This window comes from Nostoc sp. FACHB-133, assembly GCF_014698055.1.
Lineage (GTDB): Bacteria > Cyanobacteriota > Cyanobacteriia > Cyanobacteriales > Nostocaceae > Nostoc.
The window spans coordinates 1-48,643 of sequence record NZ_JACJSH010000054.1 but is presented as its reverse complement, the minus strand read 5'-3'; the positions used below and the strand labels follow the sequence as shown (position 1 = coordinate 48,643).

Here is a 48,643-nt window from a genome sequence, read left to right as displayed (position 1 = left end):
TCATCAATTAAATTAACAAACGTTTCACCGATAGCTTGGTTGTGAAGACCTGGAAGAATAATTAGTTTTTTGAAGTGTCGGCGTAGATGAGCCAAACATTTCTGCTGGGCAAAAGCTGGATAGGTCGCAAATGCTTTTTGACCGCAGTAAACACAATCTTCTGGACGTAAGATTTCATAACGATCTACTCTGCCAAACCCTTACGCGTTTTTCCCTGATGCCCTGGTTGCCCGCCTGGTTTTCTTTTGGGATCATTCGATTCTCCGTCCAGGGATGCTTTTTTGTTTTCGCTCTTTTTTAGGACATACAATTTTACTTATTGCAGAAAGATATTAGGGTAATTTTCATAAATTAAGAGCACAATTTAGTGCAACATAAATTTTAATACATTTAGTCATACTTTTGTCACAATTTTGCAATAACTTTGTCAATACAACGTGTGATGCTATAGCTCTGGCTTCGGAAATAGTCTCAGACTAAACCCACACACCAGAATCTACAGAGGAAAATCTACTTAAGGCACAGTCCCTTATCAAGATGACTCTTCAAATAGAAATTGCAAAATCTCATACAGTTGGAAGGAACAAGAAGATGAATTGGAAGGTAATTGCTTTGCTCCCTGCTTTGACTCTAGCTACTGCTATGCCTGCTTACTCTTTAACTAATAATAAAAGCCAAACTTCAGCTCCTGCTACCCACATTGCCCAAAGTACTCAGCAAGGCAACACCATGAAAAAACCTAATGCTGTACCAAAGCTTAATGCCAAGCACAAGTCCAATAATGTGGCAAAGCGTAGTACTGGTACTGTACTAACAGTAGGTAGCAGGGGAGAGACAGTGAAAACTGTTCAGAATTCTTTAAAGCAACAAGGATTCTATACAGCAAGTGTGAATGGTGTGTTTGATAACAAGACTCGGGCCGCTGTGATCAAATTTCAGAAGTCTAAAGGATTAAGAGCAGACGGAATAATTGGACACCGGACTTTAGCGGCTCTGAAATAAAACAGTTTACTAATATCCTCATTGCTGAAATACCTGAAAGACAAAAGGCTAGGAAATAAATTCTAGCCTTAAAACAGTACACCAACTTGTTCTATCTGCGTAAGTTGGGAAGCCACTGAGCCCTTGCGGTTTTCCAACTTGTACCCCTACCTGATTTTCAGTTAGCGGGACTTAAACATAAATGGAGATAAAAACAGAGTAAAATGATTTATTAGCATAAGACATCTCCAAAATAGTAACATTCTGTGGTAAAAGAGCATTAAATAGCTTTTTTGACACAGAAACATGAGCAACATACTTAATCATATTGAAGAGAATCCTAAAAAAACAAAGCGGTTAATTGGTCTGGAATATGAACAGTTACAAAAATTAATTCAAAATACGAACGATTACACTATGAAAAACAAGAGATATTAGAATCCAAAAAAGTGAGAATTATTGCTGGTGGTGGAGGCCGTAAACCAAAATTATCGCTCAAAGAACAAATAATTTTAACTTTGGTTTATCTCAGACATCTGACTACATTTGAGCTTCTTGGTATCCAGTTTGGTGTGAGTGAGTCCACTGCAAATGATACATTTAACTATTGGTTACCAATACTCAGAGAATTGCTACCATCGAGTTTAATCGAATAAGTAAAAAAACGAATCTGACTTGATGATAGTTAAAGAAATACTTACGGATTATGAATTAATTGGAGATAGCTATGAACAAGTGAGGGAAAGAGCTGGGGAATAATAAAGAACAGGAAAAATATTACTCTGGCAAGGCAAGTAAACATACATTTAAAAGTCAGATAATTATCTCGCCAGATGCAAAGGATATCGTTGATGTTGTAGCTGGCGAACCTGAACCAAAAAGCGATATAACTTTGTTCCCTTGAAAACCGCTATAACTTTGACCCAAAACAAAAATTTAAGGGAGATTTAGGATATCTTGGAGAAGATTTAATTGACACCCCAATTAAAACACCAAGAAATGGAAAGTTAACAATTGACCAAAAAAAAAGAGAATAAGGAGTTTTCATCCAAACGAGTACTTGTTGAACATCGAATTCGTTCGGTAAAAATATTTCGAGTTGTTCAAGAAAGATTTCGGTTAAATCCTAAAAAGTATGCTGAGGTAATTTTGACAATTTGTGGAGTAGTAAGATTACGAATTGGGGCACTTGTATTACCAGCAGAAATATACGCGATCGCCTGATTTGAAAATGAATGCACATCACCAGATTTTTTGTCGGATTATTAACAAAAAACATCTCAACCCCCTATTCTATCGTCGAAACTCGCTGGATTGCGAAACTGGTTATTGCACTCTATAAGTTAGTCACAGAAATACTTGGGCGGTTTTCGGAGATGTCTAATAGACTTATTCTGCTTTACGCATATAATGCTAAAAACCAGAGTTTTGGTGAGGAACCGAAAGACTCTGGTGAAGACAAACTTTCCTCCCCATCCGCTGCTTTCCAGATGCTATCAAAAGTCAAGGAAAGTCAAATCAAACCTTTAATTTGGTCGCCTCCAGCAACTTAACGCTGGCATAAATAGCATCAATATAAGGTGTGGGAATTTGAGTAAGTTTTCCCAATTCTGCCACCGCGCCAACAATAGCATCTATCTCCGTAGCGCGTCCGGCTTCGATATCTTGTAACATTGATGTTTTATGGGCACCAACATTTTCTGCCCCATTAATTCGCTGTTCTAAACTAATACCAAACTTTATACCCAAATTTTCTGCGATCGCTTGAGTTTCTGTCATCATTTGCCGCGCTAGTTCACGCGTGAGGGGATAGCGGCAAATATCCTCCAAAGTAGCACCAGTCAGGGCACTGATCGGATTAAACGCCACATTCCCCCACAACTTAATCCAAATTTCCGTGCGAATTTGATTGCGGATTGGTGCTTTGAATCCTGCCTGTTTTAAAGTCTGTGCCAGTAATTGGATGCGATCGCTTTTACTACCATCGATTTCACCGAGAGTAAAGCGATCGCCTTCAATATGCTTAATTACACCTGGTTCAACTATCTCAGTTGCCGGGTAAACCACACAACCGATGACACGTTCAGCACCGATACTAGCTTCAATAATCCCATCTGGATCGACAGATTGAATCCGCGTACCTTCATACTCACTGCCATGTTGACGAAAGTACCACCAAGGAACGCCATTTTGGGCTGTCACTACCATTGTGTGAGGATTGTAGAGTGCAGGGAGAAAAGGTGCGATCGCAGGCACACTGTGAGCCTTAACAGTTAGAATTACTACATCCTGTAGCCCCGCTTCCTGAATATTGCTAGTTGCCAAAAACGGAGTAGCAATTTGGCTAGAACCGTCTGCCATGAGCAACTTCAGACCATTTTTTTGAATCGCCTCCAAATGGGAACCACGTGCAATTAGCGTCACTGCTTCACCTGCCAGTGCCAGTTTTGCCCCTAAATATCCACCGATTGCACCTGCGCCAACAATACAGATTTTCATTTTGTTTAGGGATAGTTAGCAAATAATTAACTACTTATTTACCCTCAAACAGGTAGGCTTTGCATTGCTTTCAGTAAATCTTGATGAACAGATTTTGAGGCAGCTATTATCAATCCAGGCAGACTATAGTTTTGACAAGTATGCAATGGCGGTAAAGTCGAACCGTCCAGAGTAGTTACAATCCAACCAGCCTCTTTCGCAATAAAAGCGAGTGCAGCAACATCAATAAATTTACCCGATTTAATCACTGCTCCACTCAAGTCACCAGTGAGAATACCATTAAGATTAGGAATTTGAATATCACTAGAGTAATCAGTCGCTATATCGATTACTTGATATCGATCTTTTAGTAAATGTCCAATAGAATTCATTGCCCATCCCAACAAAATAGCAGGTTTGGCAGATGTTATGTGTAATGGGGCACAGGCTTCTAGGCTCATGTCCAGAGTTCCTTTAAAAGCACCTTCACCTCGAAGCGCATAAAAATAAATGTTTTGGGCAGGAGAAATGGCAATTACGGCCTCAAAGTCATCTGAATTTAGAATACTGAGAATAATTTGGTAATTAGAATGTCCATCCATGTAAAACTTTGTACCATCGATTGGGTCGAGTGTGACTAAATAATCACCTTCTGAACCGAGTTCGGTAGCACGAAAATACTTTGTGTTGTTAGAACTTGCATACTCTTCTCCATAAAAGCGAATATCTGGAAAAGTGCCCAGTAATACTACTTCTACTAGATTTTGAATAGCCACATCCGCATCAGTAAGTGCAGCACTAAAAAAGTTGTTTCCTTCTCCTTTGGCAGGAAGTGCAGCAATTTTTGGTTGAAGAAAATGGGCATAAGCTGCTGCTACTTTCAGATGGGGGAGTAAAGTCTCCAAAATTAGTCGAGTAGTTGGTGTTGTGGACATTGCAGCAAACTCCTTTCAGAAATAATCTACCGTTGGCAGGGCGATAGAATTCTTTATCTAGACAAAATTACGGTATCATTGTGGTGCAATGATACCATAATCTTTACCAATCTACCGGACGTTCAAGGAACTACGGCACTGATTGCAGAAACTGCTAGTTAATGCCTATAAATGTAAAAGCTGTTGCTGCTTCAGCAGGATTTGTAGAATTGGGGGTGGCTGTTTTTTATTTAACTTCTGAAAATAGCACCAAAAGCCCCTGGCAACTTCTACTGAGTTAGAAGAAGATGCGATTGATAATGTTCTAAATGCAACATTAACCAGTTTCTAATTATCTGAAATGGGTACAAGAATTATTGAATGCTACTGGCAAAGTCGTATTTGCCCCCACGTTCAAGAGCGCGTTTGTAAGCAGGTCGTGCATGGATGCGTTCGATAAATTGCTGAATCTTCGGTCGGCTTGAGATGAGTTCGGCTTCCATAGCGACTATTTCTAAAGGAAAGCTCATTTGGATATCGGCGGCGGTGAATTCTTCGCCTACAAACCATGTACTTTTACGAAGTTCACCTTCTATATAGTCAAAGTGAAGCTTAATCTGGGGTGCGATAAATCCTTCGTTTACGCTGTCTCCTACACCAAAACGGTTAAAGACGAGATTCATTACCAGAGGTGGCATTGCAGAGCCTTCGGCATAATGCAGCCAATAAGTGTAGCGCAGACGCTCTGGTGTACCAGATGGCGGGATTAGCTGACCATTGCCATAGCGTTCGACGATGTATTCAATGATAGCGCCCGACTCAGCAACAGTATTTCCTGCATCTGTGATTACTGGTGACTTGCCGAGGGGATGGACTTCACGCAGGGATGCTGGTGCCAGCATCGTCTTCTGGTCGCGTTCGTAGAACTTAATTTCATAATCGATCCCTAATTCTTCAAGCAGCCATAGCACGCGCTGCGATCGCGAGTTGTTAAGATGATGGACAACGATCATAATAGCTACTTTTTTACAATGGAGTTATTACTGACTTTTCATCATCTGAAACTACCATCAGCTGACTAATTATTCATCTATCTAATGGTTTGTTTTGCGTAGAGCTAAATCAAGCACTGATTTCTGGATTCGGAATTCTTCTTCAATTTCCTCCTACTGTGATTCAACAATTCGTGGGAAAAAATAACCACTACCTCTTGCTGTGATAATCAACTCTGGTAAGTTGGGGTCATCTTCTACCTTTGTCCGCAACCGGGAGATATGCACATCTACTACACGGGTGTCTAAATGAAGTCCTGGTACGCAACCCCACAATAGCTGCAACATTTCTAATCGGGAAAAAACTTTTCCAGAATTGTTCACTAACAACTCTAGTAAGCTAAATTCCACACCTGTCAGGCGAATGCGTTGCTCATTTTTATAGACTTGCCGCTTATTTGTATCAATTTTGAGATTGCCCACATGAATAATCGTGGAATTAGGAGTGGTATTGACACTAGTTTTATGGAAGCATCGCCTTAGTATGCAGGCAATCCGAGCTTCTAGCTCCTTGGGAGAGAAAGGCTTTGTCATATAGTCATCAGCACCTAACTCTAGCCCAGTAATTCTATCGGCTACGTTTCCCAAGGCTGTAAGCATAATAATTGGTACATCTGACTCTTTCCGTAATTCTTGGCATACACCGTAGCCATCGAGCTTTGGCATCATCACATCCAAAACTATTAAGTCAGGAGTGGATACACGAAAAGTTGACAAAGCTTCTTCACCATCGCTAGCTGTGACGACATCATAGCCAATCATGGAAAGACGCGTCTCTAAAATCCGACGTATGCTCGCTTCGTCGTCTACTACCAGGATTTTTCCTTTATGACCTGACAAGTTTCTCAATGCTCCTTTACAGCGAGAACTCTTAACCCTCTATTATCAGGCTTGATTGAGTCTAAAACACAAAACGGCCTTGGACTTACTCTAAAGCAGTAGTGTAAATTGCTCAAACCATCTGTGCAAAATTATGCTAAGGCATCTGTACCAAAATAGAGATTTGCACTCAATTAAGAAATTCCTCAGCAGGGGACTCGTATTTTCCATAGATTTAGTGTATCTTGTTTATTCCGTGCAATTATTAACACTCATTTTACCCACGACTTTTTACAACTCTGTTGTCATCCGACTTTTCAGCCAATGGCTTTGATATTCAGTGAATGAAAACTTTTAATTAATAGATATGAAGATCATCAAAAAATCTGACACGCTGACCCTGAAGAAAATGATGGAAATCCAAGACGCTGAAGACCAAAATCTTCAAGCTGATACCGTCAATTTTTCACCCCCTGTGGTTGATGAGCAACCAGTAGCGATTCCAGAGCCGAGAGAACCCGACTACATTCCATTGCGCGATAATCCCATAGTCCAATCTGTTGGCAATTCCGGCTGGCAAATTTCTGATATTTGGCGGGATATCCGCGTAGATGATTTTTGTAATTTTGGATAACTGTCAACTGTGCTTGTTGAAACTGCTATAAAGCTTTTAACGTATAGGTACTTTGTCAACCTCAAGACTTTAAGGTAATTCCGAATTTATCTTTGATTTTGACTTGGATTGATTGGATCTATGGGTGGTTTATTGTTTTACAATCTTCAACCATCTTTAGTCAAGTTAACTGTATTTCTGGTGTAATCGCCCGGCTCAAAGCTAGCAATTATTTACAATATCCATTCAATACTGTTTTGAGACAGCTTATGGCTTGGGAATCTTGCCTGTTAAAAGACGGGCGAGGTTCCTATGCTTGTTCTATTCCAAATAAAGGATTGCATAGTATAAATGCGTCTCCCGACTTTCAATACTATTGGATGTGACAGCGACCGCTCTAGCGTTACAGCTTCCTTCCAACCGCTTATGTATGTGTAATCGATGAATGCTTCTGTGGGGTTTAGATTCGTTGGATAGCCATAAAATAAAATCGGCTTTTGCTGGTTGTCTTCGGTTGACTAAGTTCTGGTCTGGTTTTCCTGATAGTTTGAAAGCTTATTGAGTTTATAATATTTTTTTTAAGAACTATTACACAAGCAACTCAGCCCTATGATTATTCTGATTCATAATGAAACTTTAGGGATTTAAGCCAGCCCGTTGAAAGATTGTGTGAGGGGTAATTTCCAATTCTGGTAGCAAATTATCAGTAATTACTTGATGAGATCGGTAAGTAATCGGCAAGGAAGATGGCGCAAATACAGTTACAGTTCTAGCTTTTGTATCAACCACCCAAACACGAGAAACGCCAGCATTCAAATAATCAGTTGCTTTTTCGGCAATTTCACCAAAAGTTTGACCAGGTGAAATGATTTCGATGACTAATTCAGGTGCAACAGGACAAGCTTCGTCTAATAGCCAATCAGCAGGAAGACGGTTATAAGAAATATAGGTCAGATCGTCCACAGGCATCCAATCTTGTTGATTTCGTGTTAGTTTAATTGCCCATTCAATCACAACCCGACCTTTTGCTTGTGCCCATGCAGACAATAGTATAAATAAAGCACCAGTAGTCGAGCTATGAAAAAATTTTGGTGACATTTCATTATCTTTATACTTGGGTACAGCTTCACCGTTAACAAACTCGTATGTAATATCTCCTTCGGGAAGTGCGAGAAATTCTTCTAGGGTTAGGCGTTGATTAGAAGACTGAACCATAGATATTATGTGGGTAAAAGATGCTTACTTTTAGTTTAGGCGATCGCAAATATTAGAGACTAAGCCTACTTATTCCTTATTTTCAGCATTTTCGACAGTGCTGATGGGGGATGTAAGCATATAAATTACATGAGTCAATATTATTCCTTATGGTCTTGAAGTGAACCAAGGCTTATGCAAAACTTGAGATCCTTCGCTTCTAGCCTACTTTTAAGGAATTGATCAATGGCGCGTCTAGCCCTGCTGAGTGTATCTAACAAAACTGGTATAATTGACCTAGCCCGTAGCTTGGTTGAAGAATTTGACTTTGATTTAATCAGCAGTGGGGGAACAGCCCAAGCACTCAAAGATGCAGGACTCCCTGTCACCAAAGTTGCAGATTACACAGGTTCACCAGAAATTTTAGGTGGTCGAGTCAAAACCCTACATCCCCGAATTCATGGCGGAATTTTGGCGCGGCGAGATGTTCCCCAAGATATTACAGATTTAGAAAATAACCAAATTCGCCCGATTGATTTAGTGGTGGTCAATTTATATCCTTTTGAGGAAACGATCGCTAAACCAGGGGTAACATTATTAGAAGCTGTTGAACAAATTGATATCGGTGGCCCTGCTATGTTACGGGCATCATCGAAAAACTTCGCCCATCTCGCTGTATTATGCGATCCGGCACAGTATGACGAGTATTTAGAGGAATTGCGCCAAAATAACGGCATAGCATCCCTAGAGTTTCGGCAAAAGGCAGCTTTAAAAGGATTTTCGCATACTGCTAGTTACGATCAAGCGATCGCATCTTATCTCGCAGATACACAGCAGTACACCCTTAGCGGCACACAATTGCAATCTCTGCGTTACGGCGAAAACCCTCATCAACCCGCCACCTGGTATCAAACTGGTACTACTCCAACGGGATGGACAGCCGCGACAAAACTGCAAGGCAAAGAACTTAGTTACAATAACTTAGTTGATTTAGAAGCTGCACGCCGAATTATTGCTGAATTCACAGATACCCCAGCCGCAACGATTATCAAACATACAAATCCCTGTGGTACGGCACTGGGAAGTACGATTTCCGAAGCTTATCAAAAAGCTTTTAATGCTGATTCTACTTCTGCCTTTGGTGGGATTGTCGCACTTAACCGTCCGATTGATGCGGCTACGGCTAGCGAGTTAACTAAAACATTTCTTGAATGTGTGGTTGCACCAAGTTGTGATGCCGAAGCTCAAGAAATCCTTGCCAAAAAATCTAACGTGCGGGTTTTGACTCTAGCTGATTTGAGCAACGGCCCTAAAGATACCGTAAAAGCGATCGCAGGTGGTTTTCTCGTCCAAACTAGCGATGATGTAATTGCTGATACTAGCCAATGGCAAGTTGTGACTGAACGCCAACCCACCGACAGCGAATTAGCCGAATTACTGTTTGCTTGGAAAGTTTGCAAACACGTGAAATCTAATGCCATTGTTGTAACTAGCGATCGCACTACAATAGGAGTAGGTGGTGGTCAAATGAACCGCGTCGGATCAGTTAAAATTGCCCTAGAACAAGCTGGAGAAAAAGCCAAAGGTGCAATACTCGCCAGCGATGGATTCTTCCCCTTCGATGATTCCGTGAGAACAGCCGCAGCCGCAGGAATTACAGCTATTGTCCAACCAGGGGGAAGTCTGCGCGATAAAGATTCAATCAAAGCTGCTAACGAACTGGGTTTGCTGATGGTCTTAACTGGTGTACGTCACTTTTTACACTAAATTATTGCTTACCAGATGTGCAGTTGAGAAAGTGTCATACAATATACTTTCTTTATAATTGAATTCGTGATATCTTCTACTTGTGTGTGAGGAGCAAGTTAAAAGTAAAAAGCGTTTGGGGTGGAAACACGGCAACACTCCCAAGCGCTTTTTAATTGGTCAGAAATTGGATTGCTTGTGCAGTTTTAAAAATGTCACTCAATATACTTGCCATTAAATAGAAGTAGTGATATGGTTTATTTGTGTGTGAGGAGCAAGTTGAGAATAAAAAATGCCTGGGGTGGAAACACGGCAACACTCCCAGGCATTTTTTAATTTGCATATAAAAATTGGATTGTTGGTACAGTTTTAAAAGTGTCACTGACTTTAATCGCCTTTTCATTGAACCAGTGATAGTATTTAGCTGTGTGAGGAGCAAGTTAAAAATAAAGAGCGCCTGGGGTGGAAACACGGCAACACTCCCAGGCGTTTTTTAATTGTTATGTAAAAACCAGCACTTGCAGATCCTCTGGAATTATTGAGATAATAAGCTACAGTCTAAAATCCAGTAAACCTCACACCAAATCAGAAATTCAGGTGCAAATCAATCGGCTGACTGAACAAATTCAATTCATCATCGAAATTGATCGATTGAAGCATATAATGCGGCAAACCCTACTTATGGATGGGTCACGCCGAGAAAATAGTGCAGAACACTCTTGGCATTTAGCTGTAATGGCGATCGCCTTAGTAGATTATGCCCCAGACGGTGTTGATATATTCCATGCCATCAAAATGCTGCTAATCCACGATTTGGTAGAAATTGATGCAGGTGACACCTTTTGTTACGATGTGCAGGGTAACGACAGCAAAGCAGTAAGAGAAGCACAAGCCGCATTGCGTTTATTCGGACTTTTGCCAGCAGACCAAGGTAGCGAGTTGCGTTCACTCTGGGATGAGTTTGAAGCAGGAGAAACACCCACCGCCAAATTTGCCGCAGCCTTAGACCGTATACAGCCTTTGCTGCATAATCAGCAAACTCAGGGTGGGACTTGGCGTATTTATGGCATTAGCCGCAATCAGGTGATGAAACGGGTTGCACCAGTAGAAACAGGTGCGCCGGAACTGTGGCCCTTTGTCCTGCAATTGATTGATGATTGTGTGACAGCAGGATATCTTAAAGATGATGCTGCCCTAATTACTCAAGATTTTCGCGCTGAGAATTGTTAGCTTTTTCATAAGCCTAAGTGTATAGGTTCTAAAATCGTTTCTTTAACCATTTCATCTATAGATTTTGGGTTGCGGAGGTGAACTCACAACCTTTTGCAATTGCTCTCCATTTTGTTGGAGATTAAGTGCAGTTCTATATTTGCAAAAGAGTCTACACTAAATGCCTGATTAAATACTTAAAAAGTGGGTGACGAGGGATTTGAACCCGCAACCAATAGATTAAGAGTCTACTGCTCTACCGTTGAGCTAGTCACCCACACGAATAACTATCATAGCACAACTTCTGAGAATTTAGCTAGTGATACGCCCAAAAAACGAATTAAAGGGGGAATTTAATGGTGAAGGTGGTTTGACCGGCTCCACTCTCTACATAAATTGAGCCGCCTAAATGTCTGACCATTTTCTGCACTAATGCTAATTCCAGTCCAGTGCCGCTGTGTTTCCAAGGATCGTGTTTGGAAAGGTGATAAAAAGGCTCAAAAATGCGTGACAGTTCATTGCTGGTAAGCTCTAGTCCAGAATTGCTAATATTAAGCTCTACTGCATCCCCTCTTAAGTGGGTAGAGACTGTGACTGATTCACCTGCTGGGGTATATTTGCAGACATGGTTGAGTAGTTCGGTGATAATCCTCTCCATATCTGTGATATCTGTCTCTAAAGGCGGGAGTGCGCTATCAAGACTCAGTTTTAACTGCTGTCGCTGACAGTTGGTGAGGTCTCGAAAAGACTCGATAATGGGCTGAAGCCAGCTTTGTAAGTCAATGGCAATCAATGTTGGGGGTTCGGGTTCTGCTTCGAGATATGTGAGTTTGAGTAGATCGTTAATTAACTTGCTTTCTCGCGCACACTCGTTATGCAGAATCTGCAAGAGTTGTGGAACTATTTCTATCTCTAATATTTCTGCTGGTGTTAAAACACTTTCGAGGGTTTGGACTGCAAGGCTGATGCTAGTTATTGGGGTTCGCAGTTCTTGAGAGAGATTTCGGAGAAATTGGTTTTTGAGCCGATCGCAATTTTCTAATTCTTTTACCTGTGTCTGGGTTTGTTGGTAAAGTTGAGCTTGGCGAATTGCGATCGCACATTCATTGGCAACCTGCTGCACTAACTCAATTTCAAATTCATCAAATGCCTCTTGTGATGGTCTTGTTAACCAAAGATTTCCCAAAATCCCTTGAGTATCGAAAATTGGACAAGCCATCTGGGACATAACCAACAACTTTGGTTGCCATCCAGGGGCAACTTCCAAAAATTGCAAAGGTTGTTTTTGCAATAAGGGTTGATAAACTTCCAGACGGTCTGTAATCTGTCTAGTCAGTTCTTGACACTGCGGTAGATTGTTGATGCTGTACTCGTAGGCAATAGTTACCAGGGTTTGACAGGGGCTATAGAGTTCAATTTGGCAACGTTCAAGGTTCAGTAACTCTGTTAATTCCTGAGTGGCAGTCTGCAACACCTGAGCTTCATCCAGATGATCGCGGATTTGTTCTGTCATCCGTCGCACCAAGGCTTCAAAGTTTCGTACCTGCTGCAACTGATTTTTGTGCTTCTGTTTTTGCAACTCCATCTTGGCTTTGAGATCCTTAAGCTGCTGACGAAGTTCTGCTTGTTGCACAGCAATGCCGATTTGAGTTGCCAGCTGTTTGAGTAAGCCAGTTTCTGCTTGCTGCCATTGACGCGATTCCTGGCAATGATGGGCAATCAATAGCCCCCACATATCTTGCTCTTGGAAAATCGGCACGACTACATTGGCTCTAATCTGCAAAGATGCCAGGAAATCTATATGGTAAGGATGCAAGTCTGCTGCATAAATATCCTCAACAACTTGAATGCAACCTTGCCCGTAGTTTTCTGGATTGCCACTAAAGCAGGGATCGATGATGTTTTTTCCCAATAGTGAATCGCTTGCAGCGACGCTTGCGGCAACAATTACCCCACTGCCATCAGGCTGGAAGCGATAAACTAGAATGCGATCGCAATTCAAAAATTGCCGCAGTTCAATTGTTGTCTGATGCAGAATTGTCTCTAATTCTACAGATTGGTGAATTCGTCCGGCGATCGCTTCTAGCAATTGCTCCCGTTCAACCTGGAGTCCGACTGCTTCTTGGGCTTGCTTCACAGGGGTGATATTGCTACTAGTACCAATCAGTCGATAAATCCGGGAGTTAACATCCCTTAGTGGCGTGAGAGTCGTACTCCACCAAGTAGTAACCCCCTGGAATTGCAAACATTGTTCGTAAGAAATAGTTTTACCAAATAGCACACAGTCAGCATAGTGCTGACGCACCCTCGCAGCATCGATGGGGGAGAGAATATCCTCTGGTTTTTTGCCTCGGAGATCATCTGAGCGAATGCCTATCCACCGCTCATGAGTGGGATTAAGTGCCACATACTGAAAATCTCCATCCTCTAGAACATCTACTACAAATATTGATGCCTGCACAGAATCGTACATGCTCAGTAGAAATTGCTCACTACTATTTTTCTCATCTACTTCCGTGCCAAAGATAATTTGAGGGGGCGATAATTTTGTCAACTCCATAGTTGATTCTGCTGGATTTTTATTCATGCGAGAGTCCCTTTCTGGTATTACTGACTCTTCTAGGCGCTCTCTTATCGTTATGCTTGTAGTAGATGCACTTTAGCGCCTATAGCAAAGTATTGTCAGCTGTTGCTCATCGAAATTTAAATCTTTCTCTACTTCTGGTCAGAAATCTAGGAAAGCTAATAGAAGTCAGCTTAACAAATCCTGCTTTTTGAAGGCGAAAATACATTTGCAGTTGAGGGCAAATCTAATGATTTTTTGAACAGTTTTCCAAGATTTTTGCATATACTTAAGTACAATTATCATACTATAACAATTAATTTTACAATTCTTAATAAAATTATTGGGCGAGGCTGGGTAATAGGAACTCACGACCGCAATTTATGAGCATTCATTCCGGTGAGGATACCAACTAGCAGCCAAGTGATAGCTAACCCCATAACTTCGCCTAAAAATAATTGCGTTAAGTGGTGCAAAATCATCCCCACAGCAGAACCCACGGGGACAGCAACAGCCCAACTTACCGAAGAGACAAATATCCATCGCCACGCCACAGGCTGGGGAATTGCTAACCATTGTGTCAATCCAATTCCCAAGCCGCCAAGTGCGCCATAAATGGCTCCCGACAGGATTCTCGAAGGAAGAATCTGAATGCTGGGTACAATCCAACCTACCGCACCAATACCGATCGCAGTGATGATACTCCAACCCAAAAGACTTGACAAAATCCACCTGATGCAAAATACAGGTTCTTTGAGAAGACAACCTTGAGGAAGTGCGATCGCAAATCCGCCGATAGCTGCTTCTACCACCCCAACATCTGGCTGATCGCCAACTTCAATAAAAAGTAAACTCAATAAAAAACCGCCACAAGTAGCGATAGTCCACAGCAGTGTAAAGCTAAATCTAGTATTTTTCGGCGCGAATGGCATCAAAGTTTTTTTGGTTTGAATTGTCTGACAGTTCTAGCATTAAACATCTCAAAAAAAGCTTTGCGTCGCTGTTGGGGCGATTCCGGTACAATGTAACCCCAGAGACTCTCCCAGTAGAAAAAGGACATACCATTAAAATTGCGATCGCGTACTGCTTGAACCTGTTCTCTAACTTGTGCCATTTTCACAGGATTACGCACCGTTCCTGTTGATATACCAATTTGTACAGGAATTAGACTTTGAGCCAATTTCACAGATGGTTGTTCTAATTGAGCGATAAAAGAGCTTTTATCATTTCGATAAACTTGCAAAATTAACTCATTAACTAAACCTTTCTTTACCCAATTCTCCCAGTCTTGCAAATAGTATTTGTAGGCAAAAGCTTGATAATTTGGAGATAGGGATATTTTGACTTTGGGTTTCACCGCCTTCACAGCTTGATAGAGTTCTGCCATGAAATCAGTAATTTTGTCTGCTCGCCAACGCATCCATTCTGAGTTAAAAGGGTCGATGGGAGGACTTTTACCTTTGTGTTCTTGCTGGTAAAGTTCAATCGTGAAGCGATCGTAGCCAAACTGTACAGGCATCCCAAAATGATCGTCAATCTGAATACCATCCACATCATAATCCCTGACTACTTCCAAAATTAGCCCTCGGATAAACTCTTGCACTTGCGGATGTAAGGGATTCAACCAAGCCAGCTTACTTACTAAACTATTATCAATTTCTTCTGGTGGTGCATCTTGGATAGACTTTAGACCTTCTTGTCCAATTGTTAACCAGTCGGGATAACGCCTTGCTAATTGTGAATAATGCGGTGTCATAAACCCATATTCAAACCAAGGAATGACTCTCAAATTTTTCCTTTTGGCAAGTGTCACTATCTTTGTTAAAACATCCTGTCCACCGTGCATGAAATTGAGAAAAGGTTGAGTATCTGAGCCTGTAGTCATTTCAGCTACAGCACTTTTATAAAAAGTATGTCCTCGGTTCCAAACTACAGGATAAATTGTATTAAAATTGAGGGACGATAATTGGTTTATAGCCCGATTAATACCCCAAGGGACAAATAGTACACCACTAGCAACATTAGTGAGCCAAACGCCGCGAATTTCTGTAGGTAAAGGAATTATTTTTTGGGAATAAACTGGGAGTGAAGAAACTGAAGAGAATGAAAAAACTGTTAAAGTGGCTACTAATCCCAAACACATTAAGTAAGAAACACAACGGCGAGCAACCCGATTCATTTGTAATCGTGACCTAGTGCGATCGGAATATATATAACTACAAAATAAAGTTGTAATCCTCCGGATTATGTAAAGAAATGATGATTAACAACTCAGAATTCAGAATGGGCTAAACGCCCCGCTACCGCTAACAGAATTCAGAAGTCAGGAGTCAGAATAGTTGAAAGCATACGGAGCCAGTTTTGGTTATGAATATACTTAACGATACCAAAACCTAATAAATTAGAATTCCAAATTCTAATTCTTACTCCTAATACCAATTTTTTATGAAGCTGCATATAATTCGATCCCCCCTAGCCCCCCTTAATAAGGCTACGGTGTACACACAAGTCTAATTACCCCCCTTAATCCCCCCTTGGAAAGGGGGGAAACAAGAAAATCTAGTTCCCTCCCCTTTCCAAGGGGAGGGTTAGGGTGGGGTAAAACCTTGTTTAATCAACTATTTCAAACTTGTGTGTACACCGTAGCTTAATAAGGGGGGAACCAGAAAAACATCTATCAAAGTCCCCCTTTTTAAGGGGGATTTAGGGGGATCAAGATATATGCAACTTCACATTAAACTGGTATAACTTCTAATTCTTAACTCCTGAATTCTGAATTCTTTCTTCTTAAAATCTTTCTACACCTTCAAATTGCTTGACAGCAGACGCATTTGCTGCTTCCCCACAAGTTCGTGGTGTGGGGAATATCTTTTCAGGATTTGCTAACCCTTTAGGATTAAAAACTTGTCGTACCCATTGCATAGTTTCTAAATCAACTGGGCTAAACATCTGTGGCATATAGCACTTTTTCTCCGCACCAATGCCATGTTCACCAGAAATACTGCCACCAACTTGGACACAAAGCTTGAGAATTTTTCCACCCATTTCTTCTACTTGCTCCAATGCTCCAGGCACAGAATTATCATAAAGAATTAATGGATGAAGATTGCCATCACCAGCATGAAATACATTAGCAACACGATAACCATATTGTTCACTTAATGCCTCAATTTCATGCAGAACATAAGGCAACTGAGTCCGGGGAATTACACCATCTTGCACATAATAATCTGGACTTAAATGCCCAGCCGCAGCAAAAGCAGCTTTACGTCCTTTCCATAATTTCAATCTGGTTTCTGGGTCACTAGCAGAAGTGACATTTCGCGCCCCATTCTTTTTACAAATTTCAGTCACTCGCTGCTTATTTCCTGCAACTTCCACTTCTAAACCGTCAATTTCGATTAGCAAAATAGCAGTAGCATCGCGGGGATAACAATTTGTGGCAACAACATCTTCAACTGCATTGATGCTGAAGTTATCCATCATTTCCATACCGCCAGGAATAATTCCAGCGCTGATGATATCAGAAACAGTTGCTCCGGCAGCTTCAATACTGGTAAAATCTGCCAACAGCACGCAAATTGATTCTGCACTTTTGAGAATTCGCAAAGTAATTTCTGTGGCAATTCCTAAAGTGCCTTCAGAACCAACAAACACACCCGTTAAATCATAACCAGGCATTTCGGGCATTTGTCCACCTAAATCGACAATTTCTCCTTCTGGTGTGACAATTTTTAATCCTAAAACGTGGTTAGTGGTGACACCATATTTAAGACAATGTACGCCACCAGAGTTTTCAGCAATATTCCCCCCAATAGAGCAGATAATTTGGCTAGATGGGTCAGGAGCGTAGTAAAAACCAGCACCACTAACGGCTTGTGTTACCCAACTATTAATCACGCCTGGTTGAACAATTGTGCGTTGATTTTCAAAATCAATGCTGATGATTTGCCGCATTAAGGAAGTGACAATCAAAACAGAGTCTTCCACTGGTAAAGCACCGCCAGATAGACCAGTGCCAGAACCGCGTGCGATGAAGGGGATAGAATATTGATTGCATATCTTTACCACTTGGGCAACTTGTTCTGTTGTTCTAGGTAATACCACCACAGCCGGGCGTTGGCGATAGCCAGTTAAACCATCACATTCATAAGTAATAAGTTCTTCGCGGCGTTGCACTACGCCATTTTTGCCAAGGACAACCTCGAATGCTTTGATAATAGGTTTCCAGTTGTGTTGTTTTTTATCTTGGGTCAGCATAGTTTTTAAAGTTAACTATAGTAACTTAGAGTTTAAAACAATACCCAAGTTTTTGATGGATTTGCCAATAGTTTTGAGCGGTTAACGACGTTTTAACCATTGCGACGTTCTTTCTTGCTTTACCGCTCTAGAACTTACTGAGCTTATTTTCCACTTGAAAAGCCTGATATTATCCATTCGTTACGACAGGTTGTCTATTTTTCACAACTGCTTATGTATTAGTCACAAAGACTTAAGTAAAACTTATTAATGATCTCCCAGTCATGATGTCAAAGTAGTGGTTTTAGATATGCCAAGTTTATAAATATATGTTCAAATACTTGAAATCAGTTTGAAAATAGCAAAGATTGACCATTCTTGCTCTATGGCATTGCTATATCTAAAAAAAATTAAAGATTTTATATCTACCTTAAGAAACAAAAATACAATTTGGTTTTATGTCTTCAGGTTTATGAAATCATGACAAACAATGCCTATAGTTGGGTCTTAGGTAGTCACATACCTAATTTCGTAAGTGAGGCTAACAATCATGTCATATCAAATCAACACATCTGAGTTGTTTGTTGAGTTATTTGACGAACAACAAGAGCTAGTCGCTGGAGGTGTAGACTCTCAGAGAAATGAGAGCAATTTCCGTAGAAGACTTACAAACTTAGACGGAACGAGTAGATCTGGTCCTCAAGGCAGCGAAGCCAACAGTAAAGGCTCGAATGACGCTATTCAAACATCGGCATTACAGAACTTACAATTAGGAGGTAATGCTTTTCCCGGAAATGTGCCTGCCTTGCCCGCTATACCAAGTCCGTTCGGCAATTAATTTGCAAAAATCAGCTATTACATCATATATAATCAGAGTATTTGACAAATTTAGGCAGAGAAAGAAAAGAAAGCAAAAAATAAAATGTTCAAAATATTTCTTGTAAATTTTGGTTTTTAATTTTTGCCTTTTCTGACTTCTCTTAGCTTAAATCTCAAACTTTGAACCGAGTAGCTGATTATTACAAAGATTAACTGTCTACTTTCACTAAACAGCACCACCCATTCTATTGTGGTGGTGCTGGATAATCTAGAAATTTTGAGTTTTACCTACTTAGCCGATAGATATTGTACATCTTCATCATCTATCAAAATCCTCGGCGAAAAGAGTATCAACGATAACATTGTGAGTTAAGGTTTTCAAGCATCTAAGAGTGAATCTATTTTTTGTAACACTTGTTTTTTTACTATCTTTATTACCTGACCAGAAATCCAATAAGTAATTTCAATACTTGCCTGTTATTTGACTCTGCACAGAAACCAAACATCCAGATTCAGGATGGAGTCTTGTAGTTAATACCAATTTTTTATGAAGCTGCATAGAATTCGATCCCCTCTAGCCCCCCTTAGTAAGGGCTACGGTGTACACACAAGTCAAATTACCCCCCTTAATCCCCCCTTGGAAAGGGGGGAAACAAGAGAATCTCGTTCCCTCCCCTTGTAAAGGGGAGGGTTAGGGTGGGGTAATTCGAGGACTGGTAGGATTCGATAACTTGTGTGTACACCGTAGCTTAATAAGGGGGGAACCGGAAAAACATCCATCAAATTCCCCCTTTTTAAGGGGGATTTAGGGGGATCAAGATATGTGCAACTTCACATTAAATTTGTATAAGATTGCTTTGTTTATAAGTAAAAAAGGGGGACAGAGGAGTTTATTGTAACTCGCTCAACGTAAGTGAGGACTTTGAGGGAGTTTGAGCGTTCTCCTCTGTATTCTTTACCGCGTTGCCCGCGTTTGAATCTTGAGAAAGATAAATTCGCTTATCTTGTCGTGCATATCTTTCTCTTCCCCTTTTACTAATTATAGACAATCGGAAAACATTATGCTGGAAATTTTTAGCAGTATATGTTACTTTTTCATTCTTTAATTTGGCAAACATTAACTTACAAGCCAAATCTGTGATTAGCTATCTGATTAATCTTGGCAAGATTAACATAGACTTTAGTTTTTGATTATGCCCTGTGGCATATTACCAAAGATATATTTTTTGTGGCATCTGATTTGCAATCAAGTTATGCAATATAAACCTCGTCTATCTTGAGAACCGTAGTTTTGTAGGTTGGGTGCAGCGATCGCGTAACCCAACATAAATCAGGTGGTAATGTTGGGTTGCGTTTCACTACACCCAACCTACATCAATAAATATATCTTTTAAAAAACTCTTGGTTTCAACATAGATGAGGTTTAATCAGCTTTGCAGCAAAAAAATTGGAGTTGATATTAAATAAATCTGACCTTTTGATGTATACATTTCAAAAAATTATGTAATATGGCGAACTTCTTAGTCCGCGAGGAAAACTATTTTGGAAATAGGTTTAATGAACCCAATCCAGAACAACTCCATGTAGTTGATGTTAACGAGTTTCTCCCCCATCTCAGCAAATGGACTAACATTGGCGGAGGAGTTTTACTCACTACCTTTGTGGCTGCGATCGCTCTTACATCTATTCTCAGTTACAATGTCACGGTCAAAGTTCCTGCAAGTATTCGACCTGTAGGAGAACTACGGGTTGTTCAGTCTGCTATGGCTGGAACCGTTCAAAACATTGATATTCAAGAAAATCAGGTGGTGACTCAGGGACAAGCGATCGCTCAAATTGATAATTCCCGCCTTCAGACTCAAAAGAGTCAACTAGAAAGTAGTATTCAGCAAGGTAAATTACAACAAAGTCAAATTGATGCTCAACTGGGTGAAATCGATGCTCAGATTGCAGCTCAGACAAACTTAACCAACCGCACAATTATTGCTGCACAAGCTGAATTAGATGGGACACAACGCAACTATCAAGATCAGCAAGTTAAGGCTGCGGCTGATATGACACAAGCACAAGCAGCTTTAATCTTAGCTAAAGTACAACGCGATCGCTTAGTACGGGAAAAAGTTTTAACGGCAACTGTACAAGAAGCAGAAGCAGCTTTGAAAGTAGCCAAGGTGCAGCGTGACCGATTGCAGCCGATAGTCGCATCGGGATCGGTTTCTCGCAATCTGTTTGAGGAAAAAGAACAAGCAGTTATATCTGCTCAGGCGAAGCTAGAAGAAGCTAAAGTTAGCGTTAAAAATCTTTTGGAGGACAAAGAACAAGCCCTAAATATCGCACAGACGAATTTAGAAAAAGCTAAAACCGCAATTAATGCCAGTAATGCGGCTGTAATAGTGGCATCTGAACGGATTAAGCAGGAACGGGCTAGAGGTGAGGCTACTTTAGCCGCTTTGAAAAAAGAACGAGAAACCTTACTCCAGCAACGCCTTGAACTCCAAAAGCAACTCGCTAGCAGCAGCAAAGATTTGCAACAGGTTCAAACCGACTTGAATTTGAGTGTGATTCGATCGCCAATCGCCGGAACACTGTTGCAATTGAATCTTCGCAACCCAGGACAAGTAGTACAACCAAGTGAAGCGATCGCTCAGATTGCTCCTCTCAATGCTTCTTTAGTAGTTAAAGCTCGTGTGCCGGCTCAAGATATTGACAAGGTAAAAGCAGGCCAAAAAGTTCAGATGCAAGTTTCTGCTTGTCCCTATCCAGACTACGGCACTCTCAAAGGAACTGTCAAAACAGTTGCACCAGATGCTTTACCTGTAAAAAGCAATGTCAATTCAGGTGTAGCCCAAGCCCAGGTAGTTGCTTATGAAGTAACTATTGAGCCACAAACTTCATATTTGAGTAGAAGCGATCGCCAGTGTCATCTGAAAGCGGGTATGGAAGGTAGGGCTGATATAATTTCCCGCCGAGAAACGGTGCTTCAGTTCATTCTCCGCAAAGCCAGATTCATCACAAATTTTTAATCACTAATTTAATAGGTCTGTAACCATGTTCGATCTATTCAAACTCCATAAAAATTACCAGTGTGTTTTGCAGTTGAGTGAAGAAGACTGTGGAGCCGCCAGTCTTGCTTCAATTTCTAAACATTACGGACGTTTTTTAAGCATTAATCGCAGTCGAGATGCCGTTGGGACTGGACAGCTAGGAACAACTTTGCTGGGTTTAAAGCGTGGATCTGAGACTCTGGGTTTTAATGCCAGGGCAGTGAAAGCTTCACCTGCGATCATAGATAGAATCACAGAAATCAATCTGCCCGCAATTATTCATTGGCGGGGTTATCATTGGGTTGTTTTATACACCAAGCGCGGCAATAAGTACGTTATTGCCGATCCAGCTGTGGGTATCCGTTATGTTAACCGAGAAGAGTTAACAGAAGCTTGGAATGGGGTGATGCTCTTACTAGAGCCAGATCCAGACCGCTTTTTTGAACAGCCCGCAGAAGAAGCAAAAGGTGGCTTAAGTCGCTTTTTAGTACGCATCTTGCCTTATCGTGGATTGCTAACTCAGGTTTTAACGATCAATATTGTCTTAGGTCTGTTGGCTCTAGGTACTCCCGTCTTGATCCAACTGCTTACAGACGATGTACTTGTGCGTGGAGATACCCAGTTACTCACTGTTGTAATCTCAGCCGTTGTAGTTATGAGCTTATTCGGCAGTACTTTGCAACTATTGCAAGCGATTATGATTGCTCATTTTGGGCAGCGATTGCAATTAGGATTAGTCTTGGAATTTGGGCGAAAAATTCTCCAATTGCCTTTAAATTACTACGAAGCCCGTCGTAGTGGTGAAATCACTAGCCGTCTGCGAGATATCAACGACATCAACCAGTTGGTATCGCAAATTGTAGTTCTTTTACCTAGCCAGTTTTTTGTTGCCGTGGTTTCTTTTTGCTTGATGCTGTTTTACAGCTGGAAACTGACAATGGCAGTCATCGTTTTTGCTGGGTTAATTACCCTCTCGACCCTACCTTTTTTGCCCATTCTCCAACAAAAAACCCGCAGTCTCTTAGTTTTAGGCACGGAAAATCAAGGTGTTTTGGTGGAAACATTTAAGGGCGCACAGGTAATCAAAACTACAAATGCCGCTCCGCAATTTTGGGATGAATTTCAAAGCCGCTTTGGTCGCCTTGCTAACTTGACTTTTAGTACTATCCAAATCGGTATTATCAACGGTACTATTAGCAAACTTATAGCTAGCCTTGGTGGTGTGATTTTACTTGGTCTAGGAAGTATCTTGGTGATTAATGGGGAATTAAGCATTGGTCAAATGCTGGCTTTTAACGCCCTACAGTTCAATGTTCTGGCTTTAATTAACTCAGTGGTTGGCTTAGTAGATGAATATTTTCGCTCTCAAACAGCAATTTCTCGCCTTCTAGAAGTTATCGATGCGACACCAGAAGTAGTCGGAGGAAGCCAAAAGCCAGTTGTTCAAATTTCTAGTGATGCAGACATTCGCTGTTCCCATGTCCAATTTCACCACGCTGGCAGAGTTGACTTATTAGAGGATTTTTCTCTCAAACTTCCTGGAGGGAAAGCGATCGCTTTGATTGGTAAGTCAGGTTGTGGTAAAAGTACTTTAGCGAAAGTGATTGCAGGCTTATATCAGCCTAACTCTGGCAATATCCGCATTGGTTTCTATAACATCAACGACCTTTCCCTAGATTGTTTGCGACAACAAGTAGTCTATGTACCCCAAGAACCTCATTTTTGGAGTCGCTCAATTTTAGAAAACTTCCGTTTAGGAACACCTTATATTTCCTTTGAAGAAATTGTCAAAGCTTGTCAGATAGCTGATGCAGATGAGTTTATCAGCCAACTTCCGAATCAGTATCAAACAGTTTTAGGGGAATTTGGGGCGAATCTCTCTGGTGGACAAAGACAACGATTAGCGATCGCTAGAGGCATCCTTACCAATCCACCTGTACTGATTTTAGACGAAGCAACCGCCGGACTCGACCCAGTCAGTGAATCTCACGTATTAGACAGGCTTTTGGAATACCGAGAAGGCAAAACTACTATTTTGATTACCCATCGTCCCAGCGTAATTAATCGAGCCGATTGGATTGTACTACTAGATAAAGGTCAGGTACAAATACAAGGTGATATTGAGACTTTCCTCTCTCAGCAAGGAGAGCATTTAAAGTTTTTATCAATGTAAAAAATAGTCTTTGTATGAGCAAATAAAACTATGTCTGAAAATGCCAAATTCCACAATTATGAATGGCTCAGGGATTTGTCTGAAGAAGAACAGGAAACCCTAGCTGCTGGGCAAATCACAAATACACCTGGTGGAAGTAACTTTTTTATCCAGCAAACTAATATCCAAACTGCGGCAGACAATACATTAAATCTTGTAAGTGGTGATGTTTCTTCACAAAAAACTAGATATAGGTTGTCACAATTTACTATTGGGTCTTCCATAACGTTTGGTTTACCAAACTTTAGTTTAGGAGAGGATAAAATGAAAAATTTAATTGCCAATATCTTAAATAGTATCTTCTCATAAATTTTAGCTTTTGGAAAAGAAATCTCCTAGACGTAGAGGTACAATTGCTCGTGCCTCTACATTTTTTAATAAAACCTATACAGTTCAATTTTTAACTTTTTAAATCAGAGTTAAACTTGAGCAAATTATCAATATTTAGTGCAGTTTTGCCAATATAAAATATAAAACTATTTTTTAGTTTCTATTTAAATTTTCATGAGTCAAAAGGAATATTTCTGTTATTATTATTTCTAACCTAAGAATAATTTAAACTGTCAGGAAATAATTACTATTAAAAATATAGGTGAATAACACCTATGTTAGTAAGTGAGGTAAAAAATTATGTCAAATCAAATTACCATGTCTGATTTGCTTGTCGACTTATCTACAGAGCAACAACAGCTTCTAGCTGGTGGACAAAATTCTGGTGGACAAAATGGCAATGAAGGAGACTCAGGTGATGAAAATTCAGGTGATGAAGGAGCGGGTGGTGAAGAGCCTTCTTTCAGTGGTGGAGGAACATCCCCCCGTGGTAACCGATTCTTTATTCGTGGTATCGTGAGTCTCCGTAAAATCCCACGTTTGTCCTAAACTTTGCAATTCGTGGGGGAAAGAAAGGCTCATATAATTATCTCAAGATCAATTCAATTTTGAGAAAGAATTTGAGCAGTCTCCTATAACCAGACAAGGGGCTTAAGCCCCTTGTTAAAGATAGGTAAACTCCGCTTACTTCAGATCAAAATAGTTTTACACTACAGCTTTTTCTGTATCAATCAAGGCACTAGCCATCCTTCTGCACAGTACAAAAGTGAGGCAAACAATTATGTCATTTCAATCCATCCAATCCGATTTGCTTGTCGAGCTATCCATAGAGCAACAGGAGCTTTTAGCTGGAGGTAACGTCCGCAGGTGGGACGGCAGTTGGCCTCATAGAGGGGGCTGCGGTTGTCCTCATAGAGGAGGCAGCGGTTGTCCTCATAGAAGGGGCGGCGGTTGGCCCTGGTAGTAAGTAAACCTATTTAACTTGCACTTTTTGCCGTCTGAAATGCTTGCAACAAGGCTTTCCACTCCCAATGCTAAAAAACCAACAGATGACAAGAAATATGCCGGAGTTTGCAAGTCAGGGCAGAACAAGTGCGTACCTCTGTATTTTGCGTTTTAGACTAAGCTTGAAAGACGAAAAAGCCCGTTTTAACGGGCTTTTATCATATACTAATTCTCTGTAAACTTGCACTTAATAATTACTCTTTTACCGCTACCAGATGTATTCTCTACATAGTTTGTGTCTGTGGCAAGCAATAAAAGCTTTCAACTGAATCTCACACTGCCGATCGCTCCCAAATCCAATCAAGTAAAATCGGATTGACTAACTCTGGTGCTTCATCTTGGGGACAATGCCCAACTCCTTCTAAAGGAATAAACTTTTGTACCTGTGGGAAATTAGCTAATTCTCTACCTAACTTAATTGGTTCCCACGGATCGGCCGTTCCCCACAAGATAATTGCAGGACAAGGTAGCAGCGGTAAAAGGTCTTCTGGTAGAGGCCCTGTAGAATAAGAAGTGAAGGCAAGGAAAACAGCTACAGCACCCGGATCGCTTGCTGGTGAAGTGAGAATATCCACCAACTCATCTGTCACCATCTCAGGATTCGCATAAGCTTTTAGTAAAATCTTCCGCACTGTTTTCGGTTTGGCAAGTTGATTGAAAAAGAAATCGCCAACTGGTTTGATAGAAAGCAAGCGTTGCAGTAAAGGCGCTCCGACACGACGAGTCCAAGGTAAAGTTACCCGTTTGCGATCGTGCAAAAGCCGTAAAGAACAGTTGAGCAATGCAACTCCCAAGGCAATATCTGGGTTGCTAACAGCTGCTTGCATGGCTACAATACAGCCAATAGAATTTCCGACTAAAAAAGCAGGTTCGCCGACAACTTCACGGCAAAAATCTGCTACTTGTTGTCCCCATGTTTCTAGAGTGTAGGTAATTTTTCCACCAGGTTGAGGTTTTGCAGAAGCGCCAAAACCAATCAAATCAATAGCATAAACTCGGCAATTTTGTGCTAGCACGGGAATATTTTTCCGCCAATGCCACCAAGAAGCGCCAAATCCATGCACGAGGACAACAGGCGGCCCAGTGGTTCCTTGGGTTTGATAGCAGATAGGGAAATCTTGCCAAATCCAGGTTTTTGTAGAGGTAAATGCTGTTTTTGAACTTGAGGTTGTCATAGGAAATTTGATGAATACAAGGGTAAAAGCTCGTCAGCAGCAAGGCGTAAGTAAAATTATTTTGAATTTGAATAAAATTTATCAGATTTTCAAATAAAATTCTTTGGTCTAGTGATAACTTAGACATACACTAGAAAAGCTTCTAGGCTGATAGTTTTATCCGGTAGAGAGTTTTTATCTTGTTGATAGAGGTAATTTCCTCACAACTTAGATTATGTCAGCATTAGGAATCATCACTTCTATAATGTGAGTAATATTTTTGCCATTTTTTTAGATGTGAGTGAATTAGCATCAGTGCTAGATTCAGTAGATTCACAATTTACGATCGCTATTTTGGTCTATAACATTGTCAGAATATGAGGCATCGGCTAAGGGGTGGTTTGCAACTGGAAACTGACGCTGAATTTAACAACATTTTTCTTGTTCCTAGTTCTGCGAGCCAGACAATATGAATATACTAGAAACAATCGATACTCCCATCGGGAGCTATGCACCCGATTTTGAACTGCCAGGAATTGACGGTCAAGTACACCATCTCAGGCGTTATCTTGAGAAGTTCCGAGCAGTGGGCGTTATTTCCATGTGTAACCACTGTCCTTATGTAGAGCGGTATATAGACAGGTTAAAAAAGATTCAAGCCAAATTTGCCCCCAAAGGCTTCACACTAATTGGGATGAATGGTAGTGATGGAAATCACGAAACTAGGACAAGCTTTGAAAATATGAAAGCTTTTGCCGAGCGTCACAATTTGAACTTTCCTTACCTGTGGGACTCGACGCAAGATGTAACCCAAAGTTTTGGTGCTACGAAAACACCAATGGCCTTTTTAATAGATGCCAATGGTATAGTCCGCTACAAAGGCAAAATTGACAATCATCCCCAAGATGCATCAGCAGTGGGAGAAGAATATTTAAGAACTGCGATCGCCTCTCTATTTCTTGGTCAGGCAATAGATGTACCACAAACAGAACCAGTAGGTACTACATTGATTTGGCGTAACTAGACATAGATAGTCCCTGTAACTGCTATCTTAAATTGGAGGCAATTGCAACTTTTTTGATAAAGCGTAACTTCATGGGAACGAATTACCGACGGGTTTTACTCAAACTGAGCGGTGAAGCCTTAATGGGCAACATGGGCTATGGCATTGATCCAGAAGTGGTCAAAGGAATAGCGCAAGAGGTAGCAGAGGTGATAGCCACTGGCGTTCAAATGGCCATCGTTGTTGGCGGCGGCAATATTTTTCGTGGCGTGAAAGCAGCGTCGGCGGGGATGGACAGGGCAACCGCTGACTATATTGGGATGATTGCCACGGTAATGAACGCCATGACGTTGCAAGATTCGCTAGAACACATAGGGGTGCAGACGCGGGTGCAAACTGCGATCGCTATGCAAGAATTAGCAGAACCATATATCCGTCGTCGTGCCATCCGTCATCTTGAAAAAGGGCGGGTGGTAATTTTTGGGGCTGGTTCTGGAAATCCCTTCTTTACTACTGATACTACTGCGGCACTCAGAGCAGCAGAAATTGATGCGGAAGTGATTTTTAAAGCCACCAAAGTAGACGGGGTATATGATGCTGATCCTGAGATTTATCCTAACGCCAAGCGTTACAATAGCCTTACCTACGCGCACGTTTTAGCCAAAGATTTGCGGGTGATGGATAGTACTGCGATCGCCTTGTGTAAAGAAAATAATATCCCAATTCTGGTATTTGACCTAACGGTGCGAGGTAACATCCACCGGGCAGTCTTGGGAGAATCCATCGGTACCCTTGTGGGAGGTTCTTGTGATATTAGCTGACGCGAAAAGCAAAATGCAAAGTTCTGTTGAGTCAACTCAACGAGCTTTTAACACGATCCGCACTGGTCGTGCCAATGCGAGTCTATTAGATAAGGTATTAGTGGACTATTACGGTTCGCCTACACCCTTAAAATCACTGGCAAATATTAGCACGCCAGATGCTTCGACAATTCTAATTCAACCCTACGAGCGCAACACCCTAAACATTATTGAGAAGGCGATTTCTCTTTCTGATGTGGGTTTAACCCCCAGCAATGATGGTTCTGTAATTCGGCTGAATATTCCGCCTTTGACAAGCGATCGCCGAAAAGAATTCGTCAAAATGGCTACTAAGTACGCTGAAGAGGGTCGTGTTGCTATTCGCAACATCCGCCGCGATGCCATAGACTCGATTCGCAAGCAGGAGAAAGCTTCTGAAATCTCCAAAGATGAATCAAAAGATCATCAAGACGACTTGCAAAAACTCACAAACGAGTATACAGCCAAAATAGACGCGCTCTTGGCAGAAAAAGAAAAAGACATTACGACTGTTTAAAGTCTAAAGTCTGAAGCATAAAGGCTGAAGAATGATACTTAAATTCTTCAGCCTTTATCATTTCTTAAGTATCTAGCAAAAATTAATCAAGTAAGTGGGTGTGAATAATAAAATTAGGGGCAATTATTAAACAATTTGTAATTCATAGTTATGTTTTGTGACGGGAATTTAAACCCCGACCAACATCCAAGCCGTTTATAAAAATGGGGGTATCAACCCATATTTAATTACGAATTATGATAAATTGCCCCGACTCAAGAGAAAATCAACTAATTCAGGAGCCAAAATTCAGCCTTATGTATGACTGCATCATCGTCGGCGCTGGGCCAGCTGGTGGAACAGCTGCATATCATTTAGCCAAGCAGGGGCGCTCAGTATTAGTATTAGAAAAAGAATCTCTACCAAGATATAAGCCTTGTGGTGGTGGTGTATCTCCAGCGATCGCTCAATGGTTTGACTTTGATTTTAGCCCAGCAATCTCTGTAAAAGCTGACTCCTTTCGCTTTACCTGGAAACTAGGCGACCCAGTGGAAGCAAAAATAGCCACAGAAGAACCAGTCTGGATGGTGCGACGAGATATTTTTGACCATTTCCTAGTGCAGCAAGCACAGAAGCAAGGGGCTGAACTGCGAGATAATACTGAAGTAACAGGTATTGAATTTAAAGGTGACTACTGGCAAGTTAACACAGCCAATGGGCCAATTACAGGTCGCTACTTAATCGCGGCTGATGGTGCTAAAGGTCTAATGGCAAAATGGCTAGGCTTCAAAGAACGTAAACGCCGTTTAGCAGCAGCTTTGGAAGCAGAGGTTTCCACCACTGTAAAAGACAAATCCACAATTCATATTGAATTGGGGTTGGTGAAAAATGGCTACATTTGGAACTTCCCGAAAGCGGATGGTTATTCCATTGGTATTGGTACGTTTGGCGGTGGCGAACCCCAGGATTTTAAGAAGATTTTAGATGAATACGCGCGATCGTTTAATCTAGATATCAAAACCAGCAAGAAGTATGGTTATCCCCTTTGCTTGTGGGATGGAAAGCAAAAGTTGCATACCCAAAATGCTGTTTTGGCTGGCGAAGCTGCTTGTGTAGTTTATCCTATGACAGCAGAAGGCATTCGTCCTTCAATTTTTAGCGGCTTGATTGCAGCAGGAGCAATTAATGAGGCCCTTTCTGGTGACATCAACGCTTTAGAAAAATATAGTGAAGCTATTAATGAAGAATGGGGTACTGAGATGGCTTGGGCACAAAAATTAGCTGGAGCATTCTATCGGTTTCCTAGTATTGGCTACAAAGTTGGTGTTAAGCATCCCTCTGCTGCCAAAATCATGGGTCAGATTATGTGTGGAGAACTGCGCTATAGCGATGTTACCGATCGTGCCCTCAAGCGTTTAATTCCTGGCTTTGGAGGTTAGTCAATAGTTGTAGGTGGGTTCCTTGATGCTCTCACCTTTTTGACGAAACGTGAATTCAACAAACCTCTTTGCTGTCTTGAACTTTTAGTTATCCCAATACGCTTGGGATAAGCCAGAAAGCCCTCATGTAGAGACGCGATTTATCGCGTCTAAAAGACTGATACGTTAGAGAAACACGATAAATCGCCGTCCTGAAAGAGAATGTACTCGTCAATTATTCCTTGACAGACTACATTATGCATGACTTAACCAAGCCCAATAAGACATTTAACACCAAATTAAAAATACCTAGATAAAAGCCAAATACTTATTCCAGTTCCCAGTACACAAATAATTCCCGCCAAACCCGCTAGGGGTTTTTTATTCTTACCTGTTAACCAGTCAGAGGCTTTACCTGTGTAAGTAATTAATTCTGCTGTATCTAGGGTTGCGATCGCCCATACCCATCCCGCATGTAGTCCCCAAGCTAAACCCAAATTGTTGCGATCGGCAAAACGTGCCAACACCAACACCATTCCCATCAGCCACAATCCAGGGAGTTGTGGTGCAGTTTCACGTTGCTCCCAAACTAGATGTAGCAAGGCAAAAATCAAGCTAGAAATTGCTGCTGCTAACCAAACTGGATAATCCTGTGCTAATTCAGTGAACAGAAAACCCCGAAAAACTAACTCTTCTATCCCACCGACTAACAATGCTATCAAGAAAATCGGTAGCAAGATGGGTAATAGTAACTTGAAATTCTTTTTTTCAAAAGAACACCAACCTAATCCGAATTGCCCACTAAATACAATCGCTAGGCTTACCACTCCCAAAGCGAAACCTAATGCTAAAGAACCAAAATTTGAAAGATTCCCAACAAAGCCGTAATTCGCAAAAGATTTATTGGTAAGCCAACTAACTCCCCACAGAATCAGGGGAGCTAATAGGTAAAGTGACAATAATAATGGCATCTTTTGCTGTGGCTGCAAAGGTTTAGGGGGTTGCCAATTGAGCAATATTGCTGATACTGCTGCGACTGGCAACCAACAAACTATCCAGCAAGCAAAAAATGCCATCACTATAACTAGTGCTGGTGCATTTTGCATAAATGCTAGTAAGGCGTTGACCGAAGGCTCAAAAAAAGTTATCAAAAAAAACACGATAGACTTCTTGCACTATAGATTTCTTGCTGATTTATCAAGAATCTACTAAATTTGGCAAATTCTGCAAGGGGTCTAATCGTATTTTTTATCTGGAACAAAATTTTTTCAATAGAGTTACCAGTTTGCTGTTGAGGTAAGGACAAGTTATCATACCTGATACTTATCCCTACCATCAGCAAATTTACTCTTCGTCTTCCAAATCTTCGTCCGATTCGTCGGAGTCTATATCTGGTGAGGTCAGTTTTTTATCACTTTCACCAAGTTGAATCAAGTGAATATGCTTGTATCCCAACCTAATTTCAAACTCATCTCCAGACTTTAAGCCCATTGCTTTGGTATATGTGGCACCAATCACAATCTGACCATTTTGATGGACACTAACCCGATATGTCGGTTCACGACCACGACCATCTTTAGGTGCTTCTGGACTTAGAGGAATTCCTCTAGCCGATAGCAAAGCGTCATAAAAATCTGTGAGATTGACACGAACCTGGTTATTCTTAGTAACAGTGTAATAGCCGCACTGTTTAGCTCTTTCTCGGCGTGGCAAAGTGGAAAGTTCTTTTACTTTCGCAAGTAGTGCTTTTCCAGTTAATGGCGCGGTTGCAGTTTCAGTCATTATGCTCAAATTTTCCTTACTCTCTCCAAGCTGATAAACGATGTAGTCTCATGCCAGCATTTGGCTTTTTAGCATGTGCATAGAGCTACTTAGGACTCTAGTGTTACGGGTGAATCACTGCCGATAGGAGACAAAAGCACTTCATATTATGGTTGTCTACAACCAATTAGAGGTCATAGTTGCCATAGAAATTAATTTTGCTGATTTCACGGCACTTTTAACCATTATTCGCCATCAGAAATGAAATTATTTTCTCTTTTGGCGCTACTGTAGCGGTGTAACTTTCAGCCACCTTTACAAATGGGGTTGGCTCTACTCCAAATAAGTCGTAGACCCAATAAATCGCAGGTTTTTCACTTTCAGTGCTTGCCCTTCTAGCTAATGAGCTAATGAGTAGGTAGAGTTTTCTCTACTCATCCTCTCAAGCTTAGGACAGCATAGTATTTCAATAGAGTCCTACGGGCTTATGCCCTTTGTCCTGCCAGTAGAGACGCGAATTTTCTTGTCTCTACATTACGAATCAACAAAGCAGTAGTAGCCGCGCTGATACGGCTATTGATTCTGGTTTTGTGAGTTCGTAATTTTATATTAAATACTAGCATGGACTAATAATAGCAAAATAGTTGTTTAATTTTGAATTAAAGTTGCTGGTAAATTTTTATTTAAATTTCTGGACTTAAAGGTTGGAAAAAGCCGTGACGATTTTCCTAACCCTTTATTGCATTATAAAAATTTATCTAATTTAGATGAGCAGTTTTGACCAATTAGTTAAATCCAAGATTTTCTTGATTGAGAGGCTGCAAAAATCTCAAAGTCTCGCCTATCCGGGATTCTTCGATGCGCGAGACTTTTATTTGAAAGTGGTAAGGATTTTTCCTCGGTTTATTACCGTAAGCTCAAAAGCGGTCAGAGGATTTTCTACGTCTGTCTATGGGAAGAATAAATCTCTTAACATACGCCTAGCACTTAATTGCCACTACTATATATTGAAGATGTACTTTTACACTTCTATATAATCAAAAAATTCTGTCAAGCGTTAGCGAAGGCGGAATTTTCCAGCTAGGATTGCTTGACTCAAGTTGATATGAAGACCTGTTGCTAACGGTAACTGCATTTACCTTGGATACGATCGCTAGACCAAAGATAAACCTGAGTCCCTTTCTAAGTAAAGCCCTTTCCTTTACATTCTCAAACGACTAAATTCAATGTCAAGCGACCATTACATTTTTGGCGTTTTATCTCAGAATTTGACACAAATCTTGCCTACAGTGCTGCTAAAAGTAAAATTTTAATGGTTATCCTTAAACTAGAATCAGTTTCCCTTTAATCGTCAGCCTATTAACACCAGGCTTTGAATTGAGGGCAAAAAAAGTATAGCTCACTTTTCGTAACTACCAGCCTTGACTCATGATTGTTAAGGCTGGTGAAGCAATTTTAAAATTTTGGTTAGTAGTCATGGAAGTTATTTTTAAGGTCATTCGACAGCAACAAAATTCCTCCCCTATTGTGCAAACCTATCTTGTAGAGGCAGAACCAGGTAATACAATCCTGGATTGCCTTAATCATATTAAATGGGAGCAAGATGGAACGTTGGCATTTCGCAAAAATTGCCGTAATACGATTTGTGGTAGCTGTGCTATGCGAATTAATGGGCGTTCGGCTTTAGCTTGTAAGGAAAATGTTGGTAGTGAACTTGCTAGATTACAACAAATACCATCATCCCAAAGTAAAGTAAATGTCATTCCTGAAATCACGATCGCACCTCTCGGCAATATGCCCGTGATTAAAGATTTGGTTGTAGATATGAGCAGTTTCTGGAATAATTTAGAGGCAGTTGCTCCTTATGTGAGTACAGCAGCACGACAAGTACCAGAAAGAGAGTTTTTGCAAACACCACAAGAGCGATCGCGTCTCGATCAAACTGGTAACTGTATTATGTGCGGTGCTTGTTACTCAGAATGCAACGCCCGTGAAGTTAATCCAGACTTTGTTGGTCCTCATGCCCTTGCCAAGGCTTACCGCATGGTAGCTGATTCTCGCGATAGCGATACCGAAAATCGTTTAGAAAGCTACAACGAAGGCACTAAAGGCGTATGGGGTTGTACCCGTTGTTTATACTGCGATTCGGTTTGTCCAATGGAAGTTGCACCATTAGAACAAATCACCAAAGTTAAACAAGAAATTCTTACGCACAAAGAAGCTAGCGATAGTCGCTCAATTCGTCACCGGAAAGTTTTGATAGATTTAGTTAAAGAAGGTGGTTGGATTGATGAACGTCAATTTGGTTTACAAGTAGTCGGTAACTACTTTAAAGATTTAAGAGGATTACTAAGTCTTGCACCCCTCGGTTTGCGGATGATCCTGCGAGGTAAGTTTCCCCTATCCTTTGAACCTTCTGAAGGGACGCAACAAGTGCGATCGCTCATCGAATCTGTGCAACAAGTTGAAGATAATAGGGAATAGGGAATAGGGAATTGGGAATTGGGAAGAGGACTTGGGGACAAGGAGAATTGGGGACAAAGGGAAAGACTTGTTTCAAGTTCTCACCTCTTGTCACCTTGTCACCTTGTCTCCCCTGCTCCCCTGCCCTCTTCCCATTCCCTATTCTTCAACGCGGTTCTTGAGGTATATTCAACGGTCGCCCATAACGGTCATATACTAAAACATCCCACTGCCCGTTGTTACTGGACTCAAAAGCAATCCTGCTACCATCAGCGCTAATTGTAGGGTTGCGGACTTCAGCTTGTAGGTTACTAGTTAAATTTCGTGATTGGCGTGTTTCTCGCTCGTAGAGAAAAATAGCCGATCGCCCCTGGCGGCTAGCCGCAAACACAATATAACGACCATCTTGTGAAACGCTAGGATGATTTGCGATCGCATCAAAGGAATTTAAACCTGACAAATCAACCAAATCACGAGTCACCGTATCAAACATATAAACGTCTTGGCTACCGCGTCGGTCAGTAATAAAAACAATGTATCTCCCAGAAATTTGGGGGTTTAATTCTGACGCTAAACTATTGAGACTCCGACCCCCCGGATCAAAGGGATAACTCAAAAGGCGAGGGTAGCCAAAACATCCAGTTAATAAACTTAAGCAGAAAAATACAGGTATAAAAAAAATACGTTTCATATATTGGGCATGGGGCATGGGGCATTGGGCATTGGACATTAATTATTCTCCCTCATCTCCCTGCTCCCTGCTCTCTGCCTTCTATGGAGGTGAACCTACGGTTGCACCGTTGGGAATATCTAACTCAATATTTGGCCCTCGGTCTAGGACTTCAATATCCCACTGACCACGGCTGGCGCTTTCAAAGACAACATAACGTCCATCTGGGCTAATATTTGGTTTTCTGATCCAGCCGCGATAGGTTGGTGTAACGATTTGCGACTGTTGCGTAGCGCGATCGTAAAGCGCCACTACTGGTCTACCTTGGTCACTAGTAAGATAAGCAATATAACGCCCGGTGTAGCTCAAGCTAGGACTTTCAGCAATTGTCTCTGCTCGGTTTATGCCCGGTGTGCCAATAAACTGTTGCCTCTCCAAATCGAAAACCAATAGCTGTTGATTACCATTCCGATTAGATACAAACGCTAAAAAGCGCCCATTTCCACTCAAAGCAGGTTGCTCCTCGGTGTAGCGACTGTTGAGGGAAGTAGGCCCTATGGGAATATTGTTAGAACCACAAGATGCAAGCAAACTTGTTAAACCAAAAACCAGGCTCCAATGAATTGGTCTTTGGAGCCAAAATGTGGGCGTAAATTTTTCCACCTCAACTGTTTTCCGTTGCCTTTAAACCTATTTCCACGCCAACTGTTTTAAACATCGTCATCAAAATCAGTCGAATTATCTGGCCCCTGATTTGGCTTTTCAATCGGGTTGTACGGTACATAATCAGTTGGGATCGCCTCATCATCTTCGCGCGGTCTTCGAGAAGCTGAGTCTGTGGGTGGACGACGCCTTCTTGGTCTAGGAGCAACATCATCTTCCCGGCTTTCTGGACGTTGAGAACCGTTATTATTACGGCGAGAAGGTTTTCTGACTTCCCCTCCCGAACTTTCCCAATCATCAACTTGCCTAGATGAACCCCAATTTTCATCTTCAGAGGTTTCGGAAGGGCGATTCACAGGACGGCCAGAAGTCCGCCGCCGTGTTCTGTCAGTTGGAGCCTGTCTTTCACTACTGCTGCTGTTGCGGCGTTCTGAACGACGGGGGGGTTGCTCTTCGTAGTAGTTATCACGAGTGGAAATCTCATCCCTGCTACCCCGAATCCGCGCACGCACGGGGCGTTCTTCCTCGTCTTCATAAGGTAATGGATCTAAGTCTGCATCCATTTCAGCTTGGTACTTTCTGCGATCGTTGTACGAATAGCGATCGCTAACCGGTCGGTCTTCATCCACAATCGGAGTGTTACGCTTTGCTTGCTGGGTAGCTATACTCCGCAGGCGAATACTTTCAACTGCAAAAAACACAGTTGTGCCAACTAAAAGCAGTTGACCAAATTGCAGAATCGGGTCTAGCCGCCATCCTTGAAACACGAGAATAAAGCCGCAGAGCAAACCAACTGCCGCAAAAAAGATATCTTGATCCCGTGACAATTCTGGACGCACAGTGCGGAGAAAATACAGTGCTGCCCCAGCCACAGCCAGGAAAATTCCTAGAATACTGGCTGAATTTGCCCCAAAATTTACCTGAGCCAGAAAACTGGCTGAGTTCAGCCCAAAATTTATCATTGCTGTTTTCCCAATATCAAATCTATGTTAGCGAGTCACAATTAAAATCACTACTGTAATTAGGCACGATAAATATTGAAGCTTCAAAGCCTCTGGCAAAGAAGCTCTGAAGCTGTTCACCGAAAAATTAAAAAACCCTATGTCTGTTAGCTACAAATGCTTCTAGCGGCAAATACTGCTGCTTGTAGCGCAATTATAAATAGCTGACAGACAATCGGTTGTGAGAGTTAAATTAACTCTCATAAGCATTATGAACGCTGAATTTTATCTTTTTGGCTAATGAAAATTAGACCAACTGTAACGGGAATCACAACAATTGCAGTACCCCATAGCAGGCTCCAAAGAAAATTTGCTAAAGAAGGCGTCATACTTCTAAACCTTTTTTTACACACTTCATCCTAATTTTAATAGTGTATTACTTTCTTGAGAAGCCTCTAACTCGGAACTGCTAAACTTGGTAACTGCTGTGAGCGAGTTTACTTTTTTATTCCAGAAGAAAGTCACAGCATTTGGTTAAAATGATGATGAGAGTGCTTTACAAAGCTTAAAGTTTTTGTGGCGTTAGCGAAGCGCGGCTTGCTGTTCGCCGAAGTTTTACTTTCTTTACAGATAGATAGTACCTTAAACCGATGACTGGTGTTGACCTGACTGCTTGGATTCTTGGCCCTGTGTTAGGGGTGATGACATTTTTATTTATATTTCGGATCATTCTCACTTGGTATCCGCAAGTGAATCTGAATCGTTTGCCTTTTAACTTAATAGCTTGGCCTACCGAACCATTTTTAGTGCCATTGCGAAAACTGGTACAACCTATAGGCGGAGTGGACATTACACCTATTATTTGGGTTGGTATCTTCAGCCTGCTAAGAGAAATATTACTAGGTCAGCAAGGATTGCTGACTATGATATCTCGTGCGAATTAGGGAATTGGGAATTGGGCATTGGGAATTGGGCATTGGGGACAAGGAGAATTGGGGACAAGGGGAAAGACTTGTTTCAAGTTTTCACCCCTTGTCCCCTTGTCCTCTGCTCCCTGCTCCCCTGCTCTCTCCCACTCCCTAGTCCCTTACCCGTTCATCTCCTGGACAAAATTTGTATAGACATTACCCTGCAAAAATTGTGGAGTTTCCATAATTTTTTGATGAAACCCAATAGTGGTAGGCAGTCCAGTAATGGCACATTCCCGGAGTGCGCGTTTCATACGGTTAATAGCAGTGGGTCGGTCTGGGGCCCAAACAATTAACTTGCCGATTAAGGAATCGTAGTAAGGCGGGATTTGGTAATCGGTGTAAACGTGAGAGTCAATCCTAACACCAGGGCCTCCAGGGGGGAGATAGCCACTAATCCGTCCAGGAGAAGGGCGAAAGTCATGATCTGGATCTTCAGCGTTGATTCGGCACTCAATGGAATGACCCCGCAAAACTACTTGCTCTTGGGAAAGCTTGAGTCTTTCTCCTTGGGCAATTCGAATTTGTTCGGCAACCAAGTCTATTCCAGTAACCATCTCTGTTACAGGATGTTCTACTTGAATCCGGGTGTTCATTTCCATAAAGTAGAATTTACCGGATCTATCCAAGAGAAACTCAATAGTACCTGCCCCACTGTAATTAATGAATTGGGCAGCTTTGACAGCAGCTTGTCCCATTTTCTCACGCAGGTCTTGGTCGAGAGCCGGACTTGGTGCTTCTTCTAGTAGCTTTTGGTTCCGGCGCTGAATTGAGCAATCCCGTTCGCCCAAATGGATGACATTACCGTAGTTATCCGCCAAAATTTGAAATTCGATGTGGCGGGGACGTTCAATAAATTTTTCGATGTAAACGCCAGAATTCCCAAAAGCTGCTCCTGCTTCTCCTTGCGCTGCCAAGAAAAGTTTGACAAATTCATCTTCAGAACGAACTAGGCGCATACCTCGCCCACCGCCACCGGCTGTGGCTTTAATCATCACTGGATAGCCGATATCCTTGGCGAATCTTAATCCTTCTTCCTCGGATTCTACTAACCCCTCACTACCTGGTACTGTGGGGACTCCAGCTTTTTGCATGGTTTCTTTGGCAGTGGATTTATCGCCCATCAGCTTGATAGCTTCTGGAGTTGGGCCGATAAAAGCAATATGATGGTCAGCACAAATTTCCGCAAAGCGGGCATTTTCTGCCAAAAAGCCATAGCCGGGATGAATGGCAGTCGCATTGCGCGTTAGGGCGGCAGCGATAATATTGGGAATATTCAAATAACTTTTACTGCTAGCTGGTTCGCCAATGCAAACCGCTTCATCAGCAAGTTGAACGTGGAGAGCATTCCGGTCAACGGTGGAGTGAACCGCGACTGTCGCAATTCCCATTTCTTCACAGGCGCGGAGAATGCGAAGGGCTATTTCTCCCCGATTGGCAATTAATATTTTGTCAAACTTCATTTTTTAGTTTCGATATCATTACCAGTAGATTCACATTTTCTCTGATCCATCTTGAAACGACGCTTCCGCATTATTTCAAATTATCACAGGAGATTCGCCACCCTGACTCTAAGCAAACTCTCAGATTGCAGGCTTGCTGCCTCTACGGGTTTTACTACACTAACAACATTGCTGCTGTAAGTCTTGGCTAGCTTACCAAACTGGGCTTTTGCGATACGCCGTCGCACCGTTTCTCCCACAGTCGCTCTACCCTTTTTAATATCACTTGTGTAGATGCCAAATTTCTGTCAGTCTGATACCGCCTTGAAGAAATTTATATTTTTGAGAAATATAACTTTAGATATCACCTTACTATAATTATTTTCTTATGCTATAGTCTATCTTTAGACAACCCGTGCGGATGTGGCGGAATTGGTATACGCGCACGCTTGAGGTGCGTGTGGCTTTGCCTTGCGAGTTCGAGTCTCGCCATCCGCATATTTTGTTTATTAGCCAAGGGTCAATAGTCAACGGTCAATAGACCTGAGACTGTTGACCCTTAAATCTTGGTATAGCTCTGGTTTTTTATGCTTTTATAGAGATACGTGAAGTTTTGTAAAAAGCATTGAGTATTACTTTTACGCCGACAAACAACTTAACACAGCCAGCAGCTTGGCATCGCCTCACTCCGATTTGGCAAGGAGGGGAGGAAGTAATTCAAAAAAGTTTACCTCACACTCAGCTAGCACCCGCTTGGCAGCTCATGCTATTGGGTGACGGCTCTCCAACACGTCACCTAGAATTGCTTACAGGCGAGCCTGTAGAAGTAGATGTAATTGATATGTCATTGATTGGCATGGATTTGGATGCTGCACCTGATTTAATCCAAGCTGTTCCAGCGCCGCGGCTACGACGACAAGTGTGGCTGCGGACTGCTTCTGGTCAACGATTAGCCTATGCTACCTCGTGGTGGGAAGCCAGTCATGTAGATGAGTATTTGCAAAATCGTTCCTTACCAATTTGGGCAAGTTTAGCTCGTCTCCGCACAGAGTTATATCGGGATGTTCGAGGGATTTACTATGGTGACTCATCGGCACTAGAGTCTGGTTTTGACGTAACTGGGCCTTTTTGGGGTCGCCACTACTTGTTTTGGCATCATGGACAGCCACTAACCTTAATTTATGAAGTTTTTTCGCCTTATTTAACTAAATATTTGGGAGCGATGCAATTGAATTCCCAAAATCGGTAAAAAGCCATGATCTGGTGCGATGGCGTAGGCGATGTCTACGACGGGCTGCGCCTACGCTACCAAGCAAAATCAAGTAGCCGAAATTGTACAGTTAAACATCAAATAACATTGAATTATTGTTGCAGCGATCGCCTCTGGTAGTAGTGCTGTTAAATTAATGAGTTTTCGGTAATGATTTGCCGTTGTTAGTCCTACTGATGTTCACAAGAAAGGCATGAGGAAAGGTTTAATGAATACTGTTGTGCTAAATCTAGAACCGATTGCTCATTTAAGCGATGAGCAATTTTATCAATTGTGTGTTGCCAATCGTGATTTAAGCCTGGAAATGAATGCAGCCGGAGAATTAATAATTATGCCACCAGTCGGAGGAGAAAGCGGAAATCAAGAAGCAGATTTAATTACAGACTTAAATAATTGGAATCGTCAAACTAAATTAGGGAAAGTTTTTAGTTCTTCAACTATCTTTATACTTCCCAACGGTGCAAAACGTTCTCCTGATGCCGCTTGGGTAAAATTGGAGCGGTGGGAAGCTTTAACACCAGAACAACGAAAAAAATTTCCGCCACTTGTACCCAACTTTGTGATTGAACTGTGTTCGGAGACAGACCGGCTGTCACAGATTCAAGAGAAAATGCAGGAATATATCAAAAATGGTCTGCGTTTGGGTTGGCTGATTAATCCTCAAGATCGTCAAGTTGAAATTTACCGACTTTTGAAAGCTGTAGAAGTTGTGCAAATGCCGACGATTGTTTCTGGAGAGGATATATTACCTGGATTTGAGTTGCAATTATAGGTTGTCCCAAAAAATATTGCAGTCATTATGTGGTGCGATGGCGTACCCGGCCATCGTAGGCGATCGCTACCGAGCAAAGCCAAATAGCTTAAATTCACTTGCAGCTTTGTCCAGTTAGTTATATTCTTTAATTGCTTAGAATCACAGATTTACTTGCGGAAATCTTCCGAATGAGGCATTAATCCTAGCGAAACGTCCTACGAAATTCAACAAAGCGTGTTAAAAATGGTAACTGAATCAAAAACACAGCTTTTGAAAGACTAGGGAAGATTGATTACGGAAGTATCATCAACATTTAGGGTGGAAAATTTAATCTAATTAGCTGTCCTAAAGAATGGTTAAACCAGTTGGTGTACTTAACTAATCAAGCAAGTAATAAGTTTGCAAGTATAAGGTATAGGTTTCGATGGCACCGCCTCTTGTGTCTGTTCCAATGAAGAAAACTAAGAAACCCTCTCTGGTGCTGACGCTCTCGGCTGCTGGGCTATTAATTGGTGCAGGGAGTGTAGCATACTGGTTGTTAAGCCAGAGACAAATATCTTCCAGTGATTTGCTTGTAGGTGCAAATATTATTCCTGGTGATGCACTGTTTGCGGTTTCTCTGACCACAGATGCCCAGCAATGGCAGAAATTGCGGGAGTTTGGGACAAAAGAAACCCAAGCAGAACTGGACAGAAATTTAGTAAAATTGCGCGATCGCTTTCTGACTAATAATGGTTACGACTTCCAGAAAGATATCGTCCCTTGGGTAGGCAATGACGTTACAATCGCAATTCTTGCCCCAGCAACAGCAAGCAAAGCTGTACCCAAACCAGTTACCACTAATGAAGATGCTGCTAGCGATCAGCAGTCGATGGTAATGGTATTACCAGTAAAAAATCCAGAAATCGCCAAAAACATTTTGGCACAACCCAAAACCCTTAAACAAGGCAAATGGATTGACCGTATTTATCAAGGGATCGCCATCAAACAAAGTGAGGGGCAAACAGGGGAAAACTTATCAGCAGCATTAATAGATGGGCGTTTTTTAGTCATAACTGATAGTCCCAAAGCCACAGAACGAGCGATCGATGCCTACAAAAATCAAACATCCCTAGCGACAATAGGGGGCTTTGCTGAGAATTTTCCGAAAATTGCTAATTATCAACGCTTTGGTCAATTTTACGTCAATGTGCCAACAGCAGCTAAAATAGCCGCAGCTTCTCCAAATCGCCCTTTACCCGCTCAAGTATTAGCTCAACTGCAAAATAACCAAGGTTTAGCAGGGACAATGACTTTAGAGGCAGAAGGAATCCGCTTCAAGGGCGTTTCTTGGTTAAATCCTAATAGTCAACGTGTGCTGGCGGTGGAAAATAAAGCTGGGAAAATGCAAAGTCGCGTACCAGCAGAAACCTTAATGATGCTTTCGGGAGGAAACTTACAGAGGTTGTGGGGAGATTACGTTTTAACATCTCAAGGAAATCCCCTCTCACCGATCGCACCAGAACAACTCAGAGGTGGGATAAAATCTCTTACCACTCTAGATTTAGATAAAGATTTGCTCAGTTGGATGAAAGGCGAGTTTTCCTTATCAGTGATTCCTAATACTCCCAAAGAAGGTTCACCAAACGATTTTCGTGCGGGCTTAGTGTTCATGGTACAGGCCAGCAATGCCTATGGTGGGCAAAGCCTACGCAATTCAGCCGAAGCATCCATAAAACAACTGGATGATGTGATGAGAAATCAATACCAATTCCAAGTGCAACCTGCAAAAGTTGCAGGGCAACCTGTTGTCAACTGGGTTTCACCTTATGGTACTTTAACTGCCACTCACGGTTGGTTAGATGGAGATGTCGCCTTTTTAGTAGTGGGCGCTCCCATCACTGATAAAATTGTTCCCAAGCCCAACAACACACTAGCTAGCACGATCCCATTCCAACAAACAGTTCCTACGGAACCAAATCCAACAAATGGTCAATTTTTTCTGGATGTGGAACGAACTGTGAACAATTTCCCTTTACCAACTCTAATTCCCAATCAACAAACTTTGCTAGCTGCAACACGCTCGATTGGGATGACATCTGCTGTCAGCGACAGTCGTAGTAACCTCTACGACATTTTTATAGCACTCAAAAAAGTTAGTAATACGACTCCCTTGCCTAGTCCAGAAAGCAATAATAGCAACTCTTCTAGATAAGAGAGCAAGGGGCAGGGGAGCAGGGGAGCAAGGGGGCAGAGGGAGACAAGGGGGACAAGAAAAATGAAAATAACCATTCCCAATTACCAATTCCCAATTACCAATTTCCAATTCTCCTATCCCATAACCCTGTAAGCATATAGGATCAGAACAGTCAGAATCCATATTTTAAATTATCCACGGAGAGAACACTTTATGAATCTGGTTGTACTCCAGAACTGGCTGGACAATGCCTCCTTTGCCATATTATTCCTAACAATGCTGGTGTATTGGGGAGGAGCGGCTTTTCCGAATCTGCCTTATCTAGCCGCTTTGGGGACAGCTGGGATGGCGATCGCTAATTTGTGTATGGCGACTCTACTAGGGGCAAGATGGATAGAAGCTGGTTACTTTCCCCTAAGTAATCTCTATGAATCCCTGTTTTTCTTAACTTGGGGAATTACCACTGTCCATCTAATTGCTGAAAGTAGTAGCCGTAGCCGCTTAGTAGGAGTTGTTACAGCTCCGGTGGCAATGTTGATCGCTGCTTTTGCGACAATGACATTACCATCCCAGATGCAAGCGTCAGAACCCCTAGTACCAGCCTTGAAGTCAAATTGGTTGATGATGCATGTCAGCGTCATGATGTTGAGTTATTCTGCTTTGATGGTGGGTGCGTTATTAGCGATCGCTTTTCTGATTGTCACTCGCGGTCAAAACATCCAGCTACAGGGTAGTTCTGTCGGTACTGGTGGCTATCGCAGCAACGGCTACCGCTTGCATAAAGCAGCTGAACTCATTTCTCAACCAGCAGCCCCTTCTGCTGAAAATAACGGCTTTGCTCGTTTTGAAAGTGGTAGCAACGGTAACGCTAACACCGCCGTTTTGAATTTAGTAACTACTTCTGAACCTCAAACCGTAGCATCTGCCGAACCTCTTTCACCTCAGCGCCTTAGCCTTGCCGAAACCCTCGACAACATCAGCTATCGCATCATCGGACTCGGATTTCCCTTATTGACAATTGGCATTATTGCCGGTGGCGTTTGGGCTAACGAAGCTTGGGGTTCTTACTGGAGTTGGGATCCTAAAGAAACTTGGGCATTAATCACCTGGTTAGTATTCGCCGCCTATCTCCACGCCCGAATCACTCGCGGTTGGCAAGGCCGCCGTCCCGCAATTTTAGCCGCCACTGGCTTTGTTGTTGTTTGGATTTGCTATCTCGGTGTGAATCTTTTGGGTAAAGGTTTGCATTCTTACGGCTGGTTCTTTTAATAACCTCACTCCTAACCCTCTCCAGCAATGGAGAGGGAGAAAGGAGCAGATTTAAATTTACTATTATCTCTTGGGAATTATTTCGGATGAACTGTTATATCACTGGAAAATATAGATTTAGTGATAGGACATTTTTATGGAAGATGGATTTGAGAGACTTAATCACGATGAAGTTGTGTCTATAGAACCAGACACCTTTAATAAATTAGATATTGCTAAAACTTTTAAAGTCCGTGATTTGATTACCGCAATTAAGGAATATATTGGAGCGGAAGAAACAGACGAAGTAAATTTGTATACCCAAGGATTAAATTGTGAAGTTTTGCAATTTAGTACTCAGGGATGGAAAAAAGGAAAAGTTAGACTTGCTTTAGAATTTTGTCCTGATGAATCTGAGTCTCCACTTGATGAGATTTTTCAAAAACTCAAACAAGTAGAAAACTAACACCCAATTACTATTTTTTGCCGAAGCGCGGCAAGCACAACGACGCGCCCAATTATTAGCAGATCAGTTGCGATCGCTCGGGTAGATCCTGATTATCTCTCATTTTAAAAAGGGAGTAAGGAATGGGGAAAAATGATCGCAAAGACGCGATAAATTCCCTAATCACGAAGACGCGATAAATCGCCGTCTCTATAAAGGATTACTGTAGAGACGGCGATTTATCGCGTCTCTTACCTTAACCGAACAGCATTGTAAGGTTCACAAATGAGTCTTTGACGAAGGATTTGAATGTTATGTTTTAATACCTGGTCAACAATGGCGGACAGGTAAAATTAGAGTCCGCCTAGAATTTTGCCCTGATGAAACTGAAATTGAAGAAAAACAAGAAAATAATCGCTCAGATATCAATCCAGAAAGTTCTCCGTTCGATGATCTTCGGCAGCAACTCAACGAAGCTGAAAATTAATACCCAAATCGTAATTGTCGATGCACGTGATATAAGAGACAATTATTTTTGTCCGTCGGCGCTAAAAAATCCAAAATGGTATGGACTCCTCTACACGCAAAAATACATCGCACCATCCGATCGCGCCACTTATTTGAGCGCAACCAGCGACTATTAATCGCTGTCTCCGGCGGACAAGATTCTTTGTGTTTAATAAAATTACTTTTAGATTTACAATCCAAATGGGGATGGGCTTTAGGTATTGCTCACTGCGATCATCGTTGGCGTTCTGACTCCCAAGCTAATGCTCATCACGTTGAAAACTTAGCTGAAACTTGGGGTACATCCTTTTATTTAGAAACAGCCAACGAACCTATAAATAGTGAAGCTACTGCACGCGATTGGCGCTATCAAGCTTTAAGTGCGATCGCTCAAGCGAACAATTATCAGTATATAGTTACAGGACACACCGCCAGCGATCGCGCCGAAACTCTCCTCTACAACTTAATTCGCGGTACTGGTGCTGATGGTTTACAAGCCCTGACTTGGCAACGCCCTCTGACTACAGGCATTATGCTAGTGCGCCCACTTTTAGAAGTCACTCGAATACAAACAGAGCAATTTTGTCAAGAGTTTAAATTGCCAATTTGGGAAGATTCCACCAATCAAGATTTGCAATATGCCCGCAACCGTATTCGCCAAGAGTTAATACCATATTTACGGGAAAATTTCAATCCCCAAGTAGAATCAGCCTTAGCTCAAACAGCAGAACTTCTCCAAGCAGAAGTAGAATATCTCGAAAAGGATGCCCAGCAGTTGCGGGAAGAGGCATCTACTTTTTCCTTATCTCCCCTACTCCCTACTCCCCACTCCCCACTCCCCTTACGCCTAAATCGTCGGGTATTGCAGAAAGCACCATTGGCACTGCAACGTCGCGTGATGCGTCAGGTGTTGCAGCAAATACTTACTGATGCAGCAAGTTTTGAACATATTGAGAAATTAACGGCTTTAATTACAGCGCCCAACCGTTCGCAAACCGATCCATTTCCTGGTGGTGCGATCGCTCAAGTAGAAGGTGACTGGATTTATTTAAAATAGTTAGGAGTTAAAAGTTATGAGTTAAAAATCTTTAATTCATCACTCTTAACTCCTAACTTATTAAGACGCTAATAATTCTGGCTGAGGCATTAAACCTTGGAGAGTGTGGCGCAACTGGGCGATCGCTTGCACTTGATGATCGCCAGTTTCCTGGAATTGATCCAAAGATTCTGCAATTCCTTGCAGCTTTTGCCGTAAGCCATCAAGAGAATCCTGAATTGGTTGTAGTGCTTCTTGATAAAGATTTACTCGACCACAACATTCAGCAGTTGTTCTTCGCAGGGACAGCAAATTTTCTTCGATCGCTTTCAGTTCTCGGCGCTTTTCATCCAAATCGTGGGTTTGATTGTCAATCATTCCCTGATTTAGCTCAACACCAGAACGAATTTGATCAATTTCACGTTCTAGCTTTTGGATTTCCTGCGAATATTGTTGTCGCTGGGTTTCTATTTGTAATAGAATTGGTTCTAAATTAACTTTATTACCATCTTCTTCCTCAACAACAGTATGTCCTTGTCGCCGTAGCAATACAGCTTGGTGTTGCTTGAGAAACTTCTGATGCTGTAACATATTGCGGCGTTGTCCCACCAAACTGGAATTTAGCATCTGATAGAGGTCTTTTTCATCTGTTAATTCCAGTTCCAAATTGATGTGATCCTGGTCAGATGCTTGGCTTAATTTATTTTGCAGTTCTTCGATAGCTTCTTGTTTATATTTCAGTTCTTGTTCTTGATCGTGAACAAAGCTAGCATCTATTTCTAGCTTATGCTGCAAGTCTTGGACTATCTTTTGTAGTTCTTCTAAAGACATTTTATCCAAAGCTTCCACATTCGCTTGCTGGCCGAGAACTACATCACTAGAGGTTGCAGCTAAAGAGTGAATTTGTTGATATAATTCTTCAGCATTTCGTAACTGCTCTTTGATTATCCGGGCATACTCTTGCTTGCTAGTCAGGTCAGCTGTATTTATTTGCAACTGGGCTGTTTGCTGAACTAGAGTATTGTGTGCTTCTTGCAATGCGTTTTGGCGATCGCTAAAGGTTTGCGACAACCGCTCCACTTCTTCTTGCTGCTGTGCGATCGCTGTTTTTTGTTCTTCTAGTTTTTGCCAGTGCGGGTTTAGAGTTGCTTGCTGCTTTTCCACCAATTCAAAAGCCAGATGCAGATGTTCCCTGACTGCTTCCGTGGGAGCTACGCGACTAGATAAGCGATCGAGTAACTCACTCATTACCCGACTTTGCTCTTCATCCAAAACCGTCCCTTGTTTAAAATCTGCTTGACGTTCCTCTAGACGGCGCTGCTCACCCCGTAAATGTTCCCAAGCGCCTTCCAATTCTAGGCGGTTGCGTTCAACTTCTGTTTTTAACCGTTCAATTTCCTGGCGGGATGTGTCAACTTCTTGTTTTTGCTGCTCTAGTTGTTGCAACTCCTCTTCCATGTTTTGCAACTGTTCTGAGCGTACTTCCATGTCCATTTCACGGCGATTCAACTCTTGCGCCTGAAACGTTAACGACTGTTTCCACTGATCGATTTCATCTTCCTTGAGCTTAAATTTCTCCAATTGGCGGGAAAAATTCTGCAAAATATTGACTAGTGGCCGCCCTGCTTCTTGAATTCGCTGCACTTGACGATTCGGATTCAGTTCAACCAATACCAAAGCGCCATCATTTAATTTGCTTGCGTCCTCAGCAGCAATCACTTCTTCCGACACAGTACTCCAATTCTGGTCAGTTCGCTGACAAGCTAGCAGTTTCAATTCAGTTTTGCCACCGCCACTGAGTAAACCACCTTTCTGTTTTTGTACTTCTGCTAAATACAGCACACCGTTAGTCCTTTATTGATGCACTTAAAGTTCGTGTTTTGAGATATACCTTAAATAATTCTGTTAACTTGTCTCCCTGAACCCATGTTTAGGAAAACAAGACAGACAAAACTATAGACGCAATATATTACGCCTTGATATTTATAAAAGCGATTTGGTCACGCCTTTATATTTTGTACTGATGAGAGTGATGATGACTTCCGTGTTTACACTAGCTTTGTCAAAGGGTAAGTAAGCCGTGGGAAAAATTTATAAGTATGTAACAAAAAATTAAGCAGAAGAATTGGAGTTAAATCTTATACGCTGTGTACTATATTTTCCCTTCTCTG

Annotated in this window: 44 protein-coding genes, 2 tRNA genes and 2 pseudogenes; 27 read left to right on the top strand and 21 right to left on the bottom strand. The window is 41.7% G+C overall.

The annotated features are described in order from the left end of the window. Positions 1-83: 83 nt before the first annotated feature. Positions 84-298 (bottom strand): annotated as a pseudogene (locus H6G86_RS29790) (IS66 family transposase); the annotation flags it as partial. A gap of 293 nt (positions 299-591) precedes the next feature. Between H6G86_RS29790 and H6G86_RS29785 the strand changes: the two are divergent. The 3 genes from H6G86_RS29785 (at position 592) to H6G86_RS38420 (ending at position 2,205) form a co-directional block, all read left to right on the top strand. Continuing rightward, the gene (locus H6G86_RS29785; protein WP_190937325.1) at positions 592-1,002 is read left to right on the top strand and encodes a peptidoglycan-binding domain-containing protein; all 411 of its coding nucleotides are present in this window, start codon (positions 592-594) and stop codon (positions 1,000-1,002) included. Between the two features lie 428 nt (positions 1,003-1,430). Continuing rightward, positions 1,431-1,637, top strand: coding sequence for a helix-turn-helix domain-containing protein (locus H6G86_RS38995; protein WP_313931490.1), 207 nt, complete (start codon positions 1,431-1,433; stop codon positions 1,635-1,637). A gap of 358 nt (positions 1,638-1,995) precedes the next feature. Next, positions 1,996-2,205 (top strand): transposase family protein, encoded by a 210-nt coding sequence (locus H6G86_RS38420; protein WP_242065035.1) that lies wholly within the window; start codon positions 1,996-1,998, stop codon positions 2,203-2,205. Positions 2,206-2,499: 294 nt separating this feature from the next. Here H6G86_RS38420 and H6G86_RS29770 read toward each other — a convergent pair whose 3' ends face one another. The 4 genes from H6G86_RS29770 to rpaB form a co-directional block, all read right to left on the bottom strand. Continuing rightward, the gene (locus H6G86_RS29770) at positions 2,500-3,480 is read right to left on the bottom strand and encodes a 2-dehydropantoate 2-reductase (protein ID WP_190937324.1); all 981 of its coding nucleotides are present in this window, start codon (positions 3,478-3,480) and stop codon (positions 2,500-2,502) included. A 44-nt stretch (positions 3,481-3,524) separates the two neighbouring features. Next, entirely contained in the window at positions 3,525-4,394 is an 870-nt protein-coding gene (locus tag H6G86_RS29765) for an inositol monophosphatase family protein (RefSeq protein WP_190937323.1), read from the bottom strand. Positions 4,395-4,747: 353 nt separating this feature from the next. Beyond that, positions 4,748-5,386 carry a glutathione S-transferase family protein gene (locus tag H6G86_RS29760; protein WP_190937322.1) on the bottom strand — a complete coding sequence of 213 codons (639 nt, stop codon included), beginning with the start codon at positions 5,384-5,386 and terminating at the stop codon, positions 4,748-4,750. A 153-nt stretch (positions 5,387-5,539) separates the two neighbouring features. Then, complete coding sequence (gene rpaB, locus H6G86_RS29755; protein ID WP_190937321.1) at positions 5,540-6,265, bottom strand: response regulator transcription factor RpaB; 726 nt, start codon at positions 6,263-6,265, stop codon at positions 5,540-5,542. A gap of 346 nt (positions 6,266-6,611) precedes the next feature. On the opposite strand from rpaB, the gene H6G86_RS29750 reads away from it, so the two are divergent. Then, positions 6,612-6,878 carry a hypothetical protein gene (locus H6G86_RS29750; protein WP_175586497.1) on the top strand — a complete coding sequence of 89 codons (267 nt, stop codon included), beginning with the start codon at positions 6,612-6,614 and terminating at the stop codon, positions 6,876-6,878. Positions 6,879-7,493: 615 nt separating this feature from the next. Here H6G86_RS29750 and H6G86_RS29745 read toward each other — a convergent pair. Beyond that, positions 7,494-8,072: a Uma2 family endonuclease gene (locus H6G86_RS29745; RefSeq protein ID WP_190937320.1), complete on the bottom strand. Its 579-nt coding sequence runs from the start codon at positions 8,070-8,072 to the stop codon at positions 7,494-7,496. A gap of 225 nt (positions 8,073-8,297) precedes the next feature. Here H6G86_RS29745 and purH point away from each other — a divergent pair, with 225 nt between their 5' ends. Both purH and H6G86_RS29735 read left to right on the top strand, forming a co-directional pair. Next, the gene (purH, locus tag H6G86_RS29740) at positions 8,298-9,818 is read left to right on the top strand and encodes a bifunctional phosphoribosylaminoimidazolecarboxamide formyltransferase/IMP cyclohydrolase (RefSeq protein ID WP_190937319.1); all 1,521 of its coding nucleotides are present in this window, start codon (positions 8,298-8,300) and stop codon (positions 9,816-9,818) included. A 576-nt stretch (positions 9,819-10,394) separates the two neighbouring features. Further along, entirely contained in the window at positions 10,395-11,027 is a 633-nt protein-coding gene (locus H6G86_RS29735; protein ID WP_190937318.1) for an HD domain-containing protein, read from the top strand. 184 nt (positions 11,028-11,211) lie between these two features. Here the strand turns inward: H6G86_RS29735 and H6G86_RS29730 are convergent. From H6G86_RS29730 to glcD, 5 genes are all read right to left on the bottom strand, one after another. Continuing rightward, positions 11,212-11,283, bottom strand: a tRNA-Lys gene (locus H6G86_RS29730). Between the two features lie 63 nt (positions 11,284-11,346). Beyond that, a complete protein-coding gene (locus tag H6G86_RS29725; RefSeq protein ID WP_190937317.1) occupies positions 11,347-13,593 on the bottom strand; it encodes a sensor histidine kinase in 2,247 nt (748 codons plus the stop codon). Positions 13,594-13,937: 344 nt separating this feature from the next. Then, complete coding sequence (locus tag H6G86_RS29720; protein ID WP_190937316.1) at positions 13,938-14,501, bottom strand: hypothetical protein; 564 nt, start codon at positions 14,499-14,501, stop codon at positions 13,938-13,940. Next, the gene (locus H6G86_RS29715; protein WP_190937315.1) at positions 14,501-15,748 is read right to left on the bottom strand and encodes a glycoside hydrolase family 10-like protein; all 1,248 of its coding nucleotides are present in this window, start codon (positions 15,746-15,748) and stop codon (positions 14,501-14,503) included. The genes H6G86_RS29720 and H6G86_RS29715 overlap by 1 nt, the downstream gene beginning before the upstream one ends. Before the next feature lie 608 nt (positions 15,749-16,356). After that, positions 16,357-17,829 (bottom strand): glycolate oxidase subunit GlcD, encoded by a 1,473-nt coding sequence (gene glcD, locus H6G86_RS29710; RefSeq protein ID WP_190937314.1) that lies wholly within the window; start codon positions 17,827-17,829, stop codon positions 16,357-16,359. Between the two features lie 514 nt (positions 17,830-18,343). On the opposite strand from glcD, the gene H6G86_RS29705 reads away from it, so the two are divergent. From H6G86_RS29705 to H6G86_RS38415, 6 genes are all read left to right on the top strand, one after another. Beyond that, positions 18,344-18,646, top strand: a complete 303-nt coding sequence (locus H6G86_RS29705) for a CTB family bacteriocin (protein ID WP_313931488.1) — start codon at positions 18,344-18,346, stop codon at positions 18,644-18,646. A gap of 1,489 nt (positions 18,647-20,135) precedes the next feature. Next, positions 20,136-21,650: an HlyD family secretion protein gene (locus tag H6G86_RS29700; protein WP_190937313.1), complete on the top strand. Its 1,515-nt coding sequence runs from the start codon at positions 20,136-20,138 to the stop codon at positions 21,648-21,650. Positions 21,651-21,675: 25 nt separating this feature from the next. After that, positions 21,676-23,844, top strand: a complete 2,169-nt coding sequence (locus H6G86_RS29695) for a peptidase domain-containing ABC transporter (RefSeq protein ID WP_190937312.1) — start codon at positions 21,676-21,678, stop codon at positions 23,842-23,844. A 30-nt stretch (positions 23,845-23,874) separates the two neighbouring features. Further along, a complete protein-coding gene (locus tag H6G86_RS29690; RefSeq protein WP_190937311.1) occupies positions 23,875-24,192 on the top strand; it encodes a hypothetical protein in 318 nt (105 codons plus the stop codon). Between the two features lie 321 nt (positions 24,193-24,513). Further along, a complete protein-coding gene (locus tag H6G86_RS29685) occupies positions 24,514-24,762 on the top strand; it encodes a hypothetical protein (RefSeq protein ID WP_190937310.1) in 249 nt (82 codons plus the stop codon). A gap of 232 nt (positions 24,763-24,994) precedes the next feature. Then, entirely contained in the window at positions 24,995-25,177 is a 183-nt protein-coding gene (locus H6G86_RS38415) for a hypothetical protein (RefSeq protein WP_206758451.1), read from the top strand. Positions 25,178-25,490: 313 nt separating this feature from the next. Here H6G86_RS38415 and H6G86_RS29680 read toward each other — a convergent pair whose 3' ends face one another. Next, entirely contained in the window at positions 25,491-26,393 is a 903-nt protein-coding gene (locus tag H6G86_RS29680) for an alpha/beta fold hydrolase (RefSeq protein ID WP_190937309.1), read from the bottom strand. A gap of 448 nt (positions 26,394-26,841) precedes the next feature. Here H6G86_RS29680 and H6G86_RS29675 point away from each other — a divergent pair, with 448 nt between their 5' ends. The 4 genes from H6G86_RS29675 (at position 26,842) to H6G86_RS29660 (ending at position 30,149) form a co-directional block, all read left to right on the top strand. Next, complete coding sequence (locus H6G86_RS29675; protein ID WP_190937308.1) at positions 26,842-27,396, top strand: thioredoxin family protein; 555 nt, start codon at positions 26,842-26,844, stop codon at positions 27,394-27,396. 71 nt (positions 27,397-27,467) lie between these two features. Next, complete coding sequence (pyrH, locus tag H6G86_RS29670; protein WP_012412364.1) at positions 27,468-28,196, top strand: UMP kinase; 729 nt, start codon at positions 27,468-27,470, stop codon at positions 28,194-28,196. Beyond that, positions 28,183-28,731, top strand: a complete 549-nt coding sequence (gene frr, locus H6G86_RS29665) for a ribosome recycling factor (RefSeq protein WP_114083542.1) — start codon at positions 28,183-28,185, stop codon at positions 28,729-28,731. Before pyrH ends, frr begins: the two co-directional genes overlap by 14 nt. Positions 28,732-29,027: 296 nt before the next feature. Next, on the top strand, positions 29,028-30,149 hold the full coding sequence (locus H6G86_RS29660) for a geranylgeranyl reductase family protein (RefSeq protein WP_190937307.1): 1,122 nt from the start codon (positions 29,028-29,030) through the stop codon (positions 30,147-30,149). Positions 30,150-30,427: 278 nt separating this feature from the next. On the opposite strand, the gene H6G86_RS29655 is transcribed toward H6G86_RS29660, so the two are convergent. Both H6G86_RS29655 and H6G86_RS29650 read right to left on the bottom strand, forming a co-directional pair. Beyond that, positions 30,428-31,234 (bottom strand): CPBP family intramembrane glutamic endopeptidase, encoded by an 807-nt coding sequence (locus H6G86_RS29655; protein WP_190937328.1) that lies wholly within the window; start codon positions 31,232-31,234, stop codon positions 30,428-30,430. A gap of 238 nt (positions 31,235-31,472) precedes the next feature. Further along, positions 31,473-31,910: an AbrB/MazE/SpoVT family DNA-binding domain-containing protein gene (locus tag H6G86_RS29650; RefSeq protein WP_012412178.1), complete on the bottom strand. Its 438-nt coding sequence runs from the start codon at positions 31,908-31,910 to the stop codon at positions 31,473-31,475. A gap of 1,455 nt (positions 31,911-33,365) precedes the next feature. On the opposite strand from H6G86_RS29650, the gene H6G86_RS29645 reads away from it, so the two are divergent. After that, positions 33,366-34,373 (top strand): succinate dehydrogenase/fumarate reductase iron-sulfur subunit, encoded by a 1,008-nt coding sequence (locus H6G86_RS29645; protein WP_190937327.1) that lies wholly within the window; start codon positions 33,366-33,368, stop codon positions 34,371-34,373. A 145-nt stretch (positions 34,374-34,518) separates the two neighbouring features. Here H6G86_RS29645 and H6G86_RS29640 read toward each other — a convergent pair whose 3' ends face one another. The 4 genes from H6G86_RS29640 to psbX form a co-directional block, all read right to left on the bottom strand. Next, a complete protein-coding gene (locus H6G86_RS29640; protein ID WP_179075504.1) occupies positions 34,519-35,043 on the bottom strand; it encodes a TolB family protein in 525 nt (174 codons plus the stop codon). Between the two features lie 81 nt (positions 35,044-35,124). After that, entirely contained in the window at positions 35,125-35,685 is a 561-nt protein-coding gene (locus H6G86_RS29635; RefSeq protein WP_163927250.1) for a TolB family protein, read from the bottom strand. 47 nt (positions 35,686-35,732) lie between these two features. Next, positions 35,733-36,647 carry a Ycf66 family protein gene (locus H6G86_RS29630; protein ID WP_190937306.1) on the bottom strand — a complete coding sequence of 305 codons (915 nt, stop codon included), beginning with the start codon at positions 36,645-36,647 and terminating at the stop codon, positions 35,733-35,735. Positions 36,648-36,895: 248 nt separating this feature from the next. Beyond that, complete coding sequence (psbX, locus tag H6G86_RS29625) at positions 36,896-37,015, bottom strand: photosystem II reaction center X protein (protein WP_012412183.1); 120 nt, start codon at positions 37,013-37,015, stop codon at positions 36,896-36,898. Positions 37,016-37,276: 261 nt separating this feature from the next. Between psbX and H6G86_RS29620 the strand changes: the two genes are divergently transcribed. Further along, positions 37,277-37,570 carry a YggT family protein gene (locus H6G86_RS29620; protein WP_012412184.1) on the top strand — a complete coding sequence of 98 codons (294 nt, stop codon included), beginning with the start codon at positions 37,277-37,279 and terminating at the stop codon, positions 37,568-37,570. A 143-nt stretch (positions 37,571-37,713) separates the two neighbouring features. Here the strand turns inward: H6G86_RS29620 and accC are convergent, their stop codons facing one another. Next, positions 37,714-39,057, bottom strand: a complete 1,344-nt coding sequence (accC, locus tag H6G86_RS29615; protein ID WP_190937305.1) for an acetyl-CoA carboxylase biotin carboxylase subunit — start codon at positions 39,055-39,057, stop codon at positions 37,714-37,716. 83 nt (positions 39,058-39,140) lie between these two features. Continuing rightward, positions 39,141-39,296: a hypothetical protein gene (locus tag H6G86_RS29610; RefSeq protein ID WP_190937304.1), complete on the bottom strand. Its 156-nt coding sequence runs from the start codon at positions 39,294-39,296 to the stop codon at positions 39,141-39,143. Positions 39,297-39,453: 157 nt separating this feature from the next. Between H6G86_RS29610 and H6G86_RS29605 the strand changes: the two genes are divergently transcribed. From H6G86_RS29605 to tilS, 9 genes and pseudogenes are all read left to right on the top strand, one after another. Beyond that, positions 39,454-39,534: transfer RNA gene (locus H6G86_RS29605), tRNA-Leu, on the top strand. A 127-nt stretch (positions 39,535-39,661) separates the two neighbouring features. Next, positions 39,662-40,285, top strand: coding sequence for a chorismate lyase (locus H6G86_RS29600; RefSeq protein WP_190937303.1), 624 nt, complete (start codon positions 39,662-39,664; stop codon positions 40,283-40,285). Between the two features lie 6 nt (positions 40,286-40,291). Then, a complete protein-coding gene (locus H6G86_RS39690; RefSeq protein ID WP_277883686.1) occupies positions 40,292-40,426 on the top strand; it encodes a hypothetical protein in 135 nt (44 codons plus the stop codon). Between the two features lie 88 nt (positions 40,427-40,514). Next, complete coding sequence (locus H6G86_RS29595) at positions 40,515-41,078, top strand: Uma2 family endonuclease (RefSeq protein ID WP_190937302.1); 564 nt, start codon at positions 40,515-40,517, stop codon at positions 41,076-41,078. Between the two features lie 406 nt (positions 41,079-41,484). Continuing rightward, a complete protein-coding gene (locus tag H6G86_RS29590) occupies positions 41,485-43,254 on the top strand; it encodes a DUF3352 domain-containing protein (RefSeq protein ID WP_190937301.1) in 1,770 nt (589 codons plus the stop codon). Between the two features lie 195 nt (positions 43,255-43,449). After that, positions 43,450-44,505 (top strand): c-type cytochrome biogenesis protein CcsB, encoded by a 1,056-nt coding sequence (ccsB, locus tag H6G86_RS29585; protein ID WP_190937300.1) that lies wholly within the window; start codon positions 43,450-43,452, stop codon positions 44,503-44,505. Positions 44,506-44,641: 136 nt separating this feature from the next. Beyond that, on the top strand, positions 44,642-44,950 hold the full coding sequence (locus H6G86_RS29580; RefSeq protein ID WP_190937299.1) for a KGK domain-containing protein: 309 nt from the start codon (positions 44,642-44,644) through the stop codon (positions 44,948-44,950). A gap of 283 nt (positions 44,951-45,233) precedes the next feature. After that, positions 45,234-45,416 (top strand): annotated as a pseudogene (locus tag H6G86_RS40035) (KGK domain-containing protein); the annotation flags it as partial. Positions 45,417-45,491: 75 nt separating this feature from the next. Next, positions 45,492-46,493, top strand: a complete 1,002-nt coding sequence (gene tilS / locus H6G86_RS29570) for a tRNA lysidine(34) synthetase TilS (RefSeq protein WP_190937298.1) — start codon at positions 45,492-45,494, stop codon at positions 46,491-46,493. A 60-nt stretch (positions 46,494-46,553) separates the two neighbouring features. Here the strand turns inward: tilS and hmpF are convergent, their stop codons facing one another. Then, complete coding sequence (gene hmpF / locus H6G86_RS29565; RefSeq protein ID WP_190937297.1) at positions 46,554-48,314, bottom strand: pilus motility taxis protein HmpF; 1,761 nt, start codon at positions 48,312-48,314, stop codon at positions 46,554-46,556. Positions 48,315-48,643 lie beyond the last annotated feature (329 nt).

Bases quoted from the DNA above. Each gene is read 5' to 3' on its own strand.
- H6G86_RS29785 (WP_190937325.1), top strand. From the start codon at position 592: ATGAATTGGAAGGTAATTGCTTTGCTCCCTGCTTTGACTCTAGCTACT.
- H6G86_RS29770 (WP_190937324.1), bottom strand. From the start codon at position 3,480: ATGAAAATCTGTATTGTTGGCGCAGGTGCAATCGGTGGATATTTAGGG.
- H6G86_RS29765 (WP_190937323.1), bottom strand. From the start codon at position 4,394: ATGTCCACAACACCAACTACTCGACTAATTTTGGAGACTTTACTCCCC.
- H6G86_RS29760 (WP_190937322.1), bottom strand. From the start codon at position 5,386: ATGATCGTTGTCCATCATCTTAACAACTCGCGATCGCAGCGCGTGCTA.
- H6G86_RS29750 (WP_175586497.1), top strand. From the start codon at position 6,612: ATGAAGATCATCAAAAAATCTGACACGCTGACCCTGAAGAAAATGATG.
- H6G86_RS29745 (WP_190937320.1), bottom strand. From the start codon at position 8,072: ATGGTTCAGTCTTCTAATCAACGCCTAACCCTAGAAGAATTTCTCGCA.
- purH (WP_190937319.1), top strand. From the start codon at position 8,298: ATGGCGCGTCTAGCCCTGCTGAGTGTATCTAACAAAACTGGTATAATT.
- H6G86_RS29725 (WP_190937317.1), bottom strand. From the start codon at position 13,593: ATGAATAAAAATCCAGCAGAATCAACTATGGAGTTGACAAAATTATCG.
- H6G86_RS29720 (WP_190937316.1), bottom strand. From the start codon at position 14,501: ATGCCATTCGCGCCGAAAAATACTAGATTTAGCTTTACACTGCTGTGG.
- H6G86_RS29715 (WP_190937315.1), bottom strand. From the start codon at position 15,748: ATGAATCGGGTTGCTCGCCGTTGTGTTTCTTACTTAATGTGTTTGGGA.
- glcD (WP_190937314.1), bottom strand. From the start codon at position 17,829: ATGCTGACCCAAGATAAAAAACAACACAACTGGAAACCTATTATCAAA.
- H6G86_RS29700 (WP_190937313.1), top strand. From the start codon at position 20,136: ATGGCGAACTTCTTAGTCCGCGAGGAAAACTATTTTGGAAATAGGTTT.
- H6G86_RS29695 (WP_190937312.1), top strand. From the start codon at position 21,676: ATGTTCGATCTATTCAAACTCCATAAAAATTACCAGTGTGTTTTGCAG.
- H6G86_RS29690 (WP_190937311.1), top strand. From the start codon at position 23,875: ATGTCTGAAAATGCCAAATTCCACAATTATGAATGGCTCAGGGATTTG.
- H6G86_RS29685 (WP_190937310.1), top strand. From the start codon at position 24,514: ATGTCAAATCAAATTACCATGTCTGATTTGCTTGTCGACTTATCTACA.
- H6G86_RS38415 (WP_206758451.1), top strand. From the start codon at position 24,995: ATGTCATTTCAATCCATCCAATCCGATTTGCTTGTCGAGCTATCCATA.
- H6G86_RS29680 (WP_190937309.1), bottom strand. From the start codon at position 26,393: ATGACAACCTCAAGTTCAAAAACAGCATTTACCTCTACAAAAACCTGG.
- H6G86_RS29675 (WP_190937308.1), top strand. From the start codon at position 26,842: ATGAATATACTAGAAACAATCGATACTCCCATCGGGAGCTATGCACCC.
- pyrH (WP_012412364.1), top strand. From the start codon at position 27,468: ATGGGAACGAATTACCGACGGGTTTTACTCAAACTGAGCGGTGAAGCC.
- H6G86_RS29660 (WP_190937307.1), top strand. From the start codon at position 29,028: ATGTATGACTGCATCATCGTCGGCGCTGGGCCAGCTGGTGGAACAGCT.
- H6G86_RS29655 (WP_190937328.1), bottom strand. From the start codon at position 31,234: ATGCAAAATGCACCAGCACTAGTTATAGTGATGGCATTTTTTGCTTGC.
- H6G86_RS29650 (WP_012412178.1), bottom strand. From the start codon at position 31,910: ATGACTGAAACTGCAACCGCGCCATTAACTGGAAAAGCACTACTTGCG.
- H6G86_RS29645 (WP_190937327.1), top strand. From the start codon at position 33,366: ATGGAAGTTATTTTTAAGGTCATTCGACAGCAACAAAATTCCTCCCCT.
- H6G86_RS29640 (WP_179075504.1), bottom strand. From the start codon at position 35,043: ATGAAACGTATTTTTTTTATACCTGTATTTTTCTGCTTAAGTTTATTA.
- H6G86_RS29630 (WP_190937306.1), bottom strand. From the start codon at position 36,647: ATGATAAATTTTGGGCTGAACTCAGCCAGTTTTCTGGCTCAGGTAAAT.
- psbX (WP_012412183.1), bottom strand. From the start codon at position 37,015: ATGACGCCTTCTTTAGCAAATTTTCTTTGGAGCCTGCTATGGGGTACT.
- H6G86_RS29620 (WP_012412184.1), top strand. From the start codon at position 37,277: ATGACTGGTGTTGACCTGACTGCTTGGATTCTTGGCCCTGTGTTAGGG.
- accC (WP_190937305.1), bottom strand. From the start codon at position 39,057: ATGAAGTTTGACAAAATATTAATTGCCAATCGGGGAGAAATAGCCCTT.
- H6G86_RS39690 (WP_277883686.1), top strand. From the start codon at position 40,292: ATGATCTGGTGCGATGGCGTAGGCGATGTCTACGACGGGCTGCGCCTA.
- H6G86_RS29595 (WP_190937302.1), top strand. From the start codon at position 40,515: ATGAATACTGTTGTGCTAAATCTAGAACCGATTGCTCATTTAAGCGAT.
- H6G86_RS29590 (WP_190937301.1), top strand. From the start codon at position 41,485: ATGGCACCGCCTCTTGTGTCTGTTCCAATGAAGAAAACTAAGAAACCC.
- ccsB (WP_190937300.1), top strand. From the start codon at position 43,450: ATGAATCTGGTTGTACTCCAGAACTGGCTGGACAATGCCTCCTTTGCC.
- H6G86_RS29580 (WP_190937299.1), top strand. From the start codon at position 44,642: ATGGAAGATGGATTTGAGAGACTTAATCACGATGAAGTTGTGTCTATA.
- tilS (WP_190937298.1), top strand. From the start codon at position 45,492: ATGGTATGGACTCCTCTACACGCAAAAATACATCGCACCATCCGATCG.